We start from the raw sequence: 55,652 nt of genomic DNA on the forward strand, positions 1-55,652 counted from the left end.
CGGTCTGTCGAGCATGTTCGGCGGTGGCGTCAGCTCCAGCCTCGCCGGCTCGTCGGTGGCGGAGAAGAACCTCGACCGTTACACCGTTCTGGTGAGCGTCGTCTGGTTCGCCGCCATCGTCGGTCTGGGGCTCTGGCTCCGCCTGCAACTGAACAGCGTCTCCTGAGCGAGCGCTTCAAGTCGTACAATCTGCGCGCGGTCCGTCACTCGACGGGCCGCGCGCAGGCTTTTCTCCGCTGCACCGCGTCGCCCGCCGCCCACCCCTGCACGACGGCGGGTCCCCTCCGACGACAGGAGCGAGCAGCCGTGCCGAGTGGCAACGTCATCCGTGGCGCCCGTGTCGGGTCCGCACCCATGCGCCCCGACGAGCGGCACCAACCCGCCCCCCGACAGGACGTCACCTACTGGTGCCGCAACGACCACCGGACCGACATCCGGATCGCCGCGGACGCCGAACCGCCTGCGGTGTGGGACTGCCCCCGTTGTGGCCTACCCGCCGGCCAGGACGCGCAGAACCCGCCAGGCCGCGTCCGCGCCGAACCGTACAAGAGCCACCTGGCGTACGTGAAGGAGCGGCGCACCGCCGAGGAGGGCGAGGCGCTGCTGGCCGAGGCGCTCGCCGCGCTCCGCCGACGACGCGGCGAGTGACAGCCGCGCCGCCGACGGGCTGCGCCTAACGGAGGCTGCGGAAGCGGGCGGGTACGTCGGCTGCGGCGGCCCGGTCCAGCAGCCACCGGGTGCGGCTCACGCCGTGCACCCCGGCGGCCGGCAACTGCACCGGCCCGGCGCCCGCCAACGCCATGCCCACCGCACGGGCCTTGTCGGCGCCGCCGGCCACCAGCCAGACCTCGTCCGCGGTGTTGATCGTCGGCAGGGTGAGCGTGGTCCGCACCGACGGCGGCTTGGGGCTGCCTCGCACCGCGCTGCACGGCCGGGTGTCGTAGTGCACCGGGTGCTCGGGGAAGACCGAGGCGACGTGCCCGTCCTCGCCGACACCCAGCATCAGCACGTCGAAGTGCGGCAGCGTGGCGTTGCCGGGCCGGGCGGCGCGCGCCAGCTCCTCGGCGTACTCCGCTGCCGCCGCCTCGGGGTCGTTGCCGGCCGGGCCGTCGGACGCCGGCATCGGGTGCACCCGGGCCGGGTCGAGCGGCACCACGTCCAGCAGGGCGGCACGGGCCTGGGTCTCGTTGCGGTCCGGATCGCCGGCGGGCAGGAACCGCTCGTCGCCCCACCACACGTCGACCCGGGACCAGTCCACCGCGTCGCGGGCCGGCAGCGTCGCCACCGCCCGGTAGACGGCTGCGGCGATCCGACCGCCGGTGAGCACCACCGACGCCTCGCCCCGGTCGGCCTGGGCGTCGAGCAACTTCACCAGCAACCGGGCGGCCACGGCCTGCGCCAGCAGGTCGGCGTCGGCGTGGACGGCGACACTCGCCTCACTCATGGGATGCGCCTTCGTTTCCCGACCGCCGAGCGGTCGTCGTCGCGTCGTGCCGGGCGGATGCGCCCGGAGGTTTCGGGGCAGGGCCGGGTCGTGACCCGGCCCTGCCCCGACGTCGTGCCGGTGGTGGATCAGCTCTCGCCGCTGGTGCCGGAGTGCGCGGTCACGCCGGCCTCGGCGCGCTGCGCGGTAGCCGGATCCTTCCAGACGTGCACCCGCTGCGCGGGACGCTGCTCCAACCCCCGCAGCCCCACGGTCGCGCCCAGCGCCTCCGCGTATACCTGGTCGGCGTCCAGGCGGCGCAGCTCCTCGGCCAACTCGTCGCCGAGCGGGCGGCGGACCAGCGGCAGAGCCCTGTCGTCCTGACCCGTCCGCCGGAACACGGCCATGCTGTCCTCCCGGGTCAGCGTGAGCTGGTCACCGTTGGCGCAGCTCAACTGCACCTCACGCATCCGGGGGAACTCGTCGGTGTCCACCCGGCGCGGGGTGATGCCCAGCCGGCTGGACAGCCAACCGACCATCAGCGCGGCCGTCGGGTCGGTGGCCGGCGCGACGACCGTCGCCTCGGTGACCTGCTCGCTGGTCGTGTCGAACGCCCCGGCGACGAGCGTCCGCCACGGGGTGATCCGTGTCCAGGCCAGGTCGGTGTCGCCCGGCGCGTAGTCCCGGGCCCGCTGCCGCAGGGCCTCCACCGGGTCGGCGGCCTGCGCCGCGTCGGTGATCCTCCGGTCGGCGACCACCCCGAGGAAGTCGGTGGCGATCTCCGCCGGCGGCTCCCCGTGCCACCAGGTGACCACCGGCACGTCGGGGACGAGCAGCGGCATCACGACCGACTCGGCGTGCAGGGCCAGCCGACCGTACATCCGGGTGACCACCGCCTCGCACGGGCCGAGTCGCCCGCCGACGACGATCTCCGCGTCGAGCCGGTTGCGGTCCCGCTCGATGTCGGAGCGGACCACGACGACCAGCCGGCACGGGTGGGCGGCGGCGGCGATCGTCGCCGCCGCCTCCGCCTCCCGGACCCGCTTCTCGTCCACGACCACGATGAGGGTGAGCGCCATGCCGCTGGCCACCCCGCCGGCGCTGCGCCGCTCGGCGGCGAGCGCCTTGACCACCTCGTTGCCCGTGGTGTCCCACAGCCCGATCATGCTCGTCTCCAAGCGCGACCCTCACGGGCCAGCATCTCGTCGGAGGCTCGCGGCCCCCACTCACCGGCCCGGTACGGCTCCGGCGTGGTGCCCTCCCAGGCGTGCTCCAACGGGTCGATCACCTGCCAGCTCTGCTCGACCTCGGCGGCGTCCGGGAACAGGGTGCGGTCGCCGATCAGCACGTCCAGGACGAGACGTTCGTACGCCTCCGGGCTGGACTCGGTGAACGCCTCGCCGTACTGGAAGTCCATCGCGATGTCGCGGACCTCCATGGTCGTGCCCGGCACCTTCGAGCCGAACTTGAGCACCACGCCCTCGTCCGGCTGCACCCGGATGACCAACTGGTTGTTGCCCAGCGACTCCATGTCGGCGTCGTTGAACGGCAGGTGCGGCGCCTTCTTGAAGATGATGGCGACCTCGGTGACCCGCCGGGGCAGCCGCTTCCCGGCCCGGATGTAGAACGGCACCTCGGCCCAGCGGCGGTTCTGGATGCCCAGCCGCACCGCCACGTACGTCTCCGTGGTGGAGTCGGTGGGGACGTCCTGCTCCTCCCGGTAGCCGACGGCGCGTTCGCCACCCACCCAGCCGGGCAGGTACTGACCGCGGACGGTGTCCCGGGCGACGTCCCTGGGCAGGGTGATCGCCTTGAGCACCTTCAGCTTCTCGGCCCGGATCTCGTCGGCGTCGAAGCTGGTCGGCTCCTCCATCGCCACCAGGGCGAGCAGTTGGAGCAGGTGGTTCTGGAGCACGTCGCGGGCGGTGCCGACGGTGTCGTAGAAGCCGGCCCGGGTGCCGATGCCGACGTCCTCGGCCATGGTGATCTGCACCGAGTCGACGTACTTGGAGTTCCACAGCGGCTCGAACAGGTTGTTGGCGAACCGCAGGGCGAGGATGTTCTGGACCGTCTCCTTGCCCAGGTAGTGGTCGATCCGGAAGACGTCCTGACTGGTGAACACGTCGTCGACGAGGTCGTTGAGCGCCTTCGCCGACGGCAGGTCGTTGCCGAACGGCTTCTCCACCACGACCCGACGCCAACCACCGGACTTCTTGTTGTCGGCCATGCCGGTGCGGGCCAACTGCTTGAGCACGACGGGGAACGCGGCCGGCGGGATGGAGAAGTAGAAGGCCGCGTTGCCGGTGATGCCGTGGGTCTGCCGCAGGTCGTCCAACGTCGAGGCCAGCGTGTCGAAGGCCGCGTCGTCGTCGAACGACCCGCCGACGAACTTGATGTTGCCGGCCAGGCGTGCCCACACCTCGTCGCGCCACGGGGTACGCGCGTGCTTGCGGGCCGCCTCACACGCGAGGGTCTCGAAGTCGCCGTCCCCCCAGTCGCGGCGCGCGAAGCCGAGCACCACGAAACCCGGTGGCAGCAGCCCCCGGTTGGCCAGGTCGTAGACCGCCGGGAGCAACTTCTTACGGGCCAGGTCGCCGGTCACCCCGAAGATCACCAGAGCACAGGGCTCCGGGATCCGGGGCAACCGGCGGTCCTGCGGGTCGCGTAGCGGGTTCACCGAGCCATCACCTCGCTCCGCTTCAGTCACGTCGTCCATCGTCACGCCCGGAGCTGACCGGCCGCGTCGAGCAGTTGGGCGACACCGGCAGCACGGTCGGTCAGGTGCAACCGCAGCACCGGACGCTCCCGACCGGCGAGGGCCTGCCGGTCACCGGCGGCCTGCGCCGCCTGCAACTCGCCGAAGGTGTACGGCTTGCCCGGCACCGCCAGGTCCTCGGCGACCGCGCCGGTCACCTGGAGGTAGCTGCCCACCTGCGGGCCGCCCTTGTGGTACTGGCCGGTCGAGTGCAGGAACCGCGGCCCCCAACCGAAGGTGACCGGCCGCCCACCCGCCTGGGCCAGCAGCGACCGCAGCCGGGCCGCGTCGGCGTCGGCGAACCGGTCGAGGTACGCCATCACCGCGAGGTAACCGTCGTCGCCCAGCCCGTCGAGCAGCCAGCGCAGCACCCCGGCCAGGTCCCCGGGAGCGCCCTGCGGGGCGTACACCTCGATCGCGCCCTCGGTGAACGACGGCGTCTCCGCCGGCAGCCCCGAGGCCAGGATCTTGTTGGTGTTCTCCTTGGACTCGGTGACGTTCGGCTGGTTGAACGGGTCGATGCCGAGCACCACACCGGCCACCGCGGTCGCGTACTCCCAGGCCAGGAACTGCGCGCCGAGCGGGCCGTTGACGGCCACGTCCGGGTTGGCGCCGCCACCCGGCACGTCACCGGCGGCCAGCGCGCCGCCGTAGCTGACGGTCAGCACGTCCGACCCGGTGGCGCCGGGGCTCTGCGGGGACTCCACGACCACCGGGAGGATGCCCACCCCGGCCTTGCCGGTCGACTCGGCGATCAACTGCTCGGCCCAGTCGCCGAGCCCGTCGATGCCGGTGCCGTCGGAGAGCAGGGCGACCTTGTCCCGGGCCAGCGTCGCCGCCGCGCCCAGGGCGGCGCCCAGCGCGAGCGCCGGGTTGTTCTGGTCGGCGCCGAGCGACGTGGCCAGTGCGTCGGCCTGGTCGAGCAGCTCCGCGACCTCGACCCCGGCCAGCGCCGAGGGCACCAGACCGAACGCGGTGAGCGCCGAGTACCGGCCCCCGACGTTCGGGTCGGCGAGCACCGTGAAGGCGCCCATCTCGTTGGCGGTGGCCTCCAACGGCGAACCCGGGTCGGTGACGATGACGAAGTGCCGGCCGGCCTCCGCCTCGGTCATCCCGGCGTCCAGGAACGCCTGCCAGTAGGCGCGTCGGTGGCTGTCGGTCTCCACCGTCGACCCGGACTTGCTCGCCACCACCACGACGGTGCGCTCCAGCCGGTCACCGAGGGCCGCGCGGACCTGGCCCGGGTCGGTGGTGTCCAGCACGGTCAGCGGCTTACCCAGCGTCTGGGTGATCACCTCGGGCGCGAGCGACGAGCCGCCCATGCCGGCGAGCACCACGTGATCCAGGTCGGCCAGCTCGGCCTTCAGCTCGGCCAGCTGCGCCAGCAGCTCCCGGCTGCGCCGGTGGGTGTCCACCCAGCCCAGCCGGATCTTCGCCTCGGCCTCGGCGTCCGGACCCCACAGGCTGGCGTCCTTGCCGGCCAGCTTGCCCGGGACGCCGGCCTTCACCAGCGCGTCCCGGGTCGAGGCGGGCGCGGCCTTGTCGACCGCGTCCGCGCCGTACACGGAGAGCCCGGCCGCTGCCTCGACCGGCCCACTCAACAGGTCGCTCATGCCGTCACTCCGCTCCGCTGCGTAGCGCGCTCGCTCATGCGCCACCGGCCTTGTCGGCAGCCTTCGCGTTGCTCGTGGCGGCCTTGTTCGGGGAGCCGGTGCCCGAGGCGGCGGCCTTCAGCGACTTGGTCACCCCGTCGAGCAACTCCTGCCAGCTGACCTCGAACTTCTCCACGCCCTCGCGCTCCAGGGTGGCGATCACGTCGGCCATGTCCACCCCGACCGACTCCAGGTCCGCGAAGACCTGCCGGGCCGCGTCGTAGGAGCCGGTCACGGTGTCGCCGCGGGTCTCGCCGTGATCGGCGTACGCGTGGATGACCGACTCGGGCATGGTGTTGACGGTGCCCGCGGCGATCAGCTCCTCGACGTAGATCACGTCCCGGTAGTCCGGGTTCTTCGTCGAGGTGGACGCCCACAGCGGCCGCTGCGGGTGCGCGCCGGCGGCGGCGAGCGCCTTCCAGCGGTCGGAGGAGAACACCTCGGTGTAGCGCTCGTACGCCAGCTGGGCGTTCGCTACCGCTGCCTTGCCCTTCAGGGCCTTGGCCTGGTCGGACCCGACCTTCTCCAGCCTCTTGTCGACCTCGGAGTCGACGCGGGAGACGAAGAACGACGCGACCGACCCGATCGTCGACAGGTCGTGGCCGTTGGCCTTGGCCTGCTCCAGGCCGGCGAGGAACGCCTCCATGACCGCCGAGTAGCGGTCCAGGCCGAAGATCAGCGTCACGTTGACGCTGATGCCCTCGGCCAGGGTGTCGGTGATCGCCGACAGGCCCGCCTCGGTGGCCGGGATCTTGATGTAGAGGTTGGGCCGGTCGACCAGCCACCACAGCGCCTTGGCCTCGGCGACGGTCTTGTCCGCGTCGTGCGCGCTGCGCGGGTCCACCTCGATCGAGACCCGACCGTCGACACCGTCGCTGCCGTCGTACGACGGGCGCATCACGTCGCAGGCCCAGCGCACGTCGTACGTGGTGAGCATGCGCACGGCCTCCTCCACGTCCACGCCACGGGTGGCGAGGTCGCGGAGTTGCCAGTTGTACTCGTCGGCGTCGCTGAGTGCCTTCGCGAAGATCGTCGGGTTGGTGGTGACACCGGCCACGTGCTTCTCGCGGCGGAGCTGGTCCAGCCCGCCGGAGCTCAGGCGTACCCGGGAAAGGTCGTCGAGCCAGACCGCCACGCCTGCGGCGGTCAGCTCATTCAGCTTGTCGGTCATGCCGTCCACGCTCCCTCAGTTGCCGGTCGTGAAACCGGTGATGTCGCCCACCCGGGCCAGCGAGGCGTGCGCCGCCGCCACAATCCGGTCGGGGGTGAACCCGAACTGCTCGAAGAGCACGGTGTGCGGGGCGCTCGCGCCGTAGTGCTCCAGGCTGACGCTCTCGCCGAGGTCACCGACGATGCCGCGCCAGGACATCGCGATGCCCGCCTCCACGCTCACCCGTGCCTTTACCCCGCGAGGGAGCACCGACTCCCGGTATGCCTCATCCTGCTCGAAGAACCACTCCTGGCAGGGCATGGAGACGACCCGGGTCGGGGTGCCGTCGGCCTCCAGCCGCTCCCGGGCGGTCAGGCAGAGCTGCACCTCGGAACCGGTGCCGACGATGATCACCTGAGGCTTGCCGTTGGAGGCCTCGGCCAGCACGTAGCCGCCCTTGGCCACACCCTCCGCCGCACCGAGGACGTCGCGGTCCAGGGTCGGCAGCGGCTGACGGCTCAACGCCAGCGCGGTGGGCCGGTCGGTGTGCTCCAGCGCCTGCCGCCAGGCCCAGGCCGTCTCGTTGGCGTCCGCCGGGCGGACCACGTCCAGGCCCGGGATGGCGCGCAGCGCGGTCAGGTGCTCCACCGGCTGGTGGGTGGGGCCGTCCTCGCCGAGGCCGATCGAGTCGTGCGTCCAGACGTAGGTCACCGGCAGCTTCATCAGCGCGGCCAGCCGCACCGACGGACGCATGTAGTCGCTGAACACCAGGAACGTGCCGCCGTACGGACGGGTGCCGCCGTGCAGCGCGATGCCGTTGAGGATCGCGCCCATGGCGTGCTCACGGATGCCGAAGTGCAGCGTGCGGCCGTACTCGTGGCCGGGGAAGTCCTTGGTGGCGTGCGCGGCCGGGATGAACGACGGCTCGCCCTTCATGGTGGTGTTGTTGCTCTCGGCCAGGTCGGCCGAGCCACCCCACAGCTCCGGGAGCACCGGCGCGAGCGCCTCCAGGACCTTGCCGGAGGCGGCCCGGGTGGCGACGCCCTTGGCGTCCGCCGGGAAGACCGGCAGCGCGTCGGTCCAGCCGTCGGGGAGTACGCGACCCGCCAGCCGCTCGTAGAGCGCGGTGCGCTCCGGGTTGGCCTTCTTCCAGCCGTCGAACGCGGTGGTCCACTCCTGCTGCGCGTCGGAGCCGCGGCCCATCACCGTGCGGGCGTGGGCGAGCACGTCCTCGTCGACCTGGAAGGTCTGCTCCGGGTCGAAGTCGAGGATCCGCTTGGTGGCCTTCACCTCGTCGGCGCCGAGCGCCGAACCGTGGATCTTGCCGGTGTTCTGCTTGTTGGGCGCGGGGAAGCCGATGATGGTGCGCAGTGCGATGAAGGAGGGGCGTCCGGTCTCCGCCTTGGCGGCCACCAGCGCCGCGTACAGCGCCTCGGCGTCCTCGTGGTAGTCGCCCTGGTCGGCGTCGCCGCTGCGCCAGTCGACGGTCTGCACGTGCCAGCCGTACGCCTCGTAGCGGGCGGCCACGTCCTCGCTCTTGGCGATGCGGGTGTCGTCCTCGATGGAGATCTCGTTGTCGTCGTAGATCACCGTGAGGTTGCCCAGCTGCTGGTGACCGGCGAGGGCGCTCGCCTCGTGGCTGATGCCCTCCTCGATGTCACCGTCGGACACGATGCACCAGATGTCGTGGTCGAAGACCGACGTGCCCGGCTCGGCCTCGGGGTCGAACAGGCCGCGCTCGCGGCGGGCCGCCATGGCCATGCCGACCGCGTTGCCCAGGCCCTGCCCGAGCGGGCCGGTGGTGGTCTCGACGCCCGGCGTGTGCCCGTGCTCCGGGTGACCCGGCGTCTGCGAGCCCCACTGCCGCAGCGACTTCAGGTCGTCGAGGCTCAGCGGGTAACCGGACAGGAACAGCTGGATGTAGAGCGTCAGGCTGGAGTGCCCGGCGGAGAGGACGAACCGGTCCCGACCGGGCCAGTTCGGGTCGGCCGGGTTGTGCCGCATGACGCGGTTGAAGAGGAGGTACGCCGCGGGCGCGAGGCTCATCGCGGTGCCCGGGTGGCCGTTGCCGGATTTCTCTACGGCGTCCATGGCCAGTACGCGGACGGTGTCTACGGCCCGGCGATCGAGGTCGGACCAGTTCAGTGCGGAGTGCTCGGGTCGTTTGGCAGCCACGATGGTTGTGCTCCTCGGCAGATGGGCGGAACCCTCACCGATGACCTTATCGAGCGTGCCTGAACGAGCGCCCGGGGATCTCATCATGGTGTGCGCTACGTGACGATCCAGATGCGCGGTCGACCCCGGTGGTGTGACGGCCCGCACCGTTGTCGGGTCGGCCGGGCAGCCAAAACGACGACGCGTAGTGTGTGGGTCGGTGTGCGGACCCGAGCGGGCCCGACATTTCCGAATCTCCCCGTGCCGATGCCGGAAGGTGGCAATCCGTGAGCATGATCACCGAGCGCCCCGCGAGCAACCCGGCCGGGCAGCACCCGGCACGGGCGGCCGAGGGCACGGTGGCCCGGCGGGACGTGCGCGGGGTGCTGTCGGCGTACGTGACGCTGACCAAACCGCGGATTGTCGAGTTGCTGCTGGTCACCACCATCCCGGCGATGATGCTCGCCGAGGGCGGTCTCCCGTCGCTGTGGCTGATGGCCGTCGTGCTGATCGGCGGCTCGCTCGCCGCCGGCGCGGCCAGCGTGCTCAACTGCTACATCGACCGGGACATCGACCAGCTGATGCGGCGCACCAAGCGTCGGCCGCTCCCGGCGCACACGGTGTCCCCGCGGAGCGCGCTGATCTTCGGTTTGGTGCTGGCGGCGGTGTCGGTCGCCCTGATGGCGGCGTTCACCAACCTGCTGGCCGCCGGGTTGACCCTCGCGGCGATCGCCTACTACGACCTCGTCTACACCCTGTGGCTCAAGCGGTCCACCCCGACGAACACCTTCTGGGGTGGCGCGTGCGGGGCCGCTCCGGTCCTGATCGGATGGGCGGCCGTGACCGGCTCGCTGGCGCCCGCCGCCTGGGGGCTCTTCGCGGTGGTCTTCTTCTGGCAGATGCCGCACTTCTACCCCCTCGCCATGAAGTACAAGGACGACTACGCCCGCGCCGGTATCCCGATGCTGCCGGTGGTGGCCTCGACCCGACGGGTGAACGCCGAGATCCTGATCTTCGCGTGGCTGACCGTGCTCACCTCCCTGGCCGTCTGGCCGCTGGGGCTCAGCGCGATCTACGGGGTGCCGACCCTGGTGGTGGGTGCCATCTTCCTGGTCGAGGCGCACAAGCTGTGCCGGCGCGCGACGCGCGGCGAGGCGGTCAAGCCGATGCGACTGTTCCACTGGTCCACGACGTACCTGACGATCGTGTTCGTGGCCGTCGCGCTCGACGCGCTGATCTGACCGTTCGCTGGTTCCGACTCGCGGGGTGGCCCTGTTCGTGGCGTGGCCCGCGTGCCGGCCTCTTCGCGGCCGGGGCCGCGCGGCTGCGGGCCGGGGCCGCGCGGCGCTGATCTGCCCCGATCGCCGCCGCGGGGCCTTGATCGACCCGCATCGTGCGTGTCTGATCGGCGATCGACGTCGGTGATCACCTGATTAATCACGGCCGTAGATGAGTTGTCCGGCTTTAACATCACATCAGAGTAACTTTCAACATGAGTCGGATGGGCTCAACCTGCGGCGGTTGGGTGCTCATATGTCGACGCTGTTTGGGCGTAAAAGTCGGTATATAAACAGACAGCAAGTCTGTGGTCAGCCTTAAACCTGTAGGTAATTGGCATCACAAAAGGTTCATGGTTCTCGCACGGAAGGGTGCGAGTCTGCTTAGGCTTCGCGTCATGGCAGATGGTTCCGATACGACGCTGACGGCCGAGCAGACCGCCGGCGAGCAGACGCCCCAGGGCCTGGTTGCAGGGCTCAAGGCGTTCGCCGCTGGACACGGCGGCGCCAAGGCGGTCATCGAGTACGTCGGCAAGCGTGGCGCGCGGATCGTCCTGGTCGGTGCCGACGGTGAGTGGGGAGACCAGTTCGCCGACGACACCGTCACCGCACGGGAGGCGTGCGCCAAGGCGGGAGTCGCCGTCGAGAACGCCTGGGAGCGTGAACTGATGGACCAGATGCGTCCGAGCAACGACCTCTGGCGGTCGATGGCCCGGCGCACGATGGCCCGCTGAAATAGACACCTGAATTGACCATCCATCACCAGTCGACCCGGGGGGAACCCCGGGTCGCTCTCGTCACCTGTGCCGACCTGGCCGACCTCGACCCGGACGACCGGCTGGTCCTCGCCCCGCTCACCGCCCGCGGCGTCACCGTCGAGGCCGCGGTGTGGGACGATCCCGACGTCGAGTGGTCCTCCTACGACCTTGTCGTCCTCCGCTCACCATGGGACTACGCGCTGCGCCGCGACGAGTTCGTCGCCTGGGCGGCCACGGTCCCGCTGCTGGTCAACCCGGCCGAGGTGGTGCGCTGGAACACCGACAAGCGCTACCTCGCCGAGCTGAGCGCCGCCGGGGTGCCGACCGTACCGACGTCGTGGGTCGAGCCGGGGAAGACCTGGCAGCCGCCCGCGGAGACCGGCGAGTACGTGCTCAAGCCCTCGGTCAGCGCCGGCAGCCAGGACACCGGCCGGTACGACCTGGCCGACCCGGAGCACCGGGACCTCGCCGCCGCGCACGTCCGCCGGCTCTCCGACGCCGGCCGGGTGACCATGGTCCAGCCGTACCTGCGCGCCGTCGACACCGAGGGCGAGACAGCGCTGCTCTTCCTCGCCGGCCCGGACGGGCTCGCGTTCAGCCACGCGATCCGCAAGGGCCCCATGCTGACCGGCCCGGACCTCGGCCCCGACGGGCTCTACAAGGCCGAGGAGATCACCTCCCGTACCGCCCGACCCGACCAGCTCGCGGTCGCCGAGAGGACCCTCGCCGCAGTCCCCGGCGGCACCCGGCAGCTCCTCTACGCCCGGGTCGACCTCATCCCCGGCCCGGACGGCGAGCCGGTCCTGGCCGAGTTGGAGCTGACCGAGCCGTCGCTCTTCATCGGGTACGCCGACGGCGCCCCCGAACGGCTCGCCGACGCGATCACCACCCACCTGGCCCGCCGCAGCTGATCCCACCCCTGCTCGGCCGCGTTGCTGCTCGCGCTGCCGCGTTGCTCGCGTTGCTCGCGCTGGTTGCGCTGCTGCGCTGGTTGCGCTGCTGCGCTGGTCGCGCTGCTGCTCGGGTGTCGGGCGCGGTGGTGGGGGACTCCACCCCAAGATCGTGCTCGATCGGTGATGTTGTGAGGATCTTGGGCGCACGGCGCACGGCGCACGGCGCACGGCGCACGGCGCACGGCGCGGGGGAAGTGGCGGCGCGGGGCGGCCCGGGATCCCGGGAGCGTTGTCAGGCGGTGACGGGGACCGGGGTGGCGGCGTCGGCCGGGGTGGCCTGCGAGGCCCGGGTGACCGGGCGGCGTTCCCGGGTGGACCACTGCACGGACAGGGTCGCCAGCAGCACCAGGCAGGAGCCGAGCATGTGCGCCCCGACCAGCAGGGCGGGCACGTGGGTGAAGTACTGCACGAAGCCGATCACTCCCTGACCCAGCTCCACGGCGATCAGGACGATCGCGGCGCGGGTGGCGCGCTGCGCGCCGACGGCGCGGAACGCGAAGATCAGCGCCACCGAGAGGCCGATCAGCAGGAAGACGGCGTCCGCGTGCACCTGCGAGATCGACTCCGGGTCGAGTCCGTTGCGGGCGGCGCCGTGGTCGCCGGCGTGCGGGCCGCTGCCGGTGACCCAGGTGCCGATGACCAGTACCGCGACGCTGACGCCGGTGGTGATCCGAGCGAGGGTGCGCAGCGGCGTGGGTACGGTGGCCACGGTCGGGCCGTCGGGGTCGCCGATGCGCCGCCAGAGGGCGTACGCGGCGGCGATCACCGCCATCGAGGCCAGGAAGTGCAGGCCGACCACCCACGGGTTGAGGTTGGTGAGCACGGTGATCCCACCGATCACCGCCTGGGCGGGAATGCCCAGGAAGACGGCGACGGCCAGCGGGACGAGCCCGCGTCGGCGGGGTCGGTGCGCCAGCACGGCCAGCAGGGTGGCCAGCGCGATGAGGCCCACCGCGAAGGTCAGCATCCGGTTGCCGAACTCGATCACGCCGTACACGCCCATCTCAGGTGTGGTGACGTAGGAATCGTCGGTGCACCGGGGCCAGGTGGGGCAGCCGAGGCCCGAGGCGGTCAACCGGACGGCCCCCCCGGTGACGACGATCCCCACGTTCGCGATGATCGACGCGAGCGCGAGGCGGCGCAGCAGAGTGTCGGAGACCTGGCCGACGATTCGGTTCACGGCGCAAATCCTACGCACCGTAGTGATCGAGGTTCGTCCGACTCCGGCGACGCGGTGGCTCGGATCACCGGGACCCGGGTTTGCGACAGTCCGGGCAATTACGTAACGTTGGCGTTGTGAAAAACGCGGCGGCGCTCTCCGGGCAGCAGCCGACGGCCGGTCCGGCTGTCGGTGCGCCCACGTCCGCGCCCGCCGTGAGCACGTCAGGTGCCACGGCCGCGGAGATCTCCACCCGCGACCGCGTCACCCAGTTGCTGCTGGAGCGGGGGGCCACCACCGCCGCGCAGCTCGGCGTGGCCCTCGGGCTCAGCCCGGCGGCGATCCGTCGACACCTGGACGCGATGCTCGCCGACGGTGACGTGTTCGCCCGCGAGCAGACCGTGCAGGGCAGCCGTGGCCGGGGGCGTCCGGCCAAGGTGTTCATGTTGACCGAGGCCGGCCGGGTCCGCTGTGGCACACACCACTACGACAACATGGCCACCGCCGCGTTGCGCTGGATCGCCCGCAGTGGCGGTTCGGACGCGGTGGAGGCGTTCGCCGCCGAGCAGGTTTCCGCTCTTGAGTCCCGCTGCCGCGCGGCCATGGAGGACGCCGGCGACGACCCCCTCGCGCGTGCCGAGGCACTCGCCGCGGCGCTCACCGCCGAGGGTTACGCTGCCAACGCGACCACGATCGCCTCGGGCGGTCAGCTCTGCCAGCACCACTGCCCGGTGGCGCACGTGGCCGCCGAGTTTCCCCAGCTGTGCGAGGCCGAGACCGCGGTGATCTCCCGTCTGGTCGGCACCCACGTGCAGCGCCTGGCCACCATCGCGCACGGCGACGGGGTGTGCACCACGCACATTCCGACCCAGCCGGGCCGTGTTCAATCCGGTAATCCCGTCACCACTGTGAGGACAGATAGATGACCGAGCAGATCGTCCAGCCCCTGACCCAGGAAGAGCAGCTCGCCGCCCTGGGTCGGTACGAGTACGGCTGGTCCGACCCGGACGCCGCCGGGGCGGCTGCCCAGCGCGGCATCAACGAGGCGGTGGTGCGGGACATCTCGGCCAAGAAGAACGAGCCGGAGTGGATGCTCGACCTGCGCCTGAAGGGCCTGCGGCTGTTCGGCCGCAAGCCGATGCCGGCCTGGGGCGCGGACCTCACCGGGATCGACTTCGACAACATCAAGTACTTCGTGCGGTCCACCGAGAAGCAGGCCACCAGCTGGGAGGACCTGCCGGAGGACATCAAGAACACCTACGACCGGCTGGGCATCCCGGAGGCGGAGAAGCAGCGGCTGGTCGCCGGTGTGGCGGCGCAGTACGAGTCCGAGGTCGTCTACCACAAGATCCGTGAGGACCTTGAGGAGCAGGGTGTCGTCTTCCTGGACACCGACACGGCGCTGCGCGAGCACGAGGACATCTTCAAGGAGTACTTCGGCACGGTGATCCCGGTCGGCGACAACAAGTTCGCCGCGCTGAACACCTCCGTGTGGTCCGGTGGCTCGTTCATCTACGTGCCGAAGGGCGTGCACGTGGAGATCCCGCTGCAGGCCTACTTCCGGATCAACACCGAGAACATGGGCCAGTTCGAGCGGACCCTGATCATCGTCGACGAGGGCGCGTACGTGCACTACGTCGAGGGCTGCACCGCGCCGCTCTACTCCTCCGACTCGCTGCACAGCGCGGTCGTGGAGATCATCGTCAAGAAGAACGCGCGCTGCCGCTACACGACCATCCAGAACTGGTCGAACAACGTCTACAACCTGGTCACCAAGCGTGCCGTCTGCCACGAGGGCGCGACCATGGAGTGGGTCGACGGCAACATCGGCTCCAAGGTGACGATGAAGTACCCGGCGGTCTACATGACCGGCGAGCACGCCAAGGGTGAGGTGCTCTCGGTGGCGATGGCCGGCGAGGGTCAGCACCAGGACGCCGGCGCCAAGATGGTGCACGCGGCGCCCCACACGAGCAGCACCATCGTGTCGAAGTCGATCGCCCGTGGTGGCGGCCGCACCTCGTACCGTGGCCTGGTCCAGGTGTTGGAGGGTTCGCACCACAGCCGGAGCACTGTCAAGTGCGACGCGCTGCTGGTCGACACCATCTCGCGCTCGGACACCTACCCGTACGTCGACATCCGTGAGGACGACGTGGCGATGGGGCACGAGGCGACCGTCTCGAAGATCAGCGACGACCAGCTCTTCTACCTGATGAGCCGGGGCCTGAGCGAGGACGAGGCGATGGCCATGATCGTCCGCGGCTTCATCGAGCCGATCGCCAAGGAGCTCCCGATGGAGTACGCGCTGGAGCTCAACCGACTGATCGAGCTTCAGATGGAGGGCGCGGTCGGCTGACGCCGCCTCCGCCCGGCCACGGCCGGACCCGGGCCCGGTCCGCCGGGTCCGGTCCCGCCCGCTTCGACCCTCCGATTCATGACAGACCAAGGAAGAGATGACTACCCAGGCATCCGCGCCGCCGCCCAGCACCAAGTCGCAGGCGCTGCGCTCGTACGACGTCGCCGACTTCCCGGCCCTCACCGGCCTGGAGGAGGACTGGCGTTTCACCCCGCTCAAGCGTCTTCGCGGTCTGACCGGCGACGGCGCCAGCCACGCCGAGCTGGAGTCGTCGGATGAGGCGCCGGCCGCGACCGGAGCGGTCCGGCACGAGTACGGCGACCTGCCCGAGGGCGTGACCATCACCCGGATCGGCCGCGACGACGAGCGGGTCGGGAGCGTGTTGACCCCGGTGGACCGGGTCAGCGCGCTGGCCTACGGCGCCGCCGCCGACACCCTGTTGGTGCGGGTCGACCCCGAGGCGGTGCTCGGTGAGCCGGTGCGCCTGCGGGTGGTCGGCACCGGCACCGAGCAGCCGGCGTTCGGGCACACCTTCGTCGAGGTGGGTCGCTTCGCCGAGACGACTCTGGTGGTGGAGCACGTCGGGTCGGCCACCCTGGCCGACAACGTCGAGGTGCTGGTCGCCGACGGCGCGAAGCTGACCCTGGTCACGATCGCCGACTGGGCCGACGACGCGGTCCAGGCCCAGCACCTGAAGGTCAAGCTGGGTCGGGACGCCAAGGTCGTGCACATCCAGGTCTCCCTCGGTGGTGACCTGGTCCGGCAGTTCACCAGCGTGGAATACACCGGTCGGGGTGGCGAGGCCGAGTTGTACGGCGTCTACTTCGCCGACTCCGGTCAGCACCTGGAGCACCGGCAGCTGGTCGACCACAACGTGCCGGACTGCCGCAGCTACGTCGGCTACCGGGGCGCCCTGCAGGGCGCGGACGCGCACACCGTCTGGGTGGGCGACGTGCTGATCCAGGCCGAGGCGACCGGCACCGACACGTACGAGATCAACCGGAACCTGCTGCTGACCGACGGCGCGCGGGCGGACTCCGTACCCAATCTGGAGATCGAGACCGGCGAGATCGCCGGCGCCGGCCACGCCAGCGCGACCGGCCGCTTCGACGACGAGCAGTTGTTCTACCTGATGGCCCGGGGGATCCCGGAGGGTGAGGCCCGTCGTCTGGTGGTCCGCGGCTTCTTCGCGGAGCTGATCAACAAGATCCCGGTGGAGTCGCTGCGCGAGCGTCTCGGTGACGCGATCGAGGCCCGGCTGACCAAGGCCGGCGCCTGATGATCCGGATCTGCTCCACCGAGGACGTGCCGAAGGGCACCGCGATCAGCGCGGATGTCGACGGCACTCCGATCGCCCTGGTACACGGCGAGGACGGCACCTTCTACGCGGCGTACGACGAGTGCTCGCATGCCGCGGTCGCCCTCTCCGAGGGAGAGGTCGACGGTTGCACGTTGGAGTGCTGGCTGCACGGCTCGCGCTTCGACCTGCGCACCGGCGAGCCGAGCGGGCTGCCCGCCACCGAACCCGTCCCCGTCTACCCCGTCGAAGTCCGCGACGGCGACATCTACCTCAGCCTGACGCCGAGTAATGGAGTGACCCGATAATGAGCACCCTGGAGATCCGCGACCTGAAGGTGTCGGTCAAGCTGCCCGAGGGTGAGCTCAAGCCGATCCTGGCCGGCGTCGACCTGACCGTCCGCTCCGGTGAGACCCATGCGATCATGGGGCCGAACGGCTCCGGCAAGTCCACCCTGGCGTACTCGATCGCCGGTCACCCCAAGTACGAGATCACCGGCGGCACGGTGACCCTCGACGGCGAGGACGTGCTCGCCATGACGGTCGACGAGCGTGCCCGCGCCGGCCTCTTCCTGGCCATGCAGTACCCGGTCGAGGTGCCCGGCGTCTCGGTGGCGAACTTCCTGCGGACCGCGAAGACCGCCATCGACGGTGCGGCCCCGAAGCTGCGGACCTGGGGCGGCGAGCTGCGCGGCGCGATGGAGCGCCTGCAGATGGACCCGGCGTTCGCCCAGCGCAACGTCAACGAGGGCTTCTCCGGCGGTGAGAAGAAGCGGCACGAGATCGTCCAGCTGGAGCTGCTCAAGCCGAAGATCGCGATCCTCGACGAGACCGACTCGGGCCTCGACGTGGACGCGCTGCGCGTGGTCAGCGAGGGCGTCAACCGGGTCCGCGACACCGGCGACACCGGCGTGCTGCTGATCACCCACTACACGCGGATCCTGCGCTACATCAAGCCGGACTTCGTGCACGTGTTCGTCGCCGGCCGGATCGTCGAGCAGGGCGGCCCCGAGCTGGCCGACAAGCTCGAGGCCGAGGGCTACGAGCGGTACGCCGCCGGGGCCGGCACGGCCAAGGCCTGAGCGGGAGAGGCGCTGCCGAGATGACCAGCATCGCGATCCCCGAGGGGATGCCGCAGTACGACGACGTGCCGCGTTTCGACGTGGCCCGGGTGCGCGCCGACTTCCCGATCCTCGGTCGGGAGATCAACGGGCACCCGCTGGTCTACCTCGACAGCGCCAACACCTCCCACAAACCGCGCCAGGTGCTCGACGTGCTCGATGAGCACTACGCGCGGCACAACGCCAACGTGTCGCGCTCGGTGCACACCCTGGGCACCGAGGCCACCGAGGCGTACGAGGGGGCGCGGGCGAAGGTCGCCGCGTTCATCAACGCGCCGAGCGTCGACGAGGTGGTGTTCACCAAGAACTCCACCGAGGCGATCAACATCGTGGCGTACGCCTTCTCGAACGCCTCGCTGCGCCCGGACGCTGACAGTCGTTTCCGGCTCGGCCCCGGTGACGAGGTGGTGATCTCCGAGATGGAGCACCACTCGAACATCGTCCCCTGGCAGTTGCTCTGCGAGCGGACGGGCGCGACCCTGCGCTGGTTCCCGGTCACCGACCAGGGCCGGCTGGACGAGTCCGGCCTGGAAGACCTGGTCACCGAACGGACGAAGATCGTCTCGCTGGTGCACACGTCCAACATCCTCGGCACGGTCAACGCCACCTCCCGGATCACCGCCCGGGTCCGTGAGGTGGGCGCGCTGCTGCTGCTGGACTGCTCGCAGTCGGTGCCGCACCTGCCCATCGACGTGGTCGACCTGGACGCCGACTACATCGTCTTCACCGGGCACAAGATGTGCGGCCCGACCGGAATCGGTGTGCTCTGGGGCCGCGGTGAGCTGCTGGCCGCGATGCCGCCGGTGATGGGTGGCGGCTCGATGATCGAGACGGTCACCATGGCCCGCTCGACGTTCGCCGCGCCGCCGGCCCGCTTCGAGGCGGGCACCCCGCCGATCGCCGAGGCGGTCGCCCTCGGCGCGGCGGTGGACTACCTGACCGGCGTCGGGATGCGGGCCATCCAGTGGCACGAGAAGGAGCTGACGGCGTACGCGCTGGACGCGCTCGCCTCGGTGCCGGACCTGCGGATCTTCGGCCCGACCGTGCCGGTGGGGCGGGGCGGCACCATCTCGTTCGCGCTCGGCGACGTGCACCCGCACGACGTGGGTCAGGTGCTCGACTCGCTCGGCGTGCAGGTGCGGGTGGGTCACCACTGTGCCAAGCCGGTGTGCAGCCGGTTCGGCGTCCCGGCCATGACCCGGGCCTCGTTCTACCTCTACACCACCACCGAGGAGATCGACGCTCTGGTGGCCGGTCTGGAGCAGGTGCGGAAGGTGTTCGACTGATGGTGCAGCTCGACCAGCTCTACCAGGAGATCATCCTGGATCACTACAAGCACCCGCACGGGCGTGGCCTGCGCGACGCCGAGGACGCGGGCGACCGGGTCGCGGAGGCGCACCACGTCAACCCGACCTGCGGTGACGAGGTCACCGTCCGGGTGGCCACCGACGGCACGGTCCTGCACGACGTCTCGTACGACGGGATGGGCTGCTCGATCAGCCAGGCCTCGGCGAGCGTGCTGCACGAGCTGCTGCGCGGTCGGGGTGCCGGGGAGGCATTCGAGGTGCACGAGGCGTTCGTGGAGTTGATGTCCGGACGTGGCCAGGTCACGCCGGACGAGGACGTGCTCGGCGACGGGGTGGCCTTCGCCGGCGTGGCCCGCTACCCCGCCCGGGTGAAGTGCGCGCTGCTGCCGTGGATGGCGTTCAAGGACGCCGCGGCACGTGCCGGCGTGGGCGTCAACCCGGAGGTGACGGCATGAGCGAGCGTCAGCGAGCGAATCGGCGAGCGAACAATTGGTGCAGCGCAGTGCTGCCCAGTGGCGGCACGGAGCGAAGCGGAGTGATGGCATGAGCAGCGAGAACACGGCAACTGCGGCGACGCCGGAGGCCGGTGACGCCACCGCGGCGCCGCAGACCGAAGCCGTGACGACCGACGGCGACGCCACGCCGGAGGCCGGCGACGCCGGCACCCCGGCGGGCGGCGTCAGCAAGGCGATGATCGCCGACATCGAGGAGGCGATGAAGGACGTCGTCGACCCGGAGCTGGGCATCAACGTGGTCGACCTGGGTCTGGTGTACGGCGTACACGTCGACGACGAGAACGTCGCCACCCTGGACATGACGCTCACCTCGGCGGCCTGCCCGTTGACCGACGTGATCGAGGACCAGGCCCGGCAGGCACTGACCACCGGCCCCGGCGGCGGCCTGGTCAACGACATCCGGATCAACTGGGTGTGGCTGCCGCCGTGGGGCCCGGACAAGATCACCGACGAGGGTCGGGACCAGCTTCGCTCCCTCGGCTTCAACGTCTGACCGATCCCGTCCTTCGAGCGCGGTACCCCGTCCGGGGTGCCGCGCTCGTTGCGTTCTGACATTCGTCGGTCCCGATTGTGGAACGGATCGTTCCGGTCTGATAGGCTGATGGCAGCAAACAGAGCGGAATATTCCGCTCTAAGGCGAGTGGGATCGCTCGCCGGACGGGATCGACGGAGAGGCCAAGACGATGAGCGAGATGGCAGCGGTGCAGTGGCGGATCGTGCTCGACGAGGCGCACAGGGCACTCCGGACGGCCGTCGAGGGGGTCCCGGCCGACGCCTGGGACCGACCCACCCCGTGCGACCGGTGGACGGTCACCCAGGTGCTCCAGCACGCGACAGGTGACCAGCTCGCCTTCGCCGCGGCGATCGTCGGTGGCCCGGGGCCGGCGGAGGACCCGTTCGCGCCCTCCGGCCGGATCGAGGGTGACAAGATGGTCGACCTGCGCGCCGCTCTCGACGCCTCGGCCCGCGCCTGGGCGAGTGTCGCCGACGACAACCCGCAGGTGCCCACGCCGCTGCCCCAGGGCAAGCTCCCGGCCCACGTCGGTGCCGTCGCGTGCGCCCTCGACGCCGCGGTGCACGCCTGGGACATCGCGACGGCCACCGGTCAGCCGTCCCCGCTCGGCGACGACCTGACCCGCCCCCTGCTGGTGGTCGCCCGGCAGATCGTCGAACCGCTGCGGAACTACGGCGCGTACGCCCCGGCGATCACCACCGGTCCGGAGGCCGACGAGGCCAGCGTCCTGCTCGCCTACCTCGGCCGCGACCCCCAGTGGTCCGCCGGGAAGCGCTGACCGGCCCGACGAGGCCCGTTCAACCCCATGATCGTGCTCGAACATTGATGTAGTGGCCTCGGCGGCTCGCCGAGGCCACTACATCCTGGTTCAAGCACGATCTTGGCGGCGCGGGGCGCGGGGCGCGGGGCGCGGGGCGCGGGGCGCGGGGCGAAAAACGGTGGCGGGGGTGGGGGCTCGGCCCGCAGGATTGCCTGTGTGATTGAGGCGTACCCGATGCAGGTCTCTGTCCGTGCGGCGACTGCCGTGCGTCGACAGCGGCCGGTTCCCGGGCGAGCCTCGATCCGCCACCGATGGCCATGACCGGGGCGTTCCTCGCCGGTCTGGTGGCCGGTTACGGTGTCGCCATCCCGGTCGGCGCGATCGCGATCCTCATCCTGGGGCTCAGTGCCCGTACCTCGTTCCGGGTCGGCGCGGCGGCGGCCCTCGCGGTGGCGACCGCCGACGGCCTGTACGCGGCGGTCGCCGCGCTGGGCGGCGCGAGCCTGGCCGGGATGATCGCGCCGGTTGCCGGGCCGCTGCGGGTGGTGGCGGCCGTGGTGCTGCTGGGGCTCGCCGCGCACGGCCTCTGGCGGACCTGGGCTGCCCACCGCTCGGCGGCGGCGCCGGCGGCGCGGGCCGGTCGGGGCATGGGCACTCCGGGGCGGGCCTACGCGGCGCTGCTCGGGTTGACCCTGCTGAATCCGGCGACGGTCCTCTACTTCGTCGCGTTGGTGCTCGGGCGCCCGGACACCACCGGCGCGGGCCTGCTCCCGGCGGCGCTGTTCGTGGCGGGTGTGTTCCTCGCGTCGGCGAGCTGGCAGTTGCTCATCGCCGGTGGCGGCACCGTGGTCGGGCGGGCGTTGAGCAGTCCGCGCGGTCGGTCGGTCACCGGCCTGGTCTCCAGCGCGCTGATCGCCGCGCTGGCGGTGCTCGCGCTGCTGTCGGGCTGAGCACCGGACACACCGGGCCGTGCCGTACGGTCGGACGATGACCAGTCGACCCGCAGCCGGCGGTGGCCGCTGGGTGGAGGTCGACCCCGCCCGCGTCGGCCGCTGGGTCGAGGGCTTCGCCGAGCGGCACGGCCCGCACACCACCACCGCGCGGGAGTACGGGCTGCTGCTCACCGCCGCCGACGGGTCCACCGCCGGGTTGTATGCCCCGCCGGGGGCTCCGGTCGGCGACGACGTCGCCCGGTTCGTGGCCGCCGCTGTCGCGCCCCGCCGGATCGGCCTGCTGCTGGCCCGGAAGGGCGCGGTGGCCGTCGGCGTGGCCGACGGGGGCGACCTGGTCGTCTCCAAGGTGGACAGTCGTTACGTGCAGGGGCGCACCGCCGCCGGGGGATGGTCGCAGCAGCGGTTCGCCCGGCGGCGGGACAACCAGGCCAAGGCGGCGATGGGTGACGCGGCCGACCTGGCCGTACGGCTGCTGTTGCCGGAGGTGGCGACGCTGACCGCGGTGGTGTGCGGCGGGGACCGGCGGGCGGTCGACATCGTGCTGGCCGACCGGCGGCTGGCCCCGCTCGTGCCGCTGCGCGCGGAGCGGTTGCTCGACGTGCCGGAACCCCGGCACGCGGTTCTCGTCGCGGCGGTGACGGCGGCGCGGGCGGTGCACATCCGGCTGCGTGACCCGGAACCCGGCTGAGGGCAGGAGACGACCACCACGCAAAACGGGGTTCCCGGCCTGCCGCGGCGTCGACGGCCGGAGGATGGGCACGTGGAGTTTCTGGTGGACATGGTGACGACGGTGCCCGAGGGCACGTCGGAGGACGGGGTGGCCGCGATGCGCGCGCGGGAGGCGGCGCGTTCGGCCGAGCTGACGGCGCAGGGCAGCCTGCTGCGGCTCTGGCGGCCGCCGCTGGCGCCGGGGGAGTGGCGTACCTGGGGGCTGTTCCAGGCCGACGACGCCGACGAGTTGGAGGCGGTGCTCGCGTCGATGCCGCTGCGTGCCTGGCGGCGCGAGACCGTGACACCGTTGACGCCGCACCCGAACGACCCGGGTCAGCCGCCTCGATAGTCGTGTAGGGGGTCGCCTGGCGGGATCCACGCCGTGTCACGGTCGAAGCCGGCGGGAGCGACGTCGTGCGTGAGGGCGTCGACGGTGGCCCGCACGGCCTCGCGGGTCTCGTCGCGACGGGAGACGAGGGCCCACGTCCAGTAGGGCGTGGGATCCACCACCGGTCGCACGACGAGGTCGGACGGCACCGGCAGGTTCTGCCCTCGGGGGGAGTCGACGATCGGGCGGCGGAGCCGGCGCACATGGGCGAAGAAGGCTGGTCCGGTGATGCCCCCGTCGTCGATGCGCACGACCTGGGCGCCGGTGTCGCGGGCGAATGCCTCGGCGTAGCGGTTCCAGGACGACCAGGTGGCGGAGTCGGCGTCGGTCAGGACCAGCGTGTCCTGGGCGCGTACCGCCGATGCGTCGACGCCGGGGGAGACGGCGGCGAGGCGTTGCACGCCGATCGGCCGCGCCACCAGGTCGTAGGTGGTCAGGTCGTCGGCCTGGATCCAACATATCGCGAGGTCGATGCTGCCGTCGGCGACGCGGCGTGCCTGGGCGTGCGACGGTAGCTCCCACGTGTCGACGTGCAGCTGCGCGGCTCTCGACGCGCGTGTCACGAGGTCCGCCGGACGCCAGGTGACGTAGCCCAACCGCACCGGGCCGGCCGTGGACATGCCGGCCGCCCAGCGCACCAACTCCTCCGCCTGGTCGAGCAGGGCCCGGGTGCGGGGCAGCAGTGCCTCCCCGGCGGCGGTGAGCGTGACCCCGCGGCGGTTGCGGTCGAACAGGCGGACGCCCAGGTCTCGTTCCAGAGCTTTGATCTGTTGGGAGAGCGACGGGCCGGCGATGCGCAGACGGGTCGCCGCCCGACCGTAGTGCAACTCCTCGGCAACCGCGACGAAGTAGCGCAGCTGGCGTAGCTCCACCTGGCTCATGGTACGGCGGTGAGAGCCGGTGCCTATCACCGGAGAGGAAACCGGTCCTGGCAGAACGTCCCTGCTCAGGCCCACGATTGGTCACGACAACCCAGGGACCACGCAGCGTTCCTGCCGGCCGTCACCCAGGAGGTACCGATGGCTGCGCAGCGCACCGTGCAGGACGCCGCGACCCCGCCTGATCGGTCGTGGCGGATCGTCGGACGAACCGCGGCGGCGCTGGCCGCCGGGATGGGCATCGGGCGGTTCGTCTACACGCCGATCCTGCCCCTGATGCAGGAGCACGCGGGGCTGTCGCCCCGACTGGGCGCGAACCTGGCCACCGCGAACTACCTCGGATATCTTCTCGGCGCGATGGCCGCGATCGTCGCCCCCGCGCTGCTGCGCTCCCGACGGACGCTGCGGGTGTCGCTGGTGATCCTGGTCGGCACGTTGGCGCTGATGCCGGCCGGCCGCGCCGGGGCCCTCTGGATCGGCCTCCGACTGGTGGCGGGAGTCGTCAGCGCGTTGATCTTCGTCATCGCTGTCGACGCCGTGCTCTCCGGGCTGCGTGGGCGGGCCCAGCACCTGGCGGGTTGGGCGTTCGGCGGGGTCGGTGCGGGCATCGCGTTGTCCGGTGCCCTCGTGCTGGTCATGCGCACCGTCGGCAGCTGGGAGGAGAGTTGGTGGTGGGCCGCCGCGCTGACCCTGGCCTGCGCGGTCATGGCCTGGCGGCTCGACCCCGGTGCGGCGGACCCGCCGACGGCCGTGCGTTCTGACCACCGCATCGGGTCACGGTCGTTCGCCGCGCTGCTGACCAGTTACAGCCTGGAGGGGATCGGCTACATCATCGCCGGTACGTTCCTGGTCGCCGCGATCGATCAGAGCGCGCCCGACTGGGTCGGCAGTGGGGCCTGGATCCTCGTCGGGCTCGCCGCGTTGCCGTCCGCGGCGCTGTGGGCCGGGCTCGCCGGGAGGTGGTCGCGGCCGACGGTGCTGCTCGTCGCCCTCCTCGTGCAGACCGTCGGTGTCGTGCTGCCGGTGCTGACCGGCCGGACCGAGGTCGCCCTCGTCTCGGCGCTCATCTTCGGCGGGACCTTCCTCGGCATCGCCACCACAGCCCTCGCCATCGGGGCACACCTGGGGGTCCCGAGGGCTGTCGCGATCCTCACCACGGGCTACAGCGCCGGGCAGATCATTGGGCCGCTGGCGGTTACCCCGCTCCTGCGGGACGGCTACCGCCAGGCGCTGCTTCTCGGCGCCGTGGTCGTTGCACTGGCTGCGGTCGCTGCCGGCGCGTTGCGCCACCGCTTTCCGTCGCACGATGACGCGCCGGACGACCGGATGACCGCCACCACCGGCAGGCTCAGCACGCCGGGAGTCGAGTCGGTTCTCCGCCGCCCGGCCGATGAAGGGAGATAACCATGTCCAGTGCCGACGCCCAGATTCTCCGGACCGTCCTCGACCGCTGGAAGTCCGCGGTCGACGCACACGAGCCGGACCGGGTCGCGTCGACCTTCACCGATGACGCGATCTTCCAGGGACTGCACCCGTACACCGTGGGCCGGGCCGGGGTGGCCGCGTACTACGCCGCCCAGCCGCTCGGGCTGACCGCCGCGTACGACATCCGGGAGGCCCGCCGACTCGCCGACGACCTCGTCCTCGGCTATCTGGAGGTGCGGTTCGGCTTCGTCGACCGCCCCACCCTGACCGTGCACCTCGGCGTGATCGTGCGGCGGGTCGACGACGCCTGGCTGATCGCGCATTACCAGGTTTCCAAGCTCGACTAGTGCGACAGCCGCCCCGCCAGCGTGATGGGCGCTGGCGGGGCGGGTCGGGTCGGGCGTGGGCAGGTCAGAGCTGGTCGGTGCCGAAGGTGTCGCAGGTCTTCGGGTCACCGCGGTCGTAGCCCTGGGAGAACCAGCGCTTGCGCTGCTCGGATGTGCCGTGGGTGAACTGGTCGGGGTTGACCCGTCCGCCGGAGCGTTCCTGGATGCTGTCGTCGCCGATGGCCTCGGCGGCCTGCACGGCCTCGCTGATGTCGGTCTGGGTGATCGACGTGAACAGCGGCTCCTGGCCGGTCTTGTCCTTGCTCTCGGTGGCGTGCCTGGCCCAGGCGCCCGCGTAGCAGTCGGCCTGCAACTCCAGCCGCACGGAGGCGGACGTGGGGCCGCTCTGGTCGCCCTGGCCGGCCTTCGCGTTGGTGCCGAGCAGGTTCTGGACGTGGTGCCCGTACTCGTGGGCCAGCACGTACGGCTGGGCGAACTCGCCCTTGGCCCCGAACCGGGAGGCCAGCTCGTCGTAGAAGCTCAGGTCGATGTACACCTTCCGGTCGGCCGGGCAGTAGAACGGGCCGACGCCCGAGTCGGCCTGCCCGCAGCCGGTGTTCACGGCGGCCTGGAAGAAGTTCGTGGTGGTGGGCTCGTAGTCGCCCCTGCCCAGCTCCGGGTACGCCGTCTGCCAGTAGGCCTGGATGCTGTTGACGTAGAGCAGGTTGCGGCAGCGGGCGTCGTCGAGGCGGTCGGGGTTGGCGGTGGAGCACACCTGGTCCAGGTCACCGCCGCCGGCCTGGCCGCCCTCGTCGCCGTTGGTCATGGCGTTGAGGCCGAACCCGCCGCCGAGCAGGGCGATGAGCACGGCCACCACGATGCCGATGATGCCGCCCCGGCCGCCGCCACCGGGGATGGGGATGCCGAATCCGCCGCCGCCCGACCCGCCGCCGCCCGACCCGCGACCCAGGTCGTTGGCCTGGGAGGTGTCGAGCTCGGCCCGCTCGTTGAGTTCCATGCTGACCCCGATCGCCGTATGCCGGTGAGTGTCTGTTGTGTGTCGTTTCGTTCGTCACGTGCCGGACGGGGTCCGGACAGGCGTTCCGGTACCCGATGATCTTGGTTGGTAATCCGGGCGGACCGCTCGGCGACGCCCGGTACACTTGTCGGGTGCTGCGCTGCGAAGGCTGAACCGCCCCGCGCCGTCGGGCTCATCGAGCCCGCCGGCCGTTTCGCGTGCCCCGAGTCAGCCTTCCGACCCCGAGAGCGAGCCCGCAACCATGATCACTGCCACCGGCCTGGAACTGCGTGCCGGTTCCCGGATCCTGCTGTCCGACACCACCCTGCGGGTGCAGCCCGGTGACCGGATCGGCCTGGTCGGTCGCAACGGCGCCGGCAAGACCACCACGCTGAAGGTGCTCGCGGGCGAGGGGCAGCCGTACGCCGGTCAGATCGACCAGCGCAGCGCCATCGGCTACCTCCCGCAGGACCCGCGCACCGGCGACCTGGAGGTGACCGGCCGCGACCGGGTGCTGTCGGCACGCGGTCTGGACGTGCTGATGGCGCAGATGAAGGAGCTCGAGGAGCAGCTCGCCGAGAACGCCGACGACAAGCTGGTCCGCCGCTACGGCGCGCTGGAGGACCAGTTCGCGGCCCTGGGCGGGTACGCCGCCGAGGCCGAGGCCGCGCGGATCTGCGCCAACCTCGGCCTACCGGACCGGGCGCTCGCGCAGACCATCGGCACCCTCTCCGGTGGTCAGCGTCGGCGCATCGAGCTGGCCCGGATCCTGTTCCGCGACGCGGGTGAGAACGGCGGCGGCATCCTGCTGCTGGACGAGCCCACCAACCACCTCGACGCCGACTCGATCACCTGGCTGCGGGGCTTCCTCGCCAACCACAAGGGCGGCCTGATCGTGATCTCCCACGACGGCGCGCTGCTGGAGTCGGTGGTCAACAAGGTCTGGTTCCTCGACGCCACTCGCAGCGTCGTCGACGTGTACAACCTCGGCTGGAAGGCCTACCTGGAGGCGCGCGAGACCGACGAGCGACGTCGTCGTCGGGAGCGGGCCAACGCGGAGAAGAAGGCCGGCGCGCTGATGGCGCAGGCCGACAAGATGCGGGCCAAGGCCACCAAGACCGTGGCCGCGCAGAACATGGCCCGCCGGGCCGAGAAGCTGATCTCCGGCCTGGAGGAGGTGCGGGTCGCCGACCGGGTGGCCAAGGTGCGTTTCCCCAGCCCCGCCCCGTGCGGCAAGACTCCGCTCACCGCTTCCGGCCTGTCCAAGTCGTACGGCTCGCTGGAGATCTTCACCGACGTCAACGTGGCCGTGGACCGGGGTTCCCGGGTGGCCATCCTGGGGCTCAACGGCGCGGGCAAGACGACGCTGCTGCGGATGCTCGGCGGGCTGCTCACTCCGGACACCGGCGAGGTGCACGCGGGTCACGGCCTGCGGTTGGGCTACTACGCCCAGGAGCACGAGACGCTGGACGTGGAGCGGACCGTCCTGGAGAACATGCGCGCCGCCGCCGTCGAGCAGTCCGACACCGACCTGCGCAAGATCCTGGGTGCGTTCCTCTTCTCCGGTGACGACGTGAACAAGCCGGCCGGGGTGCTCTCCGGGGGCGAGAAGACCCGGCTGGCGCTGTCCACCCTGGTCTGCTCCGGCGCCAACGTGCTGCTCCTCGACGAGCCGACGAACAACCTCGACCCGGTCAGCCGGGAGCAGGTGCTCGACGCGATCGCCAACTACCCGGGTGCGATCGTCCTGGTCACCCATGACCCGGGCGCGGTGCTCGCGCTCAAGCCGGACCGGGCGATCCTGCTGCCCGACGGCGACGAGGACGCCTGGAGCGACGACCTGCTCGAACTGGTCGAGCTGGCCTGACCTCCGTGCGGCGGTGGACGCCGGACCGCGTCCTCAGCCGAGCAGGTCGACCAGTCGACCGGGGACGCCGGAGCTGACCAGGATCACCACGCCGATGCCGATGAAGATCGTCGGCACCAGCCAGTGGCCGGTGCGTGCGACCAGCCGGACCACCCCGGGGTGGCCGCCCAGCCAGGCGAGCGCGCCGATTCCGACGTATCGGCCGGCGACAATCTGCCACGGGCCGGGTCGACCGGTGGCGCGGGCCGCGACGAAGAACAGCGTCAGGATGACGATGTCGTCGATGTCGGTCGCGGCGAACACCACCGCCGCTCCGGCCGCCGTGCTGAACAGGTCGATCACGACGGCAGGTTACGGCTCGTCGGCGGCGGCCGTCGTCCACGGGGGTACGCCCGGAGGCCGAACGGGGGCCGATTGCCAGGATCACTCTATCGGGAAGCTGACATTGCATAGCGTGTCGGTTGGCGAAGAGTTGATATCTGGCGCATGATCGTTCGAGGCGGTCTAATAGGTGGGACCGTATCCGAACCGCACAGTCTGGGACGTGAGGACACAGCATGGCAGCCACTGGCACAGCCACCAGCACTGAGAAGGGTCGCCGGATCGTCGGAGCCGAGCGTCAGACGCTCGCCAAGGACCTGGTAAAGCGGTACACCTCGGGGGAAAGTATCCGCGCGTTGGCGGCCTCGACCGGCCGTTCCTACGGGTTCATCCACCGAGTGCTCACCGAGTCCGGGGTGCAGCTGCGTCAGCGCGGTGGTGCCCGACGCCGCAAGAAGGCGTGACCCGCCCCTCAGCGTCGTCCATCAGCACCGCGCCCCGGGTTGCCCGGTGACCGCCGAGGCGACCGGGGTTCGGTTGACCTGCGACGGGCCGGTTGCCACGGTGACGTTGTGCCGGCCCGACGTGCTCAATGCCCAGACGCCTGCCATGTGGCGGGCGATGAGCGACTTCTCCCGCGACCTGCCCGGCGATGTGCGGGTGGTGGTGGTCCGGGGCGAGGGGCGTGCGTTCTCCGCCGGCCTCGACCTCGCGGTGGCCGGTGCCTCCGGCCCGGGCTCGTTCGCCGAGCTGGCCACGCTGCCCGAGCAGGAGTGCGCCGCGCGCATCGCGGAGTTCCAGGCCGGCTTCACCTGGCTGCACCGTCCGGACGTCATCTCGGTGGCGGCCGTGCAGGGCCACGCGATCGGTGCGGGTTTCCAACTCGCACTCGCCTGTGACCTGCGTGTTCTGGCTGCCGACGCGAAACTGTCGATGGCCGAGGTGACCCTCGGCCTGGTGCCCGACCTGGCCGGCACGAAGCGCCTCGTCGAGCTGGTCGGCTACGCCCGGGCGCTGGAGATCTGCGCGACCGGCCGCCGGTTGGACGCCGCCGAGGCGGACCGGATCGGGCTGGCCACCCTCGTCGTGCCGCCGGCCGAGGTGGACGACGCGGTCCGGGACCTGACCGCTGGTCTGCTCGCCGGGGCCCGGGACGCGGTGGTGGAGATCAAGGCGTTGCTCGCCGGCGCGGCTGGGCGGTCGCACGCCGACCAGCAGCGCGCCGAGCGGGAGGCACAGACCCGTCGGCTGCGCGACCTGGCGGGCCACGGAGAATAGGTAAGGACCGCACGGGAAGATCCGGGTTACGACCGAGGTTGTCACAGTCGTCGGGAGAATTGACCTGACGACGCGGTCTGCCCGACAACCCGGAGGTGAACGATGTCCAACCCGATGTCCGGAGGCGGCATGGCCGGGTGGAGCATGCTCCGGTCGATGCGCAACCGGGACGAGGTCGCCACCCACCGGCTCAAGCGCGGCGTGGCCCGCCGCATCGTCGCCTTCGCCCGGCCCTACCGGCGCGACATCGTCGTCTTCCTGGCCACCGTGGTGCTGGCCGCCATCATCGGTGTGGCCACCCCGGTGCTCGCCGGTGACGTGATCAACGCGATCAACCGGGGCGGCACCGAGGCCGGCCAACTCGTGGTGCGGCTGGCCCTGTTCATCGCCGCGCTGGCGGTCGCCGACGCGCTGCTCTCCCTCGCCCAACGGTGGTATTCGGCCCGGATCGGCGAGGGCATCATCTTCAATCTGCGCACCCGGGTCTACGACCATGTGCAGCGGATGCCGTTGCAGTTCTTCACCCGTACCCAGACCGGCGCCCTGGTCAGCAGGCTCAACAACGACGTGCTCGGCGCCCAGCGGGCGTTCACCTCCACCCTGTCCGGCGTGGTCAGCAACGTCATCCAACTGGTGCTCACCGCGGCGGTGATGTTCACCCTCTCCTGGCAGATCACCGCGCTCTCGCTGGTGCTGCTGCCGATCTTCATCATCCCGGCCCGTCGGGTCGGTCGGCGGCTGGCCGACATCACCCGGGAGGCGTACAACCTCGACGCCAAGATGAACGCGACGATGACCGAGCGGTTCGGGGTGGCCGGCGCGCTGCTGGTCAAGCTCTTCGGTCAGCCCGAGATCGAGGCACGACGGTTCGCCGGCCGGGCCGAACGGGTCCGTGACATCGGCATCCAGTCCGCCATGTACTCCCGCACGTTCTTCGTGGCGATGCTGCTGGTGGCCTCGCTGGCGCAGGCCCTCACCTACGGCCTGGGCGGCTGGCTGGCGGTGACCGGTGGCGTCAGCGCGGGCACCGTCGTGACGCTCGCGCTGCTGCTCACCCGCCTGTACGGTCCGCTCACCGCGCTCTCCAACGTCCGGGTGGACGTGATGAGCGCCCTGGTCTCGTTCGACCGGGTTTTCGAGGTGCTCGACCTCGCGCCGGGCATCGTGGAGAAGCCCGACGCGGTGCCGGTGCCCCGGGGGGCCGGTCGGGTCGACTTCCGCGACGTGCGATTCCGCTACCCGAGCGCCGCCGAGGTCTCCCTCGCCTCGCTGGAGGAGGTCGCCACGCTCGACCGCACCGTGAACGAACCGGTGCTCAAGGGTGTCTCGTTCAGCGTGGAGCCGGGGCAGATGGTCGCGCTGGTCGGCCCCTCCGGCGCCGGCAAGTCGACGCTGTCGATGCTCATCTCCCGGATCTACGACGTCAGCGACGGCCAGGTGCTGGTCGGCGGGGTGGACGTCCGCGACGCCACGCTGGCGTCCCTGCGCGACGAGATCGGGGTGGTCACCCAGGATTCGCACCTGTTCCACGAGACGATCGCCGAGAACCTGCGCTACGCCAAGCCCGACGCCACCGACGACGAGATCTGGGCCGCGCTGGCCGGCGCCCAGGTGGCCGACCTGGTCCGGTCGCTGCCCGACGGTCTGGACACCACTGTCGGAGAACGCGGCTACCGCTTCTCCGGCGGCGAGAAGCAGCGCATCGCGATCGCCCGGCTGCTGCTCAAGGCACCGTCGATCGTGATCCTCGACGAGGCGACCGCCCACCTGGATTCGGAGAGCGAGGCGGCGGTGCAACGGGCGTTGGCGGTGGCGCTGACCGGGCGTACCGCCCTGGTGATCGCGCACCGGCTCTCCACAGTGCGCGACGCCGACCAGATCCTGGTCCTCGACGGCGGGCGGATCGTCGAGCGGGGCCGGCACGACGAGCTGGTGGCCGTCGGCGGGCTCTACGCCGAGCTCTACCGGACCCAGTTCGCCGTCGCCGACTCGCCCACCCCGTTCGTCGACGCGACCGGCCCCGAGCCGGTGGTCATGCCGCTGGGCACCTACCGCGCCGACGAGGTGCTGCCGCCCGCCGCCGCGAACTGAGCCCGGGCGCGGTCCCGGGTCGGCCGCTCGCTGTCGAAGTCGTGTCGGTCGGTTGCTCTACGGTGTGCGCCGTGCAGACGTACCGAAACCCGCTCGTGTCCGCCGTCGTGGGGGTGCGGCGGTGACCCACTTCCTCAGGTGCCTCAGCCTCGGCAACGTGTCCGCCGTCGGCGAGGTGCTGAGCACGTTGGACGAGCCCGCCCGCCGGGCGCTCGGCGACGAGTTGACGGCCCATGTGCGCAGCCGGCGGGACACCTGGTGGGTGGACAAGGAGGCGACCGCCCTGGCGGTGGCCGCGGTGGGCACGTTGAGCACCGCCACGAAGGTGTCCGCCCTGCTCGGCCGGCGGTCGGTCCAGCTGGGTAACGCCGACCCGCAGCCGGTGATCGCGGCGGCCCGCCTGCGGGATGTGCCCTGGTTGGCCGAGGTGGCGTACCGGCTGGCCGAGCGGTTGCCCCGCGGTCGCTCGTGGGACGGTTGGCACTTCGTCGCCGGGCTGCTGCTGGCGGAGAAGGCACCGCCCCCCACCGGGGACGCGTTCGTCGCCGGCTGGGCGCACTCGCTGTGGATGGCACGGTTCGAGAGCCGGCCGCAGACCCTTGTCGAACGGCTCCGCGCCGACCCGTACCTGGACGTTCTGCTGCCCCGGCTGTTCGAAGTGGACGGGATCGGCACCGACCTGACGTTCACCGGCGCCGGGCAGGGGGTGCCCCCGGCGTTGGTGGCGCTGGCGACCGAGGGGCGACTCGACCGGTCCACGCTGCTCGACGGGGTGCTCGGCCGCCTGTTGCGCGGCGATCGGCCGGCCGCGCTGCGTCCGTTCCTCACCCTGCACGACCTGCTGGCACCCGCGCCGGCCGAGGTGACGGCGCGGGCGAGCGCGTACCTGCGGTTGCTCGCCGACGCTCCGGGGCCGGTCGCCGGCCTGGCGCAGCGGGCGCTGCGCGAGGCGGGCAGCGACCCGGACCTCGAGTCGGTGCTGGACACCGCGCGGGTCGTGCTGGGTCGGCCGGAGAAGGCGCTGGTGCGGGCCCAGTTGTCCTGGTTGGACCGACTGGCCCGGCAGCACCCCGACCGGGCGGGCGACATCGCCGAGACCCTGGCGTCGGGTGCCGCCCAACCCTCCGCCGATCTACGGGACCGCGCGCTGGCCCTGGCGCAGCGACACGGGCACCGTCCGGCCGCCACCGTCACGGTGGCGGTGGCCGGCGACGAACTGCCGCCGCCGGTCCGCCCCGCGCTCGTGCCGCCCCCGATCACCGGGGTGGACGAGCTGGTGGAGGAGATCACCGGGCTGCTCGGTCGACAGTGGCCCGCGCTGACGCTGGAGCGGGTCCTCGACGGGCTGGTCCGACTGGCCACCCGCGAGCGGGACGGGCTGGCGGCGGCCCTACCGCCGGTGCTGCGGCGCGCGGAGATCCGCGCGCACAACGGCGGCGGAGCGGTGTTCAGCCCAAGAGCCCAGTTCAACGGTGTGCTGCTGGCCGTCGCCGCGCCGACGGAGGCTCACCGTCGGCGCGACCAGTGGGCCCGCATCCTCGGCCAGTCGGTGACCTGGAGGGACCGGCTCTTCCGACGCCGGTCGCCGGTCGCGCCGTCCAGGCAGCCTCCGCTCATGCAGCTCTACTGCGCCCGGCTCGCCGAGATCGGGCAGCGTCTGGACGGCGCGGACGACCCCGGGCTGCTGGCCGCCCCGACCCACACCACCGGGGCCGTCGACCCGGCGGCCCTCTACGAACGGTTGGCCGCGCTCGGCGACCGGCCGGTCTGTCGGTGGGATCTCACCCAGGCCCTGCTGCGGCTGCCCGTCGGCGTGGACGACGCCCTGGCCACCCGCGCCGCGGCGCTCGGCACACCAGCCGGGGACGAGCTGGCCGGCTGGCTGCGCGGGGAAGCCCTGGCGGCGCCCGTGCAGGAGGTGGTCACCGTCGGCCGGCGCGAGCGCCGCCACGGGTTCGACCCCGGCCACGACCACCTGCCCGTGCGGCGTACCCTCGTCGCGACCAGCCCGCCGGAGGGCGTGGCGGACCCGATCGGCCTGCTCACCGTGCCGGCCCTTGCGATCGGGCAGGGGCCCGCCGACTGGAGTGACCTGTGGCCGGCGTTGCTGCCGGGGCATCGGGGTCTGGTCGCCGCGCGCCTGCTGCCCGGTGTCGCCAGCGCCGCGCAGGAGGACGCCGAGGGGCTCGGCGCGGTCCTGCCGCAACTCGCCGAGTGCACCGGCGTCGGCGGTCCGGCCGTCGACCTGGCCCTGGCGTACGGGCTGTGTGCCCGACACGAGGCGGACCGGGTCGCCGCCCTCGACGCTCTCCTGATGCTGGCCTCGGGCGGTGAGCTGGACGCCCCGGGCGTCGGAGGTCAGCTGGGCAGGCTGGCGGCGGACAACCAGGTGACGCTGACACGGGCGGTGACACCCCTGCGGGACGCGGTCGCGGCCGGTGCCCGGCTGAGTGTGTGGCGGCTCCTCGCCGCGGCGCTGCCGCCGTTGCTGGCCGGGTCGAGCGCACCGCGTGGCACGCCCGACCTGCTCGCCCTGGCCGCCGAGACGGCCGGCGCCACCGGCGTCCGCATCGAGGTGCCAGGGTTGGCGGACGTGGCCGCGCGCGGCGGCACGAGCCGGTTGGTGAAGGAGGCCCGTCGGCTGCACACCGCGTCGACCACCTGACCGGCCGGGTTCGTCAGGTCGTCGGGGGCGTGCGGCGGTCCGGCAGGTCCGTCGCCATCCGCAACTCGGCGAACGCCAGCCCCAGCGTGACCGCTGTGAAGTGCGCGTTCAGGCCGCTCGGGTTCGGCAACACCCAGAGTCGGGCGTCGGCCAGCGTCTCCGCCTGCGGTCCGAACGTGGCCTTCGGCCGTTGAAAACCGATCCGGTACGCGGTCACTCCCACCACCGCCACCCAGCGCGGCCGGTGGCGGGCCACCTTGCCGGTCAGGATCGCCGCGCCGTCGAGCAGTTCCTCGGTGCTCAACTCGTCGGCGCGGGCGCTGGCGCGGGCGGCCATGTTGGTGATGCCGAGCCCGAGGGCGGGCAGCTCGTCCTGGTCGCTCGGGTGCAGCAGCCGGGGGGTGAGCCCGCCCGCGTGCAGCGCCGGCCAGAACCGGTTGCCGGGTCGGGCGAAGTGCCAACCGGTGGCGGCCGACCAGAGGCCGGGGTTGATGCCGACGAAGAGCACCTCCAGGCCCGGCGCGAGGACGTCGGGGATGGTCCGGTCCGCGGCGGCGGCCAGCTCCGCCCGGGTGGGCCGTGGGTGCCGGACGGCCGATGGGAGGCCCGGGTCGGGCGTCACCGCGCCGTCACCGTCGACCGACCGGGCCGGCTTGCGCGGTGCACCGGCCCGCGCGGGCCGGCCCGGCGTCACAGCCCGCGCAGCGCGCCGCCGTCGACCGGCACGGTGATCCCGGTGAGGTAGCTCGCGGCGGGGGAGAGCACGAACGCGGCCACCCGACCGAACTCGGCCGGGTCACCGAGGCGGCGCAGCGGGATGCCGGCCTCGGCGTCGGCGCGGGCCCGCTCCGGGTCGCCGGTGGCGGCGAACAGCTCCCGGTTGCGGTCGGTCAGGATCCGGCCGGGCAGCAGCCCGACCACGCGGACTCCGCGCGGGCCGTAGTCGTCGGCGATGTCCTTGGCCGCACCGACCAGGCCGGGCCGCAGACCGTTGGAGATGCCGAGGCCGGGCACCGGGCCACGGGCCGAGGTGGAGAGCACCAACCCGATGGCGCCGCCCTCGGGCAGCGCGGCGGCGACCGTGCGGACCGCGCGGATGGTGCCCAGGAAGACCGTCTCGAAGGAGAGCCGCCACTGCTCGTCGGTGATCGCCGCGGCGTTGCCCGCCGGCGGGCCGCCGACCGAGATCAACGCGCCGTCGAGTCGACCGAAGTGCTCCCGGGCCGCCGCGACGAGCTGCTCCGGGGTTTCCGGGTCGGTCAGGTCGGCGGTCAACCCCACGGCATGCTCCGGGCCGCCGAGCTGCTGGGCGGCGGCGGCCACGGCCTCCGGGTCACGGGCCGAGAGGATCACCCGCGCCCCGTCGGCGACCAGGCACTGCGCGGTCGCGAAGCCCAGGCCGCGGGAGGCGCCGGTGAGGACGTACACGTGGTCGGTCAGCCCTAGATCCATACGCCCGATCCTGCCGTATCCGGCACGTCGTCGCCACCAACGGTGGCCGTCGTCGATGGGCGCGGGGCGGGGCGCAGCAGGCGTACCCGACCGGCGATCTGCACCGCCACGGCCCCGCCGGCGCGGCCCACCGCCGGCATCCGGCGCGGACGTGGCGTCCGCCGTCCGTCGTAGCGCAGGTGTGCCTCCCGCAGGGCCAGCTCCTCGGCGGCCGACGGGGGGAGCGCGTGCTGGTCACGCAGCGCGCGGGCCAGGTCCCAACCGTCGCGCAGAGACCCGGCGGTGGGTCGCCGGGCGGCCCAGTCGGCGAACGTTCTCGACCATCCGACGCCGAGGCCGGCGGCGAGGAGCGGCCAGTGCCGGGCCACGTCGCCGGCCCGCTTGCGCAGCAGGGCGGCCCGGGTGGCGGCCAGCGGTCCCGGGGCGAAGCCCGCCGGCGCAGGACCCCCGGCGACGAGCGCCGCGACCAGTTCGGCCTGCCGTTCGGCCAGCCCCGCCCGGGGTGTCGACCGGCTGTCGCCCGCGTCGGTCATGTCACGGCCGGGAAGCCGGCGGTGGTGGCCAGGGCGTCCAGTTCGGCGCGCAGGGCGGCGGCCGGCGGGTAGTGGCCGTCCCGTTCCAGCAGCAGCGCCGGTGGTCGCTGTCGGGCGCAGAGCGCGCCCACCAGCTCCAGCACCGCCGCCGGCACCGGGTCGGTGTGGGTGTCGTGGTAGAAGCCGCCGTGCTCCGCGCCGCCGGCCACGTGGGCGTACGCGACGCGTTCCAGCGGCAGCCGGTCCAGCAACGCGAGCGGATCGGTGCCCCGGTTGCGGGCGTTGGCATGCACGTTGGCGACGTCCAGCAGCAACAGCGCGCCGGTCCGGTCGAGGATCTCGGTGAGGAAGTCCGCCTCGTCCAACTCGTCGTCGGGCCAGTCGACGAGCGCGGCGATCGGTTCCAGCGCAAGCGGCACCGGCAGCTCGGCCTGCGCCCGCGCCACGTTGGCGCAGACCGCGTCGACCGCCTCCCGGCTGCGGGGCAGCGGCAGCAGGTGCCCGGCTTCCAGGCCGCAGGCCCGGACGAACGCGATGTGTTCGCTGACCAGCGGGGCGTCGACACGATGCGCCACCGCGGCCAGGTGCGCGACCCGGGTCGGGTCGACCGGTTCGGCGCCGCCGAGCGAGAGCCGCACCCCATGGGGTACGACAGTCACCGCGCGTTCCCGCAGCTGTGCCAGGCCCGGCGGAAGCGGCCCGGACGCGGGCACCGCCTCGGCCACCACCTCGACGAACCGCAACCCGGGCAGCTCGGCCACGAAACCGGCGATCTCCGGACGCCAGCCGATGCCGACACCGGACGGGCCGGTCATCCGCCGCACCCCCCGCCGCCGCATCCGCCGCCTCCACCGCAGGAGCTGCCGCCGTCCGAGCCGGAGCTGTCACCGCCACCCGACGACCCGTCGCCGCCTCCGCTCCAGCCACTGCCGGAGGCGGCCTGGCGCTGGATCTCGGCCTGCTCGGCGAAGCCCGGGTCGAGTGCCCAGAGCGAGGCGGTGCCGTACAGGGCCACGCCCATCGCCGCGCCGGCCGCTCCGTAGGTGGCGTAGGCCGGCGCCGAGGCCGGGGCGAGGTGGGTGTGCTCGCGGCGCACGCCGCGCAGCGCGGCCCGGCCGGCCCGGGTGAGCGCGGGTGCCCGGCGCAGCACCAGCGTGACGATCAGGAGGGTCACCAGGGTCAGCAGCAGGTAACCGACCGGGCGGCCGCCGAACAGGCCGGAGGCCAACCGGAGCACACCGAGGCCCAGCAGGCCGATCAGGAGTGTGGTCCAGAAGCGGGCACGGGCGCGCTGCGCGTCGTCGGTCAGCAGGCCGCGTTGCTCCAGGCCGTTGCGGATCTGGTTCACGGCGACGCGTACGCGCTCGTCCTTCGGCAGGTCCCCGACGCGGGCGTGCTGGTGCGCGGCCCAGTGGATGGCCTGGTCCAGTGGGGTGAGCCCGGTCGGTGCGGCACCGACGGTGGTCAGTCGGCGGTCCGGGCGTACGCCGATCGCACCGCTGGCGCGCAGACCGCCGAGCGCGGCGTGGACGGCGAGTCGGGGTCCACCGTTGAGGTACGCGACCTGCTGCGGCCCGAGTGGGTCGGCGGTCATGGCGGTGGTCGAACCGGCCGCCAGACGGATCCGGTGGTACACCGCCACGATCACCACCACGGCGGTCGCCACCAGGTAGAACCGGAGGAAGGTCGGGCCGGAGATGCCCCAGGTGTCACCGGACGCGGCGTACACGATCATCGACTGCTCCTGTCACCGGAGGGATCCGCGGCCCCATTGTGGAGCAGCCCCGCCACGGCCGACAGACCGCTGTCCGCGCGCTCAGTGGCGGCGGACCGCCTCCTCGACGAGGTCGAGCACCGGGCCCAGGTCACCGGCCGGTCGCCCCATGGCCAGGTGCAGCACCAGGCCGTCGTAGGCCAGCTCCAGGAACTGGGCCAGCACGTCGATCGGGACGTCCTCGCGTAGCACCCCGGCGTCGCGCTGGCGGGCCAGCCGGTCGCGGGTCGCCTCGGCGATCGCGGCGGACCGCTCCGCCCAGCGCTTGGCGAACGCCGGGTCGGTGCGCAGGCGGCGGGAGACCTCCAGTTGGCTGCCCAGCCAGCCGGTGGTGTCCGGGGAGACGGCGCGGGCGAGCAGGTCACGCATCACCTGCACCAGACCGTTGCGGGCCACCGTCTCGACCATGGCCGCGGCGTCGTCCTCGGCGACGGCCAGGAAGAGCGAGTCCTTGTCCCGGAAGTGGTGGAAGATGGCGCCACGGGACAGGCCGGTGGCCTCCTCGAGGCGGCGGACGGTCGCCCCCTCGTAGCCGAGCCGGGCGAAACACGCCCGGGCCGCGGCGAGGATCTCCTGCCGGCGCGCATCGAGCTGGTCCTGACTTACTCTGGGCACGCGTCGATCGTTGCAGGTCACCCCGGGTCACGCAAACCGTACGTACGGCTTGGGAGTGTCCCAACTACCATCGCCCGGTGACCTCGCCGCAGACCGTCCCCGCCGCGCCGCTGACCGTGGCCACCATCCAGGCCACACCCGTGCCGGGAGATGTCGCCGGCAACGCGCTCCTCGCCGCCGACCTCGTCCGCCAGGCCGCGCAGCGGGACGCCCGGGTGGCGGTCCTGCCCGAGCTGTTCCTCTGCGCGTACCACCCGCCGACCCTGGCCGCCGACCCGGCCGGCACGGACGTCGCGGCCGATCCGGCCGGAGTGGTCGCGGATCCCCGGCTCGACCCGCTGCGCGACGCGGCGCGCGACGTCGGCGTCACCGTCGTCGTCGGTGCCGCCGTCCGGCACCCGGACGGTCGGCGGACCATCGCCGCGCTGGTGGTCGACCGGGCCGGCGAGGTCCGGGTGGGGTACGACAAGCAGCAGCTGTGGGGTGACGAACGCGAGCTGTTCAACGCCGGTGGTCGGGGTGCCACGCTGCTCGTCGACGGCTGGCGGCTCGGGCTCGGCATCTGCTACGACGGCTGTTTCCCCGAGCACGGGCGGGCCGCCGCCCTCGACGGCGCACACGGTTACCTGTGCCCCAGCGGATACCTGGCCGGCTCCGAGCACCGCCGGGACCTCTACTACGCCGCGCGCGCCCTGGACAACACGATGTTCGTGGTCTTCGCCAACGCCGTCGGCGGCGACGACCCGTGGCGTTTCAACGGCGGCGCGGCCGTCTACGACCCGGAAGGGCGGGTGCTGGCGCGGGGCGCCGACGAGGGCACGACGGTGCTCGTGGCGACGCTGGATCCCGCCGTGCTCGCGGCCACCCGGACGGCCCATTCGATGCTCGCCGATCGACTGCCGGACCAGGGCGGGGCCCGGGTGTCGATGTCCGGCTGAGCACGTGGTGAGGTCGAAACCCGCCGGCTCTGTTGGCGGACACGTCGGTCCCGTAGGGTGCCCGAGTGCCACTGCTCCTGCTGGACCTGGACAACACCCTGCTGGATCGGGCCGGGCCGTTCCGCCGCTGGGGTGAGCGCTTCCTGGACGGCATCGGCGCGCCCCACACGGACATCGACTGGCTGGTCTCGATCGACGCCGACGGTCTGACCGACCGCTGGGATCTCGCCGACGCCATCCGGGACCGCTACGAGCTGCGCATCCCCTCGATCGACCTGGTGGAGGAGCTGCACGACGGGGTGGTGGCGCAGACCCGGCTCGATCCGCTGACCGCCTGCGCGCTGCGCATCGCCGACGACGCCGGCTGGGTGCCGGTGGTGGTCTGCAACGGCACGGTACGCGTCGAGGACGCCAAGATCCGTCAGACCGGCCTGGACCGGTACGTCGCGGACTGGGTGATCTCCGAGGAGGCCGGGGTCAGCAAGCCCAATCCGAGGATCTTCGCGCTCGCCGCCCAACGGGTCCGGATGCCGCTGCGCGGCGCCTGGGTGGTCGGCGACAGCCCGGAGGCGGACATCGGCGGCGCCGCTGCCGTCGGGCTGCCCAGCATCTGGCTGCACCGGGGGCGGACCTGGTCGGACGTCCGGTTCGCGCCGAGCCACACCGTGGACGGGCTGATCGCCGCAGTGGCCATCGTTCTCGCCCGCTGAGGCAATCCTCCCCGTGGGGGCGGTCGCGGCGCACCGGCGCGCGTCGGCGGTAATTCGGTTGACCGGGTGTCGCGTCGGCGGCGAGCATGGTCCCACGCATCGTGCGTCCCGGGCGAGGGCCCGGTCGAGGAGAGGAGGTCGGTCATGGCCGTCTTCGCAGGTCGCTTCCAGCCGCCTATCTCAGCCTCGACCAAGGGAACCTCACCACAGTGCGCGATCATGACCTTCCGGCGCTGGAGCGCCGGAGTCGCGGCAAGAGCCGCTTCGACGACGACGAACCACAGTTCCTGAAGCGCGGGCGGCCCGTCCCGCCGCCCGCCGACCCGGACAGCGAACCCGATCCCGACACCGGCGACAGCTGGTCGTCCTGGGACGACGCCGTGCACGGGCCAGAGCCACACCCGGCCTGGCTGGTCACCGAGTTGGCCGCCCGGGACACCGAGCTGGGTGTGCTGAAGACCGGCAAGGAAGCGGACGTCCACCTGGTCCGCCGGGCGGTCCCCGACACCGACCGGTCCTGTCTGCTGGCGGTCAAACGCTATCGTGACCCCGAGCACCGGCTGTTCCACCGCGACGCCGGCTACCTGGAGGGGCGCCGTGTGCGCCGCTCCCGGGAGAACCGGGCGATGGCGGGCCGCACGGCGTTCGGTCGACAGATGATCGCCGGGCAGTGGGCGGCGGCGGAGTTCGCCGCCCTGGCCCGGCTCTGGGAGATCGGTGCCGGGCACGACCGGATCGCCGTGCCGTACCCGGTGCAGCTACGGGGCACCGAACTGATGCTCGAGTTCGTCGGCGACGCCGAGTCGGGGCAGGCCGCTCCTCGGCTGGCTCAGCTGCGACCCGGTCCGGCCGAGCTGCGCGACCTGTGGGCACAACTCGTGGAGGCGCTGCGGGTGTTGGCCCGGGCGGGCTACGCGCACGGCGACCTGTCGCCGTACAACCTGCTCGTGCACCAGGGGCGGCTGGTCGTGATCGACCTGCCGCAGGTGGTCGACGTGGTGGCCAACCCGCAGGGTCCGGAGTTCCTGGCGCGCGACGTGCGGGTGGTCGGCACCTGGTTCGCGGCGCGGGGCCTGCCGGCCGAGCGGACCGATCCCCACACGTTGACCGGTGAGTTGCTCCGCGAGGCGGGGCTGCGCTGATCGGGGCGGGTCGGGCGGTCGGACCGCCCGACCCGCTGTGCCGTCACTGGAGGTAGCGCTCCACCTCGGGCTTGGGGCGTTCGCCCTGTGCGTCCGGGTCGCCGTGGGTGTCCCGGGCGGCGCGGCGGCGGCGCAGCAGGTCCCAGCACTGGTCGAGGGACTCCTCCAGGGCGCGCAGCCGCTCGCTGGCCTCGCCCGCGGTGCCCGACTCGTGGGCCTGGGCCTCGGCACGCAGCTTGTGTTCCTCGTCCACCAGTTCGGAGATCCGGTTCAGGATGGTCTTGTCGTCCATGCTCCTGAGCCTGGCACAGCGGCACCGGAAACGCCTGGATTCGTACCCCTGTCGCGCTCCGGTCATCGGCCGGACCACACCGACGGCGACGTGGCGACGTGCCGGTCTCCCGCGCGCAGCGGATTGTTCCACGCCCTGCTCAGCGTGGGGTGGAAACGGCTGAGCCGAGCGCTTTGAGGCGTGATGATCCAGAGGTGGCCACCCTCCGCCGCAGGTCGTCGGGGCTCCTCGTGCCCTGGGCACGGTGGTCGGGTCGGCGGACGCGTCGCCCGGGGCACCTCGACTCTCCATTGTGGCGTGACATGGATCTATGATCGGGGCGATGATGATGTGCGCGGCGGGTGGCGGCCGTTCAGGCGTCGGCTGCGGCGCGGCTGGATCCGCCCATAGTGGGGATAGCCGTTGGTCTGCACTGCTTGAGGGAAATTCCGGACACTGCTAGCGTGCGCCGGGCCGGGGGCTGGGCTCGTTCAGCCATTCAAAACGGTTGAGGGACGGGTGGGATGGCTTCCCGCAGTGCAAGTTTGCGCACCAAGATTGTGGCCCTGCTGGTCTCGCTCGCGGCGCTCTGGGCGTTCGCGGCCTGGGTGACCCTGCGCGACGGTTTCAACGTGCTCGGTGTGCAGAGACTCGACGCGCAGGTCGTACAACCCAGTGAGTCACTGCTCACCGAACTCCAACGGGAGCGTCGGATGTCGGTGGCCTACCTGGGACGCCGCGACCAGGGCCTGGCACAGCAGTTGCAGGCGCAGCACGAGCGCAGTGAGCGGGAGGCCGCCACCTTCGCCGAGTCGGCCCGCAGTTGGCGGGCCCGGTTGGCGTCGAGTGACGAACTGACCGGGCGGATCGACGAGATGGTCGCCCGACTGGACGGGCTCGGCGAGATGCGGGAGGCCGTCGTCTCCGGCTCGGTGGACCGGGCCGGCGCGGCCGCGGCGTACACCGGTGTCCTCGACTCGCTGTTCCGGGTGTACGCGGTCCTGGGCCAACTCGACGACGATCAGATCGCCAAGGACACCGTCAGCCTCACGCGGCTCGTTCGGGTGCGGGAGCTGATGTCGCAGGAGGACGCCCTCTTCGCCGGGGTGGCCGCCGCGGGTCGGGTCACCGTCCAGGAGTACACCGAGTTCGCCCACCTGGTCGGTGCGCAACGGTTCCTGGCGTCCGAGGCGTTGGCCGAGCTACCCGACGCCGACCGGGAACGTTACGTCCAGATGACCGAGGGGCAGGCCTTCACCCGTCTCCGCACCCTTGAGGACCGGATGGTCACCGCCGGTCGCCCCAACGCGCCGGCACCGGTCGAGGCCGACGAGTGGCAGGCCGCGATCGATCCCGCCCTCAAGGAGCAGGAAGCCGTCGTTCTGGCCGCTGGTGACGCTCTGGTGGAGCGCGCCACCCCGGTGGCGGTCTGGGTGATCATCCGGCTGGTGCTCGCCGCCGGTCTGGGTCTCCTCGCCGTCATCGCCTCCATCGTCGTCTCGATCACCACCGCTCGCGCCCTGCTGCGCCAGTTGGGTCGACTGCGGGAGGCCGCGTGGCAGCTCGCCGACGAGCGACTGCCCCGCGTGGTGGATCGACTCGGCCGCGGCGAGGAGGTCGACGTGGCCACCGAGGCGCCACCGCTGGAATTCGGCACCGACGAGATCGGCCAGGTCGGTAAGGCGTTCAACGCCGTCCAGGAAACCGCCCTGCGGACCGCCGTCGAGCAGGCCGACCTGCGTCGCAACGTTCGTGAGGTCTTCCTCAGCCTGGCCCGCCGCACCCAGGCACTCGTCCACCGCCAGCTCACTCTGCTGGACGCGATGGAGCGCCGTGAGCACGACGCGGAGGAGTTGGAGGACCTGTTCCGGGTCGACCACCTGGCCACCCGGATGCGGCGCAACGCGGAGAACCTGATCGTCCTTTCCGGATCCACCCCCGGTCGGGCCTGGCGGCGTAACGTCCCGATGGTCGACGTGGTGCGCGGCGCCGTGGCCGAGGTGGAGGACTACACCCGCGTCAACGTGCTGCCGCTCGGTGAGGTCTCCCTCGCCGGCCGCGCGGTCGGCGACGTGATCCACCTGCTCGCCGAGCTGATCGAGAACGGCCTGTCCTTCTCCCCGCCGCACACCACGGTCGAGGTGCGCGGACAGTCGGTGGCCAACGGGTTCGCCATCGAGATCGAGGACCGGGGCCTCGGCATGAGCGAGGAGGACCTGGCCGCGGCGAACCACCGGATCGTCGACCAGTCCGAGCTGAACCTCGCGAACGCCTCCCGCCTCGGCCTCTACGTGGTCAGCCGGCTGACCGAGCGGCACGGCGTGCGGGTGCGGTTGAGGGAATCGGCGTACGGCGGAACCACTGCGGTCGTGCTGATCCCGCTCGACCTGGTCACCGAGGACGGCCCCGGCCCGGAGGGCTCCGGCGCGATGCGGACCGGCTCGGCCAACCCGGCGCCGTCGGTGGGTTCCGGCGACACCGGCCGTTCGACCACCCTCGCACCTGTCGCGCCGGCCACGACGACCACCGCTTCGGACGTACCGCAAACGGTTGTCCCGGCAGTGACCACGTCGGACGGTGCCGACCCGGCGACGTCGGCCGACGAGGCCGACACCGGCCTGCCCACCCGGCAGCGGACGACCCCCGCCACCGGTACGCCCGAGCTGCCCACCCGGACCCGGCGTGGCCCGGGCCTGCCGGCACTGGAGGCCCCCACGGTGCCCACCGGCCTGCCCTCTGTCGGCCGCACCCGAGGGGCGGAGCGCGTGGAAGCACCCGTCACGGCCGACGACAGCCCTTCGGCCGCCACCGGCGGCGCCGCCCCGACGCCCGACCCGGCCGAGGCGGCGCGCACCGACTCCGGTCTCCCGGTCCGGGTTCGACAGGCGAACATTGTTCCCGAGCTACGGGACGACCCTGCGGAGTCGGACGGTGACGACGAGGATGTGGTGCGTCCGCCGGAGCAGGTACGCCGGATGATGAGCTCCTACCAGACCGGCACCCGTCGTGGCCGCACCGACGCGGCCCGGCTGCTCGGGGGCGCGTCCGGCACCCCGCCGGCGGCGACGCCCGAACCGAGCGACGAGGACCCCCAAGCCCCCTGACCGGCCATCGACGTGCGGAGATACCCCGCATGGCGTGACGGTCAGCCCTAGATGAACACGGCGCAACAGCCGGGCGAGAAGAGGACGACGAAGTGGCGCAGAAGACGGCTTCGAGTGCCGACCTGACGTGGTTGCTGGACGATCTGGTGAGCCGGGTGAAGCAGGCCGAACACGCGGTCGCGCTCTCCAGCGACGGGCTGTTGATGGCCTCCTCCCAGGGGATGAGCCGGGACGACGGTGAGCACCTGGCGGCGATGGCGGCCGGCATCCAGAGCCTGGCCCGCGGCGCCGGGAAGCGCTTCGGCGGCGGGCAGGTGCAGCAGACCATCATCGAGATGCAGTCGTCGTTCCTGTTCGTCACGGCCGCCGGACGCAACGCCTGCCTGGCGGTCCTGGCCAGTGAGGACGCCGACGTCGGCCTGATCGCCTACGAGATGGCGATGCTGGTCACCCGCGTCGGCAAGTACGTCGCGTCTCCTTCCCGCGCAACTGAGCAGTCGGTCGACGAGAGGTAGCGGCGATGACGGTCCAGGGGGAGTCCGCAGACCATCAGTGGGTGGATGACCACGCGGGTCCGGTCGTCCGTCCGTACGCGGTGACGCGCGGGCGAGCCCGCCCGGTCACCGGCACCTTCGACCTGATCTCCCTGGTCACCGCGACCCAAGCCGAGGTCACGCCGGAGGTCGGTCTCGGTCCGGAGCACGTGGCGATCGTCGGACTGTGCCAGCGCATTCAGTCCGTCGCCGAGATCGCCGCACATCTCGACCTGCCGGTGGGCACCATCCGGGTGCTCCTCGGTGACCTGGCGGCCCGCAGCCTGGTGCGGGTCCGCGAGCCGCAGACCACGGCCGGTCTTCCCGACAACAGCATCTTCGAGGCGGTAATCAATGGACTACGGGCACTCTGACCGGCCGGCGGGAGCGACGACACTGCCCACCGCGATCAAGATCCTGGTCGCCGGAGGCTTCGGCGTGGGCAAGACCACCATGGTCGGTGCGGTCAGCGAGACCCGGCCCCTGCGCACCGAGGAGGTGCTGACCGAGACCGGCGTCGGCATCGACGACCTCTCCGGGGTGGAGGGGAAGTCCACGACCACGGTGGCCATGGACTTCGGCCGGATCACCATCAGCGACGACCTGGTGCTGTACCTGTTCGGCACGCCCGGCCAGGACCGTTTCTGGTTCGTCTGGGACGAGCTGGCGTTGGGCGCGATCGGTGCCGTGGTGTTGGCCGACACCCGCCGGCTCGCCGACTGCTTCCCGTCGATCGACTACTTCGAGGGTCGGGGCACGCCGTTCGTGGTGGCGGTGAACTGCTTCGCCGACGCCCGGCAGTACCGGCTCGACGAGGTGCAGGCCGCGCTGAACCTGGACCCGGGTGTGCCGGTGCTGCTCTGCGACGCCCGGCAGCGCGAGTCCAGCAAGGAGGTGCTCGTCACGCTGATGGAGCACGCCATGAAGACCCGCGAGGCCCGTCGCCGTGCCGCCAGCGGAGACTGACCGACGTTCTTCGGGGGAGGGTGTCCGGAACACCGCCTGACCGGCGACGTGCTGGCGCCGACCAGCGCGGCCACCACCGTTCGAGTGCGCGGCGGTGCACCGAGTCGACGATGACCCGACGGCTGACCCGGGCCCGGACCCGCATCGCGCAGGCCGGCATCCCGTAGCGGGTGCCGGCCGGGCCGGCGTCCTCGCGGTGCGGTACCTGCTGTTCACCCGGGAGTACGCCACGACGGGCCGTACGCGTGGCAGGCCCGGATCGCCGCCTGCCACGCCATCGCAGCCTGCCCCGACGACACCGACTGGCCGACGATCGCGCGGGCCTACGACGCGCTGGCAGACATCCGGCCCACCCCGGTGATCGCGCTGAACCGCGCTTACGCGCACGGGCCGGCCGTCGGGTTGGTGCTGCTCGACGCGGCGCGTGCCGGGGGAGGGCTGGACGGCTACCCGCTGGCCGTGGCGGTGGAGGCCGATCTGGTGGCCCGGCAGGGTGACCGACGTCGGGCCGCCGGACTGTTCCGGGAGGCGGCGGCGATGGTGGGCTCGACCGCCGAGCGTCGGGCGCTGCTGGACCGGGCCGACGAACTCGCACCCTAGAACGGCTCTGTGCGTCTGGTGGTTCGACCATGCCGAAGACGCCGGTCGGGGTATCGGAGGGGGCTGACGGGGTGAATCTTGGACACTTTCCGTCTTCGGCTAACGGAAACTGTCCAAGATCTCAGCTTCGGGAAGGTGGCGCCGCCTGGGCGCGCCGGAAACCTCGCAGAGACTCAGCCGCGCTTGGCCGACGCCAGGAATCGGGACCAGGCCGCCGGGTCGAAGGTGAGCGCCGGACCGGCCGGGTCCTTGGAGTCGCGTACGCCGACGACGCCCGGGAGGTTGTCGGCCACCTCGACGCAGTCGCCGCCGTTGTTGCCGCTCTTGGTGCTCTTGCGCCACCGAGCGCCGGTCAGGTCCATGAGGCTGCCGCTTCCCTGATGAGATTGAGGGACTGCGCCCGCGACAGGGCTTTGTCGCGAATGCGTTCCCACCGTCGGTCGAGCGTAGCAACGTCGGCAACCTTGTCGATGAGCTGCGCCTGCGCCTGGCTGTCGACGTGCGCTACCCGCGCGCCGTCCGGCATCTCGGCCACGGTGAACGGGCCGCCGAGCCCCGGATACATGCCGACGTCGGCGGGCACGACGAAGACCGACACGTTCGGCAGCGCGGCCTGCTCGGCCAGCCGCTCGCACTGCTCCCGCATCATGGCCCGGTCGCCGTCGAGGGTGCGCCGGAGAATCGTCTCGTCGAGGACCGCGACGAGCAGCGGCAGGCGTTCCCGGCGCAGGATGGCCTGCCGGCTCAGTCGCGCCTCGGCGAGGTCGTCGGCCTCGGCCGGTGTCAGTGCCTCGCCGACCAGCGTCGCCAGCGCGTACGCCTTGGTCTGAAATAGACCAGGTATCCACGTCAGCTCGAACCACCGTAGCGACAGCGCCTCGCGCTCGATCTCGGCCCAGGGGCGGAACCAGGCGGGTGTCCGACGCTTCAACGCGTCGGGCCACAGCTCGTCGACGTTCCGACCGAGCACCTCGGCAACCCGCGCGCGACGCCTGCGGTCAGGACTGGCCCTGCCCCACGTTGCGTGCGACCCCGACGGACGCCGCCCGCCGCGCGACCCTGATCCCCGAGTTCTCCCGGATCACCCGCCGGGCGATCCGCGACCTGCGCGGCCAGCCCGGTGGCCCCGATCCGGTCGCCATCGTCCGCCGCTTCCACTGGTTCCTGCCGCTGACCGACGAGGAGGCCCGCGCTGTCGCGCTGCGGCTGCGCTGAGCGTCCACGCGGCGAGCGCCGGGCCGACGAGCCCACCCGCTGGCGGATGGAAGTCACGCCACCAGGATCGGTACGTCGTACTTCTGGATGCGGTCATCCCTGGTGACAAGGGTCAGCCCTTCGTGCAGGGCCTGCGCGACGAGCATCCGGTCGAAGGGATCCCGGTGGATCAGCGGCAGTCGACGAGCCGCGATGGCGTGATCGTGGCGGATCGGGAGTTCCCGCAGTTCGGCGTCACGGATCCGTTCGGCCAGATCGGCCGGGCCGGGCAGCCTGCCGAGCGACTGTTTGATCGCGACCTCCCACAGCGTGACCGGGCTCAGGTACACATCGGGTTCGGTGTCGATGCGGTCCTTGATGTCCGTGCCGAGAACCGGGTCGTCGGTCAGCCACCAGAGCACCACGTGCGTGTCGAGCAGGAGCCTCATCCGGGCAGCCCGAAGTCGCGGGCGATCTCGTCGTTGATTTCGTCGGAATCCCAGTCGCCGGTCAGGTCCAGCGCACCGCGCAGAGACCCGCGACCGGTGCGTGTGGTCCGACGAAGAGGAATGACCTTGGCGACCGGGTTGCCAGCCCGGCTGATCACGATCTCCTCGCCGTGCTCGACCCGTTCGATGATGCGTGACAGGTTCGTCTTCGCATCGTGGATGTTGAACTGCGCCGCAGCTTCACCGGCCACCGTGGCACCTCCTTAGCTAAGAGGTTAGCCCGCGGCCGAGCCTGATACGAGGAGCGACCCGGGAACGACGCAGGCTCCCTCCCGCCGAGGGCGGGAGGGAGCCTGGCGACGTCCGTACGCGATCAGTTGGCGATCATGCGGCGCAGCACGAACTGCAGGATGCCCCCGTGCCGGTAGTAGTCCGCCTCACCGGGAGTGTCGATCCGCACCACGGCGTCGAACTCCACGCCGGTGTCGGTGCTGACCTGCACGGTGCGCGGGGTCTCACCGTCGTTGAGGGCGGTCACCCCGGTGATGGTGAACGTCTCGGTGCCGGTGAGCCCGAGCGACTCCGCGGTGACGTCCACCGGGAACTGCAGCGGCAGCACGCCCATGCCGATCAGGTTGGAGCGGTGGATCCGCTCGTACGACTCGGCGATGACCGCCCGGACGCCCAGCAGCATCGTGCCCTTGGCCGCCCAGTCCCGCGACGAACCCGAGCCGTACTCCTTGCCGGCCAGGATGACCAGCGGGACGCCAGCCTCCTGGTAGGCCATTGCGGCGTCGTAGATCGAGGTCTGCTCGCCGGTGAGGTGGTTGACGGTGAAGCCGCCCTCCACCCCGGGCACCAGCTGGTTGCGCAGCCGGATGTTGGCGAAGGTGCCCCGGATCATCACCTCGTGGTTGCCCCGGCGGGAGCCGTACGAGTTGAACTCGTGGCGGGGCACACCGTGCTCGGCGAGGTACGTGCCGGCCGGGGAGTCGGCCTTGATCGCGCCGGCCGGCGAGATGTGGTCGGTGGTCACCGAGTCACCCAGCTTGGCCAGCACCCGAGCCGGACCGATGTCGGAGATGGGCGCCGGCAGGCGCCGCATGCCCTCGAAGTACGGGGGCTTCCGCACGTAGGTGGAGTCGTTCTCCCAGGCGAAGGTGTCACCGGTCGGGGTCGGCAGCGACTGCCAGCGCTCGTCACCGGCGAAGACGTCGGCGTACGCGGCGCTGAACCCGGTGGCGCCGATCGCCTGGGCGATGACGTCCTGGATCTCGGCGCTGTTCGGCCAGATCTCGCGCAGGTAGACCGGGTTGCCCTCGGTGTCCTCACCGATCGGCTCGTTGGCCAGGTCGATGTCCATCGTGCCGGCCAGGGCGTAGGCGACCACCAGCGGCGGGGACGCCAGGTAGTTCATCTTGACGTCCGGGTTGATCCGGCCCTCGAAGTTGCGGTTGCCGGAGAGCACCGAGACGACCGACAGGTCGTGCTCGTTGACCGCGGCGGACACCTCCTCGGGCAGCGGGCCCGAGTTGCCGATGCAGGTCGTGCAGCCGTAGCCGACCAGGTTGAAGCCGAGCTTGTCCAGGTACGGCGTGAGGCCGGCCCGCTCGTAGTAGTCCATGACGACCTTCGAGCCCGGGGCCAGGGTGGTCTTCACCCACGGCTTGCGGGTCAGGCCCTTCTCGACCGCGTTGCGGGCCAGCAGGGCCGCGCCGATCATCACCTGCGGGTTGGACGTGTTGGTGCAGGAGGTGATCGCGGCGATCACCACCGCGCCGTGGTCCAGCTCGTACTCGACACCGTCGGTGCCGGTGACCCGGATCGGGTTGGTGGCCCGCCCGCCCGCTCCGGCGGCGGCCGTCTCCAGGTCGCGCGGCTCGTCGGCCGGGTCGCTGAACTCGTTGGCCGGCGGGTCGCTGGCCGGGAAGGACTCGGCGCTGGCCTCGTCGGCCGGGCCGTTCGCGCCGCGCGGCAGCTCCTCACGGGCCACGCTCGGCTTGAGGTCGCGCTCACCGGTGGAGTCGTCGGCGACGTAGTCGGTCAACGCGGAACGGAACAGCGTCTTCGCGCTGCCCAGCGGCACCCGGTCCTGCGGGCGCTTCGGGCCGGCGAGCGACGGCTCGATGGTGCCCAGATCCAGCTCCAGGCGCTCCGAGTACTCCGGCTCGGCGTCCGGGTCGTGCCAGAGGCCCTGCTCCTTGGCGTACGCCTCGACGAGCGCGACCTGCGCGGCGTCGCGGCCGGTCAGCTCCAGGTAGCGGATCGTCTCCGCGTCGATCGGGAAGATCGCCACGGTGGAGCCGTACTCGGGGGACATGTTGCCGATGGTGGCCCGGTTCGCCAGCGGCACGGCGCTCACGCCGGGACCGTAGAACTCGACGAACTTGCCGACCACACCGTGCTTGCGCAGCATCTCGGTGATGGTCAGCACCAGGTCGGTGGCGGTGGTGCCGGCCGGCATCTCACCGGAGAGCTTGAAGCCCACCACGCGGGGGATCAGCATGCTGACCGGCTGGCCGAGCATCGCGGCCTCGGCCTCGATGCCGCCGACGCCCCAGCCCAGCACGCCCAGGCCGTTGACCATGGTGGTGTGCGAGTCGGTGCCGACGACGGTGTCCGGGTACGCCTGCCCGTTGCGTTCCATGATGGTGCGGGCCAGGTACTCGATGTTGACCTGGTGCACGATGCCGGTGCCCGGCGGGACGACCTTGAACTCGTTGAACGCGGTCTGTCCCCAGCGCAGGAACTGGTAGCGCTCCTTGTTGCGCTCGTACTCCAGCTCGACGTTGCGGGCGAACGCGTCCTCGCGGCCGAACAGGTCGGCGATCACCGAGTGGTCGATGACCAGCTCGGCGGGGGCGAGGGGGTTGACCTTGGTGGCGTCGCCGCCCAGGTCGCGCACGGCCTCGCGCATGGTGGCCAGGTCGACCACGCAGGGCACGCCGGTGAAGTCCTGCATGAGCACCCGCGCCGGGGTGAACTGGATCTCCACACTCGGGGCGGCGGTGGAGTCCCACCCGCCGAGCTGACGGATGTGGTCGGCGGTGATGTTTGCGCCGTCCTCGGTCCGCAGCAGGTTCTCCAGCAGGACCTTCAGGCTGTACGGCAGCCGGGCGTGGCCCTCCACCTTGTCAATCTTGAAAATCTCGTAGCTCGCGTCTCCGACGCGTAGCTGGGTCTTCGCACCGAAGGTGTCGAGGCTCGCCACGTCGTACTCCTTCACACCAGCGACCGTGAGTAGTCCTGAGCAGTCTGTCGCACCGGTCGGGGTGCCGCCGAGGTTAGGTGACACTTACCGCCGATTCCGCGCTCAACAAAACCGTACGTCCGTCTTGCTAGTTGTGCAACCCGGCCGCCCGCCCCCGCCCCGCCATCACCCCTAGCCTCCTAGGACGGATAGGGGGTGTGCGGCCCGCCGCGGGTGACGCCTGCTGAACAGGTCGCCCGGGTAGGGTTCGAGGCCGGCCGGCGAAGGGGGCAACCGTGTTCGATGTCCAGCACTGGCTCGTGGCGTTGCCGCCGATCGCGGTCTACCTGCTGGTCGGCGGCGTGATCGGTGTGGAGAGCATGGGCGTCCCACTGCCCGGCGAGATCGTCCTGGTCAGCTCCGCCCTGCTCGCCGCCACCGGAGTGGTGGAACCCGAATGGGTGGCCAGCGCCGCAGCATTCGGCGCGATCGTCGGGGACTCCATCGGGTACGCGGTCGGCCGGCGCGGCGGTCGTCCGCTGCTCGCCCGGCTGGGCAGACGGTTCCCCAAGCACCTGGGCCCCGCACAGCTCGCCCGCGCCGAGCAGAGCTTCGCCCGGTTCGGCGTCTGGGCCGTCTTCTTCGGCAGGTTCGTGGCACTCCTGCGGATCCTGGCCGGGCCGCTCGCCGGAGCGCTACACGTGCCGTACCGCCGCTTTCTGGTGGCGAACGCGGCCGGCGGCCTGGTCTGGGCCTTCGGCACGACGTACCTGCTGTACTCGGTCGGTCGCGCGGCCGAACACTGGTTGAAGGACATCTCCTGGGCCGGGCTGGTCCTCGCGGTGCTCGCCGGGCTGGGCAGCACCTGGTGGCTGCGCCGACGCGCGCACCGCGTCACGTCGGCCGAGGACGCCTCTGGTCTGGTCGCGGCCACGGTGGCTCAGTCGACCGCGGTGGGCGGTCAGTCGCTTACCGTCCCCGGCGGTCAGTCGGCCGCTGCGGTCGCCGGCGGTCAGTCGGCCGTTACGGACTCCGACGACGGTCCGGTCCGGGCGGGCAACGAGCACTGATCGCTGGACATGGTGAAGGGCCGGGCCCCGTGGTGGGGTCCGGCCCTTCGGTGTGCGTGTGCGTGTGGGTCAGTTGGTGGCGTAGCCGCGGGTGGCGATCCAGTCGGCGAGGTGCTCGACGGTGACGTGGTAGGAGGCCTGGTTGGGGTCGGCGGAGTCGGCGATGGTGACGGTGTTGCCGTTGTCGTGGTAGCCGACGACGCTGATGTAGTGCCCGCCCTCGTAGGAGTGGCTCACCCCGTCGGTGTCGGTGGTGGTGCCGGCGATGTTCGCGACCACGGCCCGGCCGTCGTCGACGGTGCGCACGATGTCGGCGCGCAGGGTGTCGGTCTGCTTGGCGTCGGCGTCCGGGTGGGAGATCTCCACCGACCGGTAGGCGTTCGTGCCGGTCTCCTTGTTCAGCACCGGGGTGATGTCGTTGATCGAGTTCGTGCCGGCCTCGGTGGTGCCCATCTCCTTGGCCATGGCGTCCACGTTGATGTCCTTACCCTGCACACTCAACGCGTTACGGGTCGCGGCGGGCCCGCAGTAGTAGAAGTTCGGCTGGGCTTCGTAGCGCACACCCAACTCCCGCTCACCGCTCTTGCGGTCGGTCTGGGTCTGCGTCGCGGGCTTGCTGGTGTTCGGGGCGGCGAAGGCGGTGGTGACGGGTCCGGCGATCGCGCCGCCGGTGAAGGCGAGGCCGGCGGCGGTCAGGGCGGTCTTCCGAATCAGATCGGTACGCATGATGGCGTGCTCCTCTGCTTCACTCTGCGGGGGATACCGCACGACACACGGGCGACGGCCATGCGGGAAAGCTCACCTGCCCGGCGACCCGGCGGGGCCGGCATCGGGAGACGGTGCAACCAGGTGGGGCAGCGGATCATTCCGCCGGGCTCCACGGCCCGTGCTGCTCGGCGGTGCGGGGGGTGTAACCCGGGCTGCCGGGCCGGTGTTCCCGGCTGCTGCCGCTCACCGCGACCCGGCGTCGCGGCCGTGCCAGGTATAACGACCCCGCCCGGCCCCCGATTCCGCCACCCGGGTGACCCCCACCACCCGACAAACCTCGCACACCGGACAGCCCTCACCGGTCGACGGCGGCGCACCCGCCGTGATCCACTCGGGATCGGCGATATCGCGGTATCCGAGCGCCGGGGATACCCCGACTTCATGGAAACCGAGTGGATCATGCCGGTCTGCGCCGTTCGCGGCTCAAACGTCTCGGCGGCGCAGTTGCCATGCGGCGAGCCCGAGCACGATCACGGTGTAGAGGCAGAACACGGCGAATCCGGTCCACGGGCCGAGGGTGAGAGGATCCTGGCGGACAGAGCTGACGGCTGTGCCAGCCGGTGTCGGCAGATACCGGTACGCCGCGTCGGACGCTGACTCCGGCAGCAGCCCGAGCACGAGCTGTGGCGCGAACAGCAGCCCGAACAGAGCCGAGATCCCGCCGGCGGTGTTGCGCAGCAGCGCACCCAGACCGAGGCCGAGCAGGCCCACTACGGTCAGGAACAGCGCGCTGCCGAGCACCGCCCGCACCACGCCGGGCTCGCCCAGGCCGATCTTCAGGTCCTCGGCGGACAGGATCGACTGGCCGGCGAGGAATGACGCCAGCACGGCCGGTACGGAGATCACAAGGGTGGTGAGCCCGAACGCGATCACTTTGCCCCACAACATCGGCAGGCGACCGGGCACCGCCGCCAGGCTCACCCTGATCGATGCGGTCGCGTACTCGCCGGTGATGAACAGCACGCCCAGGGCGCCGATCGCGAACTGCGCCAGTTGCACACCGGAGAGGCTGACCGCGACAGCGTCGAACGCGGCCGGATCCGCGGGCGGCCGGGCGACGCGCAACGTGGTGTACGCCAGCCCGACGCCGACCACGAGCACGACAGTGGCCAGCAGGCACCAGATCGTGGACGGCAGGGAGCGCAGCTTGATCCATTCGGATCGGATCACGCGCACCTGAGTGATGCGCTGCTCGCCGACGTACGCGGGAAAGGTGACGGTGGTCATGGCGTCGCTCCAACGGTGTTCGCGCGGTGCTCGACCGCGTCGCGGGTG

General features: G+C 71.8%; 58 protein-coding genes and 1 pseudogene (2 of these 59 running past the window's edge). 34 read left to right on the forward strand and 25 right to left on the reverse strand.

Annotated features, from left to right (window positions below; translation table 11 throughout):
• On the forward strand, positions 1 to 166 hold the 3' portion of the coding sequence (gene secG, locus GA0070612_RS15540) for a preprotein translocase subunit SecG (RefSeq protein ID WP_088988546.1). 95 nt of this gene lie to the left of the window's left edge; the window shows 166 of its 261 coding nt (coding positions 96-261); the start codon falls outside the window, past its left edge; its stop codon occupies positions 164 to 166.
• 140 nt (positions 167 to 306) lie between these two features.
• Positions 307 to 648, forward strand: a complete 342-nt coding sequence (locus GA0070612_RS15545) for an RNA polymerase-binding protein RbpA (protein WP_088988547.1) — start codon at positions 307 to 309, stop codon at positions 646 to 648.
• Between the two features lie 25 nt (positions 649 to 673).
• Here GA0070612_RS15545 and pgl read toward each other — a convergent pair whose 3' ends face one another.
• From pgl to tkt, 6 genes are all read right to left on the reverse strand, one after another.
• Complete coding sequence (gene pgl, locus GA0070612_RS15550; protein WP_088988548.1) at positions 674 to 1,444, reverse strand: 6-phosphogluconolactonase; 771 nt, start codon at positions 1,442 to 1,444, stop codon at positions 674 to 676.
• A gap of 128 nt (positions 1,445 to 1,572) precedes the next feature.
• A complete protein-coding gene (locus GA0070612_RS15555) occupies positions 1,573 to 2,589 on the reverse strand; it encodes a glucose-6-phosphate dehydrogenase assembly protein OpcA (RefSeq protein WP_088988549.1) in 1,017 nt (338 codons plus the stop codon).
• Complete coding sequence (gene zwf / locus GA0070612_RS15560; protein WP_088988550.1) at positions 2,586 to 4,139, reverse strand: glucose-6-phosphate dehydrogenase; 1,554 nt, start codon at positions 4,137 to 4,139, stop codon at positions 2,586 to 2,588. The genes GA0070612_RS15555 and zwf overlap by 4 nt, the downstream gene beginning before the upstream one ends.
• A gap of 2 nt (positions 4,140 to 4,141) precedes the next feature.
• The gene (locus GA0070612_RS15565; protein ID WP_088988551.1) at positions 4,142 to 5,791 is read right to left on the reverse strand and encodes a glucose-6-phosphate isomerase; all 1,650 of its coding nucleotides are present in this window, start codon (positions 5,789 to 5,791) and stop codon (positions 4,142 to 4,144) included.
• Positions 5,792 to 5,825: 34 nt separating this feature from the next.
• Positions 5,826 to 7,001 carry a transaldolase gene (gene tal, locus GA0070612_RS15570; protein WP_088991527.1) on the reverse strand — a complete coding sequence of 392 codons (1,176 nt, stop codon included), beginning with the start codon at positions 6,999 to 7,001 and terminating at the stop codon, positions 5,826 to 5,828.
• Between the two features lie 15 nt (positions 7,002 to 7,016).
• Positions 7,017 to 9,155 (reverse strand): transketolase, encoded by a 2,139-nt coding sequence (gene tkt / locus GA0070612_RS15575; RefSeq protein ID WP_088988552.1) that lies wholly within the window; start codon positions 9,153 to 9,155, stop codon positions 7,017 to 7,019.
• 266 nt (positions 9,156 to 9,421) lie between these two features.
• Between tkt and GA0070612_RS15580 the strand changes: the two genes are divergently transcribed.
• The 3 genes from GA0070612_RS15580 to GA0070612_RS15590 all read left to right on the forward strand — a co-directional run bounded on the left by GA0070612_RS15580 (position 9,422) and on the right by GA0070612_RS15590 (position 12,080).
• Positions 9,422 to 10,375 carry a heme o synthase gene (locus GA0070612_RS15580; protein ID WP_088988553.1) on the forward strand — a complete coding sequence of 318 codons (954 nt, stop codon included), beginning with the start codon at positions 9,422 to 9,424 and terminating at the stop codon, positions 10,373 to 10,375.
• Between the two features lie 434 nt (positions 10,376 to 10,809).
• Positions 10,810 to 11,145 (forward strand): hypothetical protein, encoded by a 336-nt coding sequence (locus GA0070612_RS15585; RefSeq protein ID WP_088988554.1) that lies wholly within the window; start codon positions 10,810 to 10,812, stop codon positions 11,143 to 11,145.
• Positions 11,146 to 11,159: 14 nt separating this feature from the next.
• Positions 11,160 to 12,080, forward strand: coding sequence for an ATP-grasp domain-containing protein (locus GA0070612_RS15590; protein WP_088988555.1), 921 nt, complete (start codon positions 11,160 to 11,162; stop codon positions 12,078 to 12,080).
• Between the two features lie 274 nt (positions 12,081 to 12,354).
• Here the strand turns inward: GA0070612_RS15590 and GA0070612_RS15595 are convergent, their stop codons facing one another.
• On the reverse strand, positions 12,355 to 13,320 hold the full coding sequence (locus GA0070612_RS15595; protein ID WP_088988556.1) for a COX15/CtaA family protein: 966 nt from the start codon (positions 13,318 to 13,320) through the stop codon (positions 12,355 to 12,357).
• Positions 13,321 to 13,418: 98 nt separating this feature from the next.
• Between GA0070612_RS15595 and GA0070612_RS15600 the strand changes: the two genes are divergently transcribed.
• From GA0070612_RS15600 to GA0070612_RS15655, 12 genes are all read left to right on the forward strand, one after another.
• Positions 13,419 to 14,207 (forward strand): helix-turn-helix transcriptional regulator, encoded by a 789-nt coding sequence (locus GA0070612_RS15600; protein ID WP_408630553.1) that lies wholly within the window; start codon positions 13,419 to 13,421, stop codon positions 14,205 to 14,207.
• Positions 14,204 to 15,634 (forward strand): Fe-S cluster assembly protein SufB, encoded by a 1,431-nt coding sequence (gene sufB, locus GA0070612_RS15605; protein ID WP_088988557.1) that lies wholly within the window; start codon positions 14,204 to 14,206, stop codon positions 15,632 to 15,634. Before GA0070612_RS15600 ends, sufB begins: the two co-directional genes overlap by 4 nt.
• Before the next feature lie 97 nt (positions 15,635 to 15,731).
• Positions 15,732 to 16,913 (forward strand): Fe-S cluster assembly protein SufD, encoded by a 1,182-nt coding sequence (sufD, locus tag GA0070612_RS15610; RefSeq protein ID WP_088988558.1) that lies wholly within the window; start codon positions 15,732 to 15,734, stop codon positions 16,911 to 16,913.
• Complete coding sequence (locus GA0070612_RS15615) at positions 16,913 to 17,239, forward strand: non-heme iron oxygenase ferredoxin subunit (RefSeq protein ID WP_088988559.1); 327 nt, start codon at positions 16,913 to 16,915, stop codon at positions 17,237 to 17,239. Before sufD ends, GA0070612_RS15615 begins: the two co-directional genes overlap by 1 nt.
• Positions 17,239 to 18,012 (forward strand): Fe-S cluster assembly ATPase SufC, encoded by a 774-nt coding sequence (gene sufC, locus GA0070612_RS15620; protein WP_088988560.1) that lies wholly within the window; start codon positions 17,239 to 17,241, stop codon positions 18,010 to 18,012. Before GA0070612_RS15615 ends, sufC begins: the two co-directional genes overlap by 1 nt.
• A 20-nt stretch (positions 18,013 to 18,032) precedes the next feature.
• On the forward strand, positions 18,033 to 19,337 hold the full coding sequence (locus tag GA0070612_RS15625; protein WP_088988561.1) for a cysteine desulfurase: 1,305 nt from the start codon (positions 18,033 to 18,035) through the stop codon (positions 19,335 to 19,337).
• A gap of 2 nt (positions 19,338 to 19,339) precedes the next feature.
• On the forward strand, positions 19,340 to 19,813 hold the full coding sequence (gene sufU, locus GA0070612_RS15630) for a Fe-S cluster assembly sulfur transfer protein SufU (RefSeq protein WP_088991529.1): 474 nt from the start codon (positions 19,340 to 19,342) through the stop codon (positions 19,811 to 19,813).
• Positions 19,814 to 19,901: 88 nt separating this feature from the next.
• Positions 19,902 to 20,366 (forward strand): metal-sulfur cluster assembly factor, encoded by a 465-nt coding sequence (locus tag GA0070612_RS15635; protein ID WP_088988562.1) that lies wholly within the window; start codon positions 19,902 to 19,904, stop codon positions 20,364 to 20,366.
• A 190-nt stretch (positions 20,367 to 20,556) separates the two neighbouring features.
• Positions 20,557 to 21,165, forward strand: a complete 609-nt coding sequence (locus GA0070612_RS15640) for a TIGR03086 family metal-binding protein (protein ID WP_088988563.1) — start codon at positions 20,557 to 20,559, stop codon at positions 21,163 to 21,165.
• A 299-nt stretch (positions 21,166 to 21,464) separates the two neighbouring features.
• Complete coding sequence (locus tag GA0070612_RS15645; protein WP_088991530.1) at positions 21,465 to 22,097, forward strand: LysE family transporter; 633 nt, start codon at positions 21,465 to 21,467, stop codon at positions 22,095 to 22,097.
• Between the two features lie 37 nt (positions 22,098 to 22,134).
• Positions 22,135 to 22,788: an acVLRF1 family peptidyl-tRNA hydrolase gene (locus GA0070612_RS15650; RefSeq protein WP_088991531.1), complete on the forward strand. Its 654-nt coding sequence runs from the start codon at positions 22,135 to 22,137 to the stop codon at positions 22,786 to 22,788.
• A gap of 72 nt (positions 22,789 to 22,860) precedes the next feature.
• Entirely contained in the window at positions 22,861 to 23,160 is a 300-nt protein-coding gene (locus GA0070612_RS15655; RefSeq protein WP_088988564.1) for a muconolactone Delta-isomerase family protein, read from the forward strand.
• Here GA0070612_RS15655 and GA0070612_RS15660 read toward each other — a convergent pair.
• The gene (locus GA0070612_RS15660; protein WP_088991532.1) at positions 23,145 to 24,071 is read right to left on the reverse strand and encodes a LysR family transcriptional regulator; all 927 of its coding nucleotides are present in this window, start codon (positions 24,069 to 24,071) and stop codon (positions 23,145 to 23,147) included. The genes GA0070612_RS15655 and GA0070612_RS15660 overlap by 16 nt on opposite strands.
• 147 nt (positions 24,072 to 24,218) lie before the next feature.
• On the opposite strand from GA0070612_RS15660, the gene GA0070612_RS15665 reads away from it, so the two are divergent.
• Positions 24,219 to 25,481 (forward strand): YbfB/YjiJ family MFS transporter, encoded by a 1,263-nt coding sequence (locus GA0070612_RS15665; RefSeq protein ID WP_197699385.1) that lies wholly within the window; start codon positions 24,219 to 24,221, stop codon positions 25,479 to 25,481.
• Positions 25,482 to 25,483: 2 nt separating this feature from the next.
• The gene (locus GA0070612_RS15670; RefSeq protein WP_088988565.1) at positions 25,484 to 25,849 is read left to right on the forward strand and encodes a YybH family protein; all 366 of its coding nucleotides are present in this window, start codon (positions 25,484 to 25,486) and stop codon (positions 25,847 to 25,849) included.
• Positions 25,850 to 25,913: 64 nt separating this feature from the next.
• Here GA0070612_RS15670 and ypfJ read toward each other — a convergent pair whose 3' ends face one another.
• Positions 25,914 to 26,846, reverse strand: a complete 933-nt coding sequence (gene ypfJ, locus GA0070612_RS15675; protein WP_088988566.1) for a KPN_02809 family neutral zinc metallopeptidase — start codon at positions 26,844 to 26,846, stop codon at positions 25,914 to 25,916.
• 262 nt (positions 26,847 to 27,108) lie between these two features.
• On the opposite strand from ypfJ, the gene GA0070612_RS15680 reads away from it, so the two are divergent.
• On the forward strand, positions 27,109 to 28,713 hold the full coding sequence (locus GA0070612_RS15680; protein WP_088988567.1) for an ABC-F family ATP-binding cassette domain-containing protein: 1,605 nt from the start codon (positions 27,109 to 27,111) through the stop codon (positions 28,711 to 28,713).
• Positions 28,714 to 28,746: 33 nt separating this feature from the next.
• Here GA0070612_RS15680 and GA0070612_RS15685 read toward each other — a convergent pair whose 3' ends face one another.
• Positions 28,747 to 29,055 carry a hypothetical protein gene (locus GA0070612_RS15685; protein ID WP_088988568.1) on the reverse strand — a complete coding sequence of 103 codons (309 nt, stop codon included), beginning with the start codon at positions 29,053 to 29,055 and terminating at the stop codon, positions 28,747 to 28,749.
• 215 nt (positions 29,056 to 29,270) lie between these two features.
• Here GA0070612_RS15685 and GA0070612_RS15690 point away from each other — a divergent pair, with 215 nt between their 5' ends.
• From GA0070612_RS15690 to GA0070612_RS15705, 4 genes are all read left to right on the forward strand, one after another.
• On the forward strand, positions 29,271 to 29,498 hold the full coding sequence (locus tag GA0070612_RS15690) for a helix-turn-helix domain-containing protein (RefSeq protein WP_007462679.1): 228 nt from the start codon (positions 29,271 to 29,273) through the stop codon (positions 29,496 to 29,498).
• 46 nt (positions 29,499 to 29,544) lie between these two features.
• Positions 29,545 to 30,312: an enoyl-CoA hydratase/isomerase family protein gene (locus tag GA0070612_RS15695; RefSeq protein ID WP_088988569.1), complete on the forward strand. Its 768-nt coding sequence runs from the start codon at positions 29,545 to 29,547 to the stop codon at positions 30,310 to 30,312.
• Positions 30,313 to 30,426: 114 nt separating this feature from the next.
• The gene (locus tag GA0070612_RS15700; protein WP_197699438.1) at positions 30,427 to 32,403 is read left to right on the forward strand and encodes an ABC transporter ATP-binding protein; all 1,977 of its coding nucleotides are present in this window, start codon (positions 30,427 to 30,429) and stop codon (positions 32,401 to 32,403) included.
• Between the two features lie 121 nt (positions 32,404 to 32,524).
• On the forward strand, positions 32,525 to 35,068 hold the full coding sequence (locus GA0070612_RS15705) for a DUF6493 family protein (protein WP_088988571.1): 2,544 nt from the start codon (positions 32,525 to 32,527) through the stop codon (positions 35,066 to 35,068).
• Positions 35,069 to 35,081: 13 nt separating this feature from the next.
• Here the strand turns inward: GA0070612_RS15705 and mug are convergent, their stop codons facing one another.
• The 6 genes from mug to GA0070612_RS15735 all read right to left on the reverse strand — a co-directional run bounded on the left by mug (position 35,082) and on the right by GA0070612_RS15735 (position 39,442).
• Entirely contained in the window at positions 35,082 to 35,690 is a 609-nt protein-coding gene (gene mug, locus GA0070612_RS15710; RefSeq protein WP_088991534.1) for a G/U mismatch-specific DNA glycosylase, read from the reverse strand.
• A 68-nt stretch (positions 35,691 to 35,758) separates the two neighbouring features.
• On the reverse strand, positions 35,759 to 36,520 hold the full coding sequence (locus GA0070612_RS15715; RefSeq protein WP_088988572.1) for an SDR family oxidoreductase: 762 nt from the start codon (positions 36,518 to 36,520) through the stop codon (positions 35,759 to 35,761).
• Positions 36,511 to 37,053 (reverse strand): hypothetical protein, encoded by a 543-nt coding sequence (locus GA0070612_RS15720; protein WP_088988573.1) that lies wholly within the window; start codon positions 37,051 to 37,053, stop codon positions 36,511 to 36,513. The genes GA0070612_RS15715 and GA0070612_RS15720 overlap by 10 nt, the downstream gene beginning before the upstream one ends.
• Entirely contained in the window at positions 37,050 to 37,868 is an 819-nt protein-coding gene (locus GA0070612_RS15725; protein WP_088991535.1) for a DUF692 domain-containing protein, read from the reverse strand. The genes GA0070612_RS15720 and GA0070612_RS15725 overlap by 4 nt, the downstream gene beginning before the upstream one ends.
• Complete coding sequence (locus GA0070612_RS15730) at positions 37,865 to 38,788, reverse strand: TIGR04222 domain-containing membrane protein (protein ID WP_088988574.1); 924 nt, start codon at positions 38,786 to 38,788, stop codon at positions 37,865 to 37,867. Before GA0070612_RS15730 ends, GA0070612_RS15725 begins: the two co-directional genes overlap by 4 nt.
• An 81-nt stretch (positions 38,789 to 38,869) precedes the next feature.
• Positions 38,870 to 39,442, reverse strand: a complete 573-nt coding sequence (locus GA0070612_RS15735; protein WP_030337284.1) for a TetR/AcrR family transcriptional regulator — start codon at positions 39,440 to 39,442, stop codon at positions 38,870 to 38,872.
• A 77-nt stretch (positions 39,443 to 39,519) separates the two neighbouring features.
• Between GA0070612_RS15735 and GA0070612_RS15740 the strand changes: the two genes are divergently transcribed.
• From GA0070612_RS15740 to GA0070612_RS15750, 3 genes are all read left to right on the forward strand, one after another.
• Complete coding sequence (locus GA0070612_RS15740) at positions 39,520 to 40,380, forward strand: carbon-nitrogen hydrolase family protein (RefSeq protein WP_088988575.1); 861 nt, start codon at positions 39,520 to 39,522, stop codon at positions 40,378 to 40,380.
• 65 nt (positions 40,381 to 40,445) lie between these two features.
• Positions 40,446 to 41,090, forward strand: coding sequence for an HAD family hydrolase (locus GA0070612_RS15745; protein WP_088988576.1), 645 nt, complete (start codon positions 40,446 to 40,448; stop codon positions 41,088 to 41,090).
• 209 nt (positions 41,091 to 41,299) lie between these two features.
• Positions 41,300 to 42,232: an RIO1 family regulatory kinase/ATPase domain-containing protein gene (locus GA0070612_RS15750; RefSeq protein WP_088988577.1), complete on the forward strand. Its 933-nt coding sequence runs from the start codon at positions 41,300 to 41,302 to the stop codon at positions 42,230 to 42,232.
• Positions 42,233 to 42,275: 43 nt separating this feature from the next.
• Here GA0070612_RS15750 and GA0070612_RS15755 read toward each other — a convergent pair whose 3' ends face one another.
• Entirely contained in the window at positions 42,276 to 42,524 is a 249-nt protein-coding gene (locus GA0070612_RS15755) for a DUF2630 family protein (protein ID WP_088988578.1), read from the reverse strand.
• 503 nt (positions 42,525 to 43,027) lie between these two features.
• Between GA0070612_RS15755 and GA0070612_RS15760 the strand changes: the two genes are divergently transcribed.
• From GA0070612_RS15760 to GA0070612_RS32120, 5 genes are all read left to right on the forward strand, one after another.
• On the forward strand, positions 43,028 to 45,607 hold the full coding sequence (locus GA0070612_RS15760) for a sensor histidine kinase (protein WP_088988579.1): 2,580 nt from the start codon (positions 43,028 to 43,030) through the stop codon (positions 45,605 to 45,607).
• A gap of 92 nt (positions 45,608 to 45,699) precedes the next feature.
• Positions 45,700 to 46,122, forward strand: coding sequence for a roadblock/LC7 domain-containing protein (locus GA0070612_RS15765; RefSeq protein WP_088988580.1), 423 nt, complete (start codon positions 45,700 to 45,702; stop codon positions 46,120 to 46,122).
• A gap of 5 nt (positions 46,123 to 46,127) precedes the next feature.
• Positions 46,128 to 46,514 (forward strand): DUF742 domain-containing protein, encoded by a 387-nt coding sequence (locus GA0070612_RS15770; protein WP_088988581.1) that lies wholly within the window; start codon positions 46,128 to 46,130, stop codon positions 46,512 to 46,514.
• The gene (locus GA0070612_RS15775) at positions 46,495 to 47,106 is read left to right on the forward strand and encodes a GTP-binding protein (RefSeq protein WP_088988582.1); all 612 of its coding nucleotides are present in this window, start codon (positions 46,495 to 46,497) and stop codon (positions 47,104 to 47,106) included. The genes GA0070612_RS15770 and GA0070612_RS15775 overlap by 20 nt, the downstream gene beginning before the upstream one ends.
• A gap of 357 nt (positions 47,107 to 47,463) precedes the next feature.
• Positions 47,464 to 47,706, forward strand: coding sequence for a hypothetical protein (locus GA0070612_RS32120; protein WP_197699386.1), 243 nt, complete (start codon positions 47,464 to 47,466; stop codon positions 47,704 to 47,706).
• Between the two features lie 173 nt (positions 47,707 to 47,879).
• Here GA0070612_RS32120 and GA0070612_RS15785 read toward each other — a convergent pair whose 3' ends face one another.
• Positions 47,880 to 48,068 (reverse strand): DUF397 domain-containing protein, encoded by a 189-nt coding sequence (locus tag GA0070612_RS15785; protein ID WP_088988583.1) that lies wholly within the window; start codon positions 48,066 to 48,068, stop codon positions 47,880 to 47,882.
• A pseudogene (locus GA0070612_RS15790) lies at positions 48,059 to 48,709 on the reverse strand (DUF5753 domain-containing protein); the annotation flags it as partial. The gene GA0070612_RS15785 and the pseudogene GA0070612_RS15790, both read right to left, overlap by 10 nt.
• Before the next feature lie 17 nt (positions 48,710 to 48,726).
• On the opposite strand from GA0070612_RS15790, the gene GA0070612_RS15795 reads away from it, so the two are divergent.
• Entirely contained in the window at positions 48,727 to 48,921 is a 195-nt protein-coding gene (locus GA0070612_RS15795; protein ID WP_231924575.1) for a hypothetical protein, read from the forward strand.
• Between the two features lie 53 nt (positions 48,922 to 48,974).
• Here the strand turns inward: GA0070612_RS15795 and GA0070612_RS15800 are convergent, their stop codons facing one another.
• The 3 genes from GA0070612_RS15800 to GA0070612_RS15810 all read right to left on the reverse strand — a co-directional run bounded on the left by GA0070612_RS15800 (position 48,975) and on the right by GA0070612_RS15810 (position 52,575).
• Entirely contained in the window at positions 48,975 to 49,349 is a 375-nt protein-coding gene (locus tag GA0070612_RS15800) for a type II toxin-antitoxin system VapC family toxin (protein WP_088988585.1), read from the reverse strand.
• Complete coding sequence (locus tag GA0070612_RS15805) at positions 49,346 to 49,600, reverse strand: type II toxin-antitoxin system Phd/YefM family antitoxin (protein ID WP_088988586.1); 255 nt, start codon at positions 49,598 to 49,600, stop codon at positions 49,346 to 49,348. The genes GA0070612_RS15800 and GA0070612_RS15805 overlap by 4 nt, the downstream gene beginning before the upstream one ends.
• 122 nt (positions 49,601 to 49,722) lie before the next feature.
• The gene (locus tag GA0070612_RS15810) at positions 49,723 to 52,575 is read right to left on the reverse strand and encodes an aconitate hydratase (protein ID WP_088988587.1); all 2,853 of its coding nucleotides are present in this window, start codon (positions 52,573 to 52,575) and stop codon (positions 49,723 to 49,725) included.
• Between the two features lie 260 nt (positions 52,576 to 52,835).
• Here GA0070612_RS15810 and GA0070612_RS15815 point away from each other — a divergent pair, with 260 nt between their 5' ends.
• Positions 52,836 to 53,609, forward strand: coding sequence for a DedA family protein (locus tag GA0070612_RS15815; protein WP_088988588.1), 774 nt, complete (start codon positions 52,836 to 52,838; stop codon positions 53,607 to 53,609).
• A 69-nt stretch (positions 53,610 to 53,678) separates the two neighbouring features.
• On the opposite strand, the gene GA0070612_RS15820 is transcribed toward GA0070612_RS15815, so the two are convergent.
• The 3 genes from GA0070612_RS15820 to GA0070612_RS15830 form a co-directional block, all read right to left on the reverse strand.
• Positions 53,679 to 54,335 (reverse strand): C39 family peptidase, encoded by a 657-nt coding sequence (locus GA0070612_RS15820; protein ID WP_088988540.1) that lies wholly within the window; start codon positions 54,333 to 54,335, stop codon positions 53,679 to 53,681.
• 465 nt (positions 54,336 to 54,800) lie between these two features.
• A complete protein-coding gene (locus GA0070612_RS15825; protein ID WP_088988589.1) occupies positions 54,801 to 55,604 on the reverse strand; it encodes an ABC transporter permease subunit in 804 nt (267 codons plus the stop codon).
• Positions 55,601 to 55,652 carry the final stretch of an ATP-binding cassette domain-containing protein gene (locus GA0070612_RS15830; RefSeq protein WP_088988590.1) on the reverse strand. The gene runs 869 nt beyond the window's last position, so the window shows 52 of its 921 coding nt (coding positions 870-921); the start codon falls outside the window, past its right edge — the gene reads right to left on this strand; it ends in the stop codon at positions 55,601 to 55,603. Before GA0070612_RS15830 ends, GA0070612_RS15825 begins: the two co-directional genes overlap by 4 nt.

Origin of the sequence: Micromonospora chokoriensis (assembly GCF_900091505.1) — a bacterium.
Taxonomy (GTDB): domain Bacteria; phylum Actinomycetota; class Actinomycetes; order Mycobacteriales; family Micromonosporaceae; genus Micromonospora; species Micromonospora chokoriensis.

Coding starts and splice junctions, on each gene's coding strand:
- pgl (WP_088988548.1), bottom strand. CDS start 1,444: ATGAGTGAGGCGAGTGTCGCCGTCCACGCCGACGCCGACCTGCTGGCG.
- GA0070612_RS15555 (WP_088988549.1), bottom strand. CDS start 2,589: ATGATCGGGCTGTGGGACACCACGGGCAACGAGGTGGTCAAGGCGCTC.
- zwf (WP_088988550.1), bottom strand. CDS start 4,139: ATGGACGACGTGACTGAAGCGGAGCGAGGTGATGGCTCGGTGAACCCG.
- GA0070612_RS15565 (WP_088988551.1), bottom strand. CDS start 5,791: ATGAGCGACCTGTTGAGTGGGCCGGTCGAGGCAGCGGCCGGGCTCTCC.
- tal (WP_088991527.1), bottom strand. CDS start 7,001: ATGACCGACAAGCTGAATGAGCTGACCGCCGCAGGCGTGGCGGTCTGG.
- GA0070612_RS15585 (WP_088988554.1), top strand. CDS start 10,810: ATGGCAGATGGTTCCGATACGACGCTGACGGCCGAGCAGACCGCCGGC.
- sufB (WP_088988557.1), top strand. CDS start 14,204: ATGACCGAGCAGATCGTCCAGCCCCTGACCCAGGAAGAGCAGCTCGCC.
- sufD (WP_088988558.1), top strand. CDS start 15,732: ATGACTACCCAGGCATCCGCGCCGCCGCCCAGCACCAAGTCGCAGGCG.
- GA0070612_RS15615 (WP_088988559.1), top strand. CDS start 16,913: ATGATCCGGATCTGCTCCACCGAGGACGTGCCGAAGGGCACCGCGATC.
- sufC (WP_088988560.1), top strand. CDS start 17,239: ATGAGCACCCTGGAGATCCGCGACCTGAAGGTGTCGGTCAAGCTGCCC.
- GA0070612_RS15625 (WP_088988561.1), top strand. CDS start 18,033: ATGACCAGCATCGCGATCCCCGAGGGGATGCCGCAGTACGACGACGTG.
- GA0070612_RS15635 (WP_088988562.1), top strand. CDS start 19,902: ATGAGCAGCGAGAACACGGCAACTGCGGCGACGCCGGAGGCCGGTGAC.
- GA0070612_RS15640 (WP_088988563.1), top strand. CDS start 20,557: ATGAGCGAGATGGCAGCGGTGCAGTGGCGGATCGTGCTCGACGAGGCG.
- GA0070612_RS15645 (WP_088991530.1), top strand. CDS start 21,465: ATGACCGGGGCGTTCCTCGCCGGTCTGGTGGCCGGTTACGGTGTCGCC.
- GA0070612_RS15650 (WP_088991531.1), top strand. CDS start 22,135: ATGACCAGTCGACCCGCAGCCGGCGGTGGCCGCTGGGTGGAGGTCGAC.
- GA0070612_RS15665 (WP_197699385.1), top strand. CDS start 24,219: ATGGCTGCGCAGCGCACCGTGCAGGACGCCGCGACCCCGCCTGATCGG.
- GA0070612_RS15670 (WP_088988565.1), top strand. CDS start 25,484: ATGTCCAGTGCCGACGCCCAGATTCTCCGGACCGTCCTCGACCGCTGG.
- ypfJ (WP_088988566.1), bottom strand. CDS start 26,846: ATGGAACTCAACGAGCGGGCCGAGCTCGACACCTCCCAGGCCAACGAC.
- GA0070612_RS15680 (WP_088988567.1), top strand. CDS start 27,109: ATGATCACTGCCACCGGCCTGGAACTGCGTGCCGGTTCCCGGATCCTG.
- GA0070612_RS15690 (WP_007462679.1), top strand. CDS start 29,271: ATGGCAGCCACTGGCACAGCCACCAGCACTGAGAAGGGTCGCCGGATC.
- GA0070612_RS15700 (WP_197699438.1), top strand. CDS start 30,427: ATGTCCGGAGGCGGCATGGCCGGGTGGAGCATGCTCCGGTCGATGCGC.
- GA0070612_RS15715 (WP_088988572.1), bottom strand. CDS start 36,520: ATGGATCTAGGGCTGACCGACCACGTGTACGTCCTCACCGGCGCCTCC.
- GA0070612_RS15720 (WP_088988573.1), bottom strand. CDS start 37,053: ATGACCGACGCGGGCGACAGCCGGTCGACACCCCGGGCGGGGCTGGCC.
- GA0070612_RS15725 (WP_088991535.1), bottom strand. CDS start 37,868: ATGACCGGCCCGTCCGGTGTCGGCATCGGCTGGCGTCCGGAGATCGCC.
- GA0070612_RS15730 (WP_088988574.1), bottom strand. CDS start 38,788: ATGATCGTGTACGCCGCGTCCGGTGACACCTGGGGCATCTCCGGCCCG.
- GA0070612_RS15755 (WP_088988578.1), bottom strand. CDS start 42,524: ATGGACGACAAGACCATCCTGAACCGGATCTCCGAACTGGTGGACGAG.
- GA0070612_RS15760 (WP_088988579.1), top strand. CDS start 43,028: ATGGCTTCCCGCAGTGCAAGTTTGCGCACCAAGATTGTGGCCCTGCTG.
- GA0070612_RS15770 (WP_088988581.1), top strand. CDS start 46,128: ATGACGGTCCAGGGGGAGTCCGCAGACCATCAGTGGGTGGATGACCAC.
- GA0070612_RS15775 (WP_088988582.1), top strand. CDS start 46,495: ATGGACTACGGGCACTCTGACCGGCCGGCGGGAGCGACGACACTGCCC.
- GA0070612_RS15785 (WP_088988583.1), bottom strand. CDS start 48,068: ATGGACCTGACCGGCGCTCGGTGGCGCAAGAGCACCAAGAGCGGCAAC.
- GA0070612_RS15800 (WP_088988585.1), bottom strand. CDS start 49,349: ATGAGGCTCCTGCTCGACACGCACGTGGTGCTCTGGTGGCTGACCGAC.
- GA0070612_RS15820 (WP_088988540.1), bottom strand. CDS start 54,335: ATGCGTACCGATCTGATTCGGAAGACCGCCCTGACCGCCGCCGGCCTC.
- GA0070612_RS15825 (WP_088988589.1), bottom strand. CDS start 55,604: ATGACCACCGTCACCTTTCCCGCGTACGTCGGCGAGCAGCGCATCACT.